Raw genomic sequence first — 57,671 nt, 5'->3', positions numbered from 1 at the left:
TGAGTGGCCGTCCTGAAGCAGATCGAGGCTCAGTTCCGCGTCAGACACCGGGCCGGGTGTGGCGCCGGGAGTGGGTGGCGGTGCGGCGACTGAAAGGCCGCTGCCGTAACCGCTGACCATGTCGGCCGTGGGCCGGTCGGGCAGTTGGCGGAACGGCCGCGGCGGCGCGCCCCACAGCGACGCCGGCACCGGTTGGTCGACGACGGTGACGGTCCAGGCGCCCGTGTTGATGCCCGTGGTCGACCCGGCAGGTGTGATCGTGACGGCGTGGACCGACCGCACACCGGTTCTGTCCATAGGCCTGATCGCGATGCCGCCGGCGGCATCGCGGACAACTGTGCCGTCGTGGGTGAGTGTGTTCGCGGGGATCGCCGAACGGGTCTGGAACGCGAACCGGCCGGCCCGCACGACCCACTTCTTCGCGTCGCCGCTGCCGAGTTCGGCGGAGAGGCCGTCGGTGACGGTGATCCGGCACGTCTCGGCGTCCGCCGGTAGCAGCGCGCGGAATCCCTGCCAGTCCAGGGCGTTCTCGGCGGTGCCGGCGGATTCGGAGCCGAACGTCACGCTGAAGCTGATGACCACCCAGTTCACCTTGACGATGCCGCCGGTCGGTGGACCCCACAGCTTCAGCGAGGCGCTCATCGACGCGCCGACGGAACGCCCGGCGATGCGGTACGCGGCGCCGATCGATACGGCGATGTCGGCGGTGAAGAAGTACGGGTGCCACGAGATCAGCAGGTTCGCCTGCGCGGTGAACCACGCCCGCAGGTTGCCCTCCTGGAACTGCACGTCGAGGCCTCCGCCGGCCATGACGCACGATCCGGTCAGCGCGAAATACGCCTCGCCCTTGATGCTGGTTCTGCTGTCGACGGCCCAGTTGATGCCGAGGCGCGGCACCGTCGGGAAGTAGTCGGGCACGGCGAACGCCGGATGGTAGCCGCCCAGCGTGGCGACGAACTGGCCGGCGTGCGGATTGTCGCCGAACCACACCGAGAACGCGAAGCCGCCGGTGAGCCGGCACTCCGGCGCGATCACGTACGACCTGTCGCTGAGCAGCGCCGTCGCTTCGAACACACCCCGCAGCGGTTGGAGAACCAGCCGGATTCCCAGTTCCACGTACGCGTACGCGGGCACACCGGCGACTGGCTTGGGCAGCTGTAGCGTCGACACGCCCAACGCGGCGATCGTCAGTTCCGACCCGAACTCGACGATCAGCAGCAGCCGCGACTGCATGAGTTCGAACGAGGTGAACTCGACGCCCGCCGCGAGCCAGTAGTCGCCGGCTTTCGGGCTAATCCATTCCTTGGCGGCGCCGCCGCCGGGCAGTGCACGGGCGCCTTCCAACGCGTCGAGCACGTCGGTTGGTCCCGGCGCGGTCTGACCGGGTGCCGGCGGTGCGGCCAGGGCCAGCAGCGGGAAGCCGGTGACCTCGTTCTGCGCCGGGATCGCCAGGCTGCGGTTGACGCCGAAGCCGGCCATCAGCCCGGTGACGAAGAACGCCGGCGGGCCGCCGATCGCCGCCTCGATCATGCCGAACACAAACAGCGACGAACCACCTGCCTTCAGCCTTGCGTACGAGCCGATCGCAGCGAGCGTGAAGGTGGCGGCCTTGAGCACGAGCGTGCCGTCGAACTGGTAGTCGACAGCCGGGTCCAGCCTGTCGTCGGGTACCCGCAGCATCGCGCCGAGCAGTTCCACGGGTGGCCTGTTGAACGCGACGCCGAGACCGCGCAGGCTGACCTTCGGGTCGAACGTCGTGATCGGTGATCCGACGCCGAGCCCGTCGATCGACAACGCGACAGGCCCGACGGCGAGCCCGGCGTCGAACGCGATGACGAGAACGCCGTTCTGGTAGCTCAGGCCGATCCGCTTCAGGGTGAACGGACCGAACGCCCGGTCGACGGTGAACCACACGCCGCTCGCCTGCGCCGGTGCGCCGCTCTGGGCCGATCCTGTCGTAGCGACGTTCTGCGCCTCGGCCCTCATCGAGAGCGCGCCCTGCGCCGGGGCCTTCGGCGGCGGCAACGTGATCGCCTGCCTGGTGGACCCGACGCGTAGCGCAGTGACGAACGTCAGCCCGGCTGGGAGCTCGGCGAACGCCAGCGGCTTGGCGTTCAGCCCGGCGAGTTCGGTGTTGAGCGCCGTCGCCAGCACCTGTGTGACGGGTGCGGTGGCGTGGCTCACGTCGAGCGTGTCCAGGCCGACGTCGACCGTCGACGGGACCAGGCTGCCGACGACCGGCAGGCCGCGCAGCGTGACGTTCAACGGCACCTGCAGGTCGAGCAGGAACAGTCGCCGGTTGTCGACCACGCGGGTCGCGATCACGAACTGCCCATAGGTGTCGGAGGTGGCGGTGAACAGCAGCGCGCCGGTCTTGAAGTCGTAGCGGAACCCGGCCGAGGTGAACGCGGGGTCGATGCCTTCGGGCAGCGTGGGCGCGTCGTCCCAGCCGAGCGCGTCGGCGACCGTCGCGAACGACAGCGGCCCGTCTTTCTGCAGCCAGGTGGCCTGCAGCATCGGGTCGGCGCCGCCGAGTTCCACGACCAGTCCGAAAACCTCCGGGCCGATCATCAGCGATCCGCCGACGACCGCCGTCTTCGTGTTGTCGGGCGCCTGCTCGACCGCGAGCCGCACCGACGCCGTGACCTTCGTATCGAGCAGGTCGAAGGCGACCTCGGTGCCGCCGGTGAACGAGTACCGGAACGGTCTGCCGACGCCGTCGCGACTCGCCACCACGGCGATGTCGCTCAACGTGATCGCCGACAGCGCATCGGGCACGGAGGCGCCGGTGACGCCGTGGACGATCGCGCCGATCGTGGTGCTGCCGCGGTAGGCGCCGCTGACGGTTTCGACTTCCCACGTCGTGGTGCGGACGACCTCGACGCGGAACTCGAAGCCGCCGGGGAACACGGTGGGCATGAAGGTGGCGTCGGCGTCGACGAGCACCCGGGTCGAGGCGGTGCCCGCCGGGTCGAGCACCTCGACGGTGAGGAGCAGACCGGTCAGGATCAGGCCACCGGGCACGACGTCGACGTCGATGATCGTCCACTGGCCGGTGGTCGACAGCGACACAGACACAAAATTGACGGCCGGCGGGGCCGTGTCGACGCTCATCGCCCACGCGTCGAGCGCGACCGCGTTGAACAGGTGCGACAACTCGTCGGGAAGGTGGGCGGTGGCCGTCGACCCGCCGGGCAGTTTCGCGAGCAGTTCACCGATCGCACCGTGGCCCGTCTCGGGCCGCACCTCCAGGCCGTAGACGCCACCGACACGGTCCGGAAGGACCGCGGTGACGACGAGCGTGTCCTGAAGCGTTCCCTCGACGATGAAGGCGATCCGCTGGGCTGTCTCGCCCGTGGCCGGTGTGATCCGCACCCCGATCACGGGACGGCCGAGGGACAGGGTGTGTTCTCCCGTGCCGACGGTGAACGGCGTGTCGGTGACGGTGGCCCGAAGGGTGCCGATCGGCAGGGACTGGCCGGCGGTCGGCTGGAACGGGCCGTACATCCGCATGGCGTTCGCGTGGACGATCGCGCCGAGCAGATCGGTGGCCGGGTTGTCGCCGCCGAGCGTTGCCGCGGTGAGCAGGTTCAGGCCTGCGTCGAGCCGAACAGTCACCGCGGGATCGGCGGGCCACCGATATGCGTCGACAGGGCCGACGGTGTACACAAAGACGGTGCCGGCGAGGCTGAAACCGTTGAACGGCAATACGTCGAGGCCCGGGAAGCTGTCGCTGAAACGCCACCCCGCGGGCATCGTGGCAACGACGGTGGTCGTCGTGGCTGTGAATTCGACAGTCACCGCGACGGACGCGAGCCCGAGCAGGGGCGCGGTGCCCGTGAGTAGGAGTTCGCCGCCCACCGGGTCAGGCACGTCAGCGGGTGTCACGCCGGTGAGCGTGAACGGGGCCGCAAGCATAAACGCGGTGCGGATCGCCGCCGCGTCGGACGGCAGCACCGTGGCGTCGATCTGCACGGGCTGCCCGGCCGGCTGGGCGCGCAGGGCCGCGACGACGGCGCGCGGATCGGCGATCACCACACCTGCCGTTCCACAACGGACCTGTCGGCGGGAAGCGCGAAGGCCTTCTTCACGTCGTCGTCGGTCACCATCTTCTGGGCGATCGACTCCGAGAGGATTTGTTCGACGGCCTGGCACGAGGCGGCGGCCACGACCACCGGCCCCGCGCGCGACAGCAGGTCGACGCCGGTCATAGCGGGGGATCCCGGCAGCACCGACTTCTCGATGAAATCGCGCAGCGGCTGCTCGCCACCGTCATTACCGGCGTTGTCAGGCTTAATGGTGAACGGAAATTCTTCGCCGGTGACCCATTTGATGAACCGGTTGCGTTTTTCCTGGAAAGAATTCGCGGGTAGCTGTATCAAAGCGGCCGTCAGGTCGGTGTCGCGCGGGTCCATGTTGTCGGGAACGAAATCACTGTCTCTCGTGACCAGCTCTTTGAGAACCCGCACACCCTTGAAGTAGAGGTAGTCGTATTTCACGCGAAGCAGATAATTATGGAAGGCCTGATCTTCCTGGGCGTTGACGAACACCGGCGAGAAATTCTGGCCGCTACCGATGAGGAGTTTGATGTTCCACAGAACCGCCTGCTGAACGAATTTTGTATCTTTCGGCGGTTTCGTCGACGCCGGATCAGCATTTAGCGCCGAACTGGCGTCCGCGCGGATCCCGGTAATCGGCACAGCTTTCGAAGTACCCAAAAATCCGGCGCACACGTTTGAGTCGCCCAGCAGGAACTCGACGGCGTCGAGGCCGGCGTGCACCGTCGGTTGCTCCACCCGGGGAAGCCCGGTGAGCCCCACCACGTTGTCGTCGACGATCCAGGCCTTGTTCCAGGGTGCGCCGGCGGCATCGCCGAGAGTCGTACGGATGTTCTTGCAGAACGCGACAGCCGCGTACCTCACCGCTCCGAATCCGACCAGCTCAACCCCGCTCGGCCGCACTGCGGTCCGGAAGGACCAACCGACGACCGTAAGACCCGCCACACCGCCGAGCACCCGCCGGTAGGTCCTGTACTCGGTCTCGTGGACGAGGACGTACACACCCCGGTGGGGGCCGATCCGCTCCCGCGCGTAGATCGGCGGCGACACGACGTTCGCCGACCCCGTTGCCACCGCGCGCAGATCGCCGACACCTTCGAACGCGTCGAGTCCGAGAAAGTCGAGAACGGTCTCCGCGGCGGCCAAGGCGTTTCTTATCCACACGCTGCGATTACTCGAAATGACGATCAGCGGAGCCTGGCGGTCCTTGGCCCGCTCGGCGGCTTCGATAGCAGTCCAGTTTTCGGCATACAGCGTTAGCGGGGACGGAAAGAGTCCGGACTCGGCCAGGATTTGAACACGCTTGTTCAAAATGCTGGAATAGAGCTTCGCATCGCCGCGGGAAAGAACAATGTTGGCGAGCGGGGCATATTTGTTGGTGATTTCCGGGGAGCCGTAAGTAGTGTTTCGACTCGTGGAGACAGGCAAAGACCCACCTTAAGGGGAGGGCATGAGTGGGTTAAGGCTCACTGATGGTACGACCTACACCAATGCCCGACAAGGGCAATTATCGAAGCTTGACGATTTTCGCCTGGTTGGATCAATAAATTCGCAGGTAGGGCGCGACCGGGCGCGCTGGCCCGACCCAGATCACCGCCCGGTCAGCAGTTGGCGAGGGTGTAGTTGACGGCCTCGATCACGGCGGCACGGGCCGGGCGGGCGGAGTCACGGAGCATGTCGCGCAGCGCGTCCAGGCGTCCGACGAATGCGGTCCGGTCGATCGGGTCGACGCAGTCCGGTGGCGGCGTGCCCGGTTTCCGCGCGGTGCTGGCGACCGTCCGCACCTTGTCCAGGATGGACGTGAGCAGCGGATCTGTGAGCAGGTCACCGGCTGCCTGCTGCTCGGAGAGCGCCATCGCGTCAAGCACCGCCTCGAAGACGTCGGTCACGGCACGGTCGACAGCGGTCCGCTCGGCCGCCCGCAACAGGTCCAGCGCCTGCGCCGGGGCGATCCGTCCGGCCAGGACGATCTGGAACAGCAGCCCGTCCAGGGCGAAGCGCTCGTTCCGGCCGCCGGTCTGCGCCGCGAAGTCGTAGGCGAACGACGCCGGGACCGGTCCGCCCGTGTAGGCGGGTTCGACCGCGAGCACGCTGCTCACGGCCGGGGCCAGCCGTTCGGTGGGGCCGGGCTGCAGGTCGAGCGCGACCCGGACGGCGGCGAGGTGCGCCCGGTCCGGGTCGTTCGCGATCGCCGTGTCGAGCGCGTCCCGTACCCCCGGGTCGGAAAGCTCCTGTTCGTGTGCCAGCTGGTAGCCGGCCGGGTCGTCGGCCGTGAGCAGCCCGGCCAGCACCGGGGGCAGCGCGGTGCCGGGCGATACTGCCGAGAGGCCGACGACGGGCCGGAGCAGCTCCGCGGTCGGTGCCGGCTCCTCCCGCACCACGGTGCCGTCCTGGTCGATCAGCTGCCACACCTTGGTCATGTCGCCGGTCACCGCCTGCTGCACGACGATCGGCCGGAACCGCTCACGCAGCTCGGCGAACACATCGTCGGTGGCCTTGGTGCCAAGCGTGGTGAACACGATCGGCACCTCGCCCCACCGCTGGTGCGCGCGCAACGCGGGCTCGAGCTCCGCCATCGCCGCCGGGTTGACGGACAGAACCGGACGGGACAGGCCCGCGGTCAGCGACGCCAGGTCACCGTCCGCCCACGATCCGAGGCTGCGCGGGGCCGGTACCGGCCGGGCAGGCGTCTCCCGGCCGGACCACAGTGGCCGCAGTACGGTGCGGGCCGACGGGTCGAGCTGGATCACGCCGGCCGCGGCCTGGTCGAGGAGGAACCGAAGGTTCTGCACCTCGGACTCGCCGGGCGTGGTCCTCTCGAGCCGTTCCAGCTCCTGCAGCGCGGTCCGGGCCACCTCGGCGGCGTCGGAGTGCGGGAACCGGTCGAGCACCGCACGCACCCGCGCCTCCGCCGCGTCGACGTGCCGGCGCAACTCGGCGACCTGGTCCTCCGCCGTGCGCACGCCCGGCATCCGGGGCAGCGCCGGCGGATCGGTGTAGGCGACGTCGACCGAGAAGACCTGCGGGCTCGGCGACTCCACCTGCCGAAGCAGCAGCGGTCGCAGCAGGAAACGCATCGCGCCGTCCAGACCGACGATTTCCTGCGCGGCCTGGTCCAGGAGACGTCGGATGTCCCCCAGCTCCGCCGAGAGCCGATCCTGGACGTCCTCGCTGTCGGAGGCGTTCGCGCTCCGGTTGACGAACGCCGCCAGGTCGCTCTGCGCGGCCCGCCAGAGCTCCTCGGGGCGGCTCACGTCCCGGCGGCGGTTCAGAACCGTTTCGACACTCAAGCTGACCGACATCACCGCCGTGACAAGATCCTGGGCGCGGTGGTACGCGGTGCGGGAGATCCGGTGGGCCTCGGTAAGGGCCTGCCATCCGTCGGCGTGGTACGGGTTGAGCATCAGGACACGCTCGCCCGCGTCCACTACGTTCCGGTGTCCGGTCCGAATCGACCAGCGGGCCTCACGCAGCTCGGTGAGCAGGCCGTGCCCGTCGTGGGCCTGCTGAAGCTCGTCGACCGCCAGGGGCCGGCGCACCCGGGCGACCTGGCCGTCGGGTCCGAGTGCCGCCCGCACCAGCGTCGTGTGCGTCTTCCAGGTCAGCCGGTACAGGCCGTAACCGGGAAGGACGAGATCATCGCGCAGGCGGGTGCCGTCCGTGACGATCGAGGAGACGAAATCGAGGGCCTTGGCATCCGCGTCCCGTACCCCCCTCCGCTTCTCGATCTTGTGTTTGACGCGGTCGCGGAGACTGTTCGCCGCCGTCCAGCCGCCGTCCCGGGCCACCGTCGCGAAGTGCCGTAGATCGGCCGGGGACAGCAGCTCACCCGTCCACCGCACGCCGCCGTCCGGGTCGGCCGAGGACCGGAGCAGGTGCAGCGCGTTGCCGGTGGCGGGGGCCACGACCCGGAACGTGCCGTCAGCCTCCCGGCGTCCGGAGACCGGGCGGGTACGGCCGTCCTCCATAGTCTCCGGGACCACGTCGAGCGGCACACCGTTGACGGCCGGCGCCCAGGCGGGATCGACACTCGACCAGGTCGGCCGCAGCGTGTGCGACACGCCGAAATCACCGGCCGGTAGTGTCCAGCCCCGCTGCTCCAGCCGCTCGCGGGCCTTCGCGTGCGCGACCGGCCGGCTCTGCCGGTAGTGACGGGATCCCTCGACGGAGGCAGGCAGGAGCTCCATGCCGTAGGCCGTCTCCAGAATCCCCTGGACCTTCTCGTTCCCGACGTAGACGAACTCGAAGTACGGCCGATCACTGACGCCTGTGGCGTAGAACGTGGCCAGGTCGAGAGCACCAGGCACGTCCGAGAGGTTCTCCAGCCGGTTCGTGACGACGTAGTCGCCGTCGCCCTCCGTCTCGACCTCGATCACGCCCCTCGGGCGGCCGTCCGGGCCGAACACGTCGAAACCGGAGAGACCGGGCAGCTCCTCCGTTCCCGCACGTGGCGCCCTCGCCACCACGTACGAGCCGTCCGGGGCCACGCCCACGGTGTACGGCGGCAGCCCTGCGCCGGCCGGGCGGAACATCATGGACAGCGGGGGCAGAGGCGTGACGCGGCCAACGGCATCCGTCAGCTGCGCGTGGGCGCCGTCGTACTCCTCCATGAGGCTTGTGAGTTCGTCACGTGCCGCGTTGAACGACATCGTGTCCAGGCGACCGGCCAGGTGGTCCAGTCTCTCGCCGACACTCTCAAGCGTCCCCTGCCCGGCGAACAGCGCTCGCATCCTGCTCACCGTGGGATGGTCGATCTCATCGCTCGCGTCCTCGGCCCAGGATCGTGCCGCGGCCCACCGAGAGCGAGCGGCATCGACCATCTCCCGGATACCGTCCCGGGTGGAGGGCCACATCGCTGCGATCTGCTCACGGACCGCGCGCACGGTCGGCGATGCGAGCTCGATCGCCAGCTGGCGCATGGCCTCGGCGTGACCGGCGCCGACGTCACCGGAACTGCCCGGACGCGTCTCCGGCACCTGCGGCGACTCATGACGTCTCTCGTGCACGGTGCTCAGGTGTTGCCAGGCGGAGCGTGCGAACGGATTCACGGTCACGGTGCGCGCATCGCGGTCGACCTCGTTGGCACGTCCGGCGTCCACAGTCCACCCGGCGTCGTAGAGCTCCCTGAGAACGCGGTTCGCCGCATCGAGATCGCCGTCGCGGGTGTGCACCGGGAACTGCGACCTGTCGAATTCCAGCGGGGGCCGGGTCGTCACCGGCCGGCCCTCAGCGTCGACCATGGCCCGGACCAGGACGAATTCGCCGCCGACCACCAGCCCGTACAGGTGGAAGCCGGGAAGCAACAGGTCCGCTCGCAGGCGGGCACCGTCGGTCACGACGGTGCGGACGAAGTCCTCGGCCGACGTGCCGGGCGCACCGGCCCGGCCGCGCACCTCGTCCCAGTAGCGCCGGTCGGCCGCCGAGAGCAGCCCGGCCGACAAGCGTTCGCCACCGTCCGGCGCGGTCCACGGGTACAGCCGGCGGACGACCGTGCCGGTGTCCGGGTCCACCACCTCGAATCCGCTGTCCGCTGTGTGGCGGCCGGAGACCCGGCGGGCGAAGGCGCCGTCCAGCGTCTCCGTCACGATCGTCAACGGCTCGCCGTCAAGCGCCGGCGCCCACCCGCGCGCCTCGTCCGACCAGGCGGGCGCCAGCAGGTGCTCGTCGGAGAAGTCCCCGTCGGGCAGGGTCCACCCGGCGGATGTCAGCCGCGCCCGCGCGTTCGCCAGCGCGACGTCGCGTGTCAGACGGTAGACGGTGATGTCGCCGAAGACATCCGGCTGGCTCCGCATGCCGTACTCGTCCCGGAGCGTCCGCGCCATCGCCTCGTCATGCACGTCGGTCACGTCGAAGAACTCACGGTCGGCAGCCTGGGCCGAGTAGAACATGGCCAGATCGAGTGCGCCGGGGATCTGGGAGACGTCGGCGAGTCTGATGGTGACGGCGTCGTCCGTCACCTCGGTCATCGACTCGATCGTGCCCCGGAAGTGACCGTCCGGGCTGGTCACGTCGAAGCCGGTGAAGCCGTGTGGATCGTTCACGCCGCGCACTGGCGCCCTGGCCACGACGTACGAGCCGTCCGGTGCGAGGCCGACCGTGTGCTCCGGGTAGCCCTCGGCCGACCGCGGCCAGTTCAGCTCCTCCCAGGAGGGCAGCGCGTGCGCGGCGCGCACCGCGAGCGACGTCAGCCGCTCCGCCTCGGAGTAGGTCTGCACCATCCGCTGGATCGCTTCGCCGCTCCGCTCGTCGTCGAAGTCGTCGATATCACCGACGAGTTCGGACAGAAGCGATAGGAACGCGTCAAGCGCGGTGCGGGCGGCGGTCACGTCCTCCGGGCGCGTGTCCGGCGCGGCCAGGGCCTCGTCGAGCGCGGTGATCGCCCGGTCGTACCACTCGCCCCGGCGGCGCAACACGCCGTCGATGAGCGACGAGTAGTCAGTCGCACCCACCGGCTCCGGCTCCGCGTCCCCGGCCTCCGACCGCGGGCCGACTGTCGACTCATCGGAGGCCCAGTCCGCCGTCACCTGCTCGCGCATCGAGAAGACCTGCAGGTCGTTCGCACGGGCCTGATGTGCCTGTGCCGTGGTCACGGTCCCCCACGCGAACCCGCTGTAGGGATCGATCATCAGCGTCCGGTTCCGCGCGTCGACGCGATTGCGGTGACCGATCCAGACCGTCCACCCGGCACCGCGCAGCTCGGCGATCGGATCGGGTGCGTTCGCATCGAGGTCGTCGTGCATGGCTAGGTCGATCGCCAGCGGCCGGCGCGCCCGCACAGGACTACCGTTCGCATCGACCATCGCCCGGACCAGGAAGACCGCGTCATCCATGTCCAGGCGGTATAGACCGAACCCGGGGATGGCCAGATCCTCCCGCACCCGTGTGCCACCCCGCACGACAGCCCGGACGAACTCGTCAGCCGTCAGGTCCTCCTGGCCGAACCACCGGGCGGCCGACGGCGAGAGCGCCTCACCGGACCACCGGGGGACGCGGTCCTCCCCGATCCAGGAGTGCAGGTGCCCGACGACGGCACCGGTGTCCGGGTTGACCACGGCGAATCCGCCGTCGTCGAGGTAGCGGCCGGAGACCAGCCGGACCGACCCGCCGTCAAGGGTCTCCATGACCACGGACAGCGACTCGATGCCGTACGCCGTGACGAGCACCGGCGCCCAACCGGGATCGACACCTGTCCACGCCGGGCGCAGCACCTGGCTTCGGTCGAACCTTTGGGCGGGGAGCGTCCAGCCGCGCTCCTCGAGCCGCTCGCGGGCCTTCTCGTGGGCTACCGTCCGTTCCTGCCGGTAATCACGCGGATTCGCGTCAGGGCTGGACAGCTGCTCCATCTGGTATTCGTTCTCACGGATGTCCCAGACCTTCTCGTTGGCGACCATCAGCGACAGGAAGAACTCGCCGGCGCTCATCCCGGTGGCATAGAAGGTGGACAGGTCCAGCGCATCGGCGACGTCGGACAGGTTGGTCAGGAAGTCCGTGGCGACGAAGCCGCCGGTCGTCGGGCCGGGCTCCGTCGCGTTGGTCGTCGCCTCGATCGTTCCGCGGGGGAGTCCGTCCGGGCCGAACACCTCGAAACCGGAGAACCCGTACGGCTTGCTCTCCCCGGGCTCCGGCGGCTTGGCCACGACATAGGAACCGTCCGGCGCCACCCCCACCGTGTACGGCGGAAGCGCCGACGCGGTCGACACGGCCCACGCGGGTCCGGTGCTGTCCTGCATGAAGACGGTGAGGTCGGTGGCCGCGGGGAGCCCGGTGACCGTGCCGTCCGCCACCGTACCGCCGGGTGCCCGGAACATCTCGGACGCGGGCGACAGCACCCGGCCGTCCCGCAGCAGCTCGGACACCGGCGACAACGCCGCGGTGGCCGGGAGGCCGGTCAGCAGTGGCACAAGCATCTGGTTCACCAGCTCGTACCGCTGCATGAGCAGACCGGCCCGGGTCCGCGCCGCCTCATCCGACAGACCGGGGAGCTGGCCGGCCAGTCTCTCCAGCGCCGACCCCAACTGGTCCAGTATCTCGCGTACGTCACCCGCCGACGCCCGGCGCGGCTCCGAGACCTCGGACGATTCGTGCACTACATCGATGGCGCGCCTCACCCGCTCGCGCATCGCCTCCCACCGTGGCATCGCACCGTCGACAGCGGCCCGCACACCGTCCGCAGAGGACGGCAACCAGGACGCCACCTGAATCGGCGGCGCCGGCGGCACCTCGGCCGCACCGACGAAGAGGTTGTAGTCGTGTCCGGGCGCCGACGCCACCGGGCTGCCCGGTGATGACACGTCGGGTGTCGTCGTCGGGGTTTCCGTGAACGGCGTCCCAGCGGCGTCCCCTACAGTAGCCGCACGATTCTGCGGATCGACCCGGAGCACGGCGGGACTCGTACCGGGCAGGGCGCGCAGCAGGGACACCGCATCCTCTGCCGGCAGCACCCGGATGGCGGCGCCGCCGTCCAGTGCCGGGTTGATCCAGGCCAGGCCCTCCGGCCGGGAGACCAGCCAGCTCAGGACCGGGCCGGTGCCGGCGGTCCGGATCAGGGCGCCGGAGCCGGGCGTTTCGAGCAGGGTGGCGACGATGTCGGCCGGGTCGGTGGGGATCGCGGATCCGCCCCACGCACGCAGTACCTCGTCGGCGCTGACCGGCTGCACGGCCCGCTTCAGCGCGGCCGCGTCGAGGCCGCCCGGGAGTCCGAACAGCGCGATGCCGGCCGCGAGCGCGTACGTGGCGCTCAGCGGGCTGCGTTGCTCGTCGCCGCTCAGCATCGAGGGCACCAGCAGGTCGTCGCGGATGGTGGACGCGTGGCCGGCCAGCTCGACGAGCCGGTCCCAGGACGGGGGTGCGCCGGTCAACGCGGCGTGCAGGGTCTCCCGGGCGGCGGCCTGGGCGCGCGACAGCACGCGTACCGCCGAGGGGTTGGCAGTGGTTTCCAGACCCGATTCATCAAGCGGTACGACGCGGGCGGAGCGTTCCATACCGGGCTGGTACGGCGCGTGCTTGGCGAGGCCGAACACCTCGGCGAGTTCCCGCCAGGTCGCCTGGTCGGGGTTCTCGCCGGGGAGGGTGCCAAGGACGAGGCGGTCACGGATCGGCGCGGGCAGGTCGGCGAGGGCGCGGCGCAGTCGTTCCGTCGCGCCGGGCTTGAGCCGGGTCCGCTCCTGGATGTAGACCATTGTCGAGCCGGAGGCGCGGTCGGCCCGGAGCGCGCCGGTCAGTGCGACCGGGTCGATCGGGTCGGCCATCGACCCGTCGTGGTAGAACACGCCGCCCGGCACCGCGATGAAACGGCCGTCCGCACAGATCAGACCGAAGTCTCCGGCATTCGCCACGCCGTTCTCCTCACCCGGTGCCGCCGCACGTGGCGGCACCGATGACCACCTGACGTCGCGGCCGGCTCAACGGTTCACCATCAATTAACAGAAATTCCCCCTTTCAAGCTCCTGATGGAGGTACGCGGCCCGCGGCATCCGGTCAGGGACACGTGGTCACGTAGAGCGCGACCTTGTTGAGGTCCTCTGTGTGCTCCGGCATCTGCTTGTTCAGTTCCTGGAGGCCACGGATCAACTGGGTGCGGCCCTCCTGCGGCAGATACACGCTGTGGCTGTAGATCATGTCGCGGACCACTGTGTCGTCCGCACCCTTGAGCTGCAGGTGAAGTGCCTTGAGGATGGCGCGGCTGGCGCCGTCGTCGAGCGTGCCGAGCGTGATCGCGTCGATCGCTGCGAACCCGGCGTCCCGGTCGGCCGGCGGCTTGGTGACAAGGGCCGGGACCGCGGCGAAGAGCGTGCCGGCCTTGTCGTCGCCGCCAGCCCGGTAGGTCAGCAGCGTGTCGGCGAGGACCGGGTCCTGGTCGAGCACGTCCAGGAAGGCGGCGTGCGCGGCGAACACACCCGCGGTGGCACCGAAGTCCTTGATCTGGGGCCGTAGGTCCCGCAGCGCGGACCCGTGCGCGGCAAGCGCGGACCGGATCGCGCCGGTGTTCTCAAGCGGCGTGGTCAGGAACGACGACAGCGCGGCCGGGGCCTTGTCCAGTTCGGAGACGCGGCGGCGACCGGCATAGGCGGCCAGCAGGTCGGCGGTGATCTCCTTGGCGGGTGGCACCGTGGTCGCGCCACCGGTGCCGACCCACAGGTTGTCCAGGCTGAATCCGGTGCCGGAGCCGGCGGTCTGCTTCAGCAGCGGCACACCCTTGTAGTGCGCGACGATCCGGCTCAGCTCGGGGCTGACCTTGCCGCGCGTGATCACCAGTGGCACGCCGCCGTTGTTGGTGTGCTGGAACAGCTGCCAGTCCAGCGCGGCCAGCTCGGCCGGGGTCGGTGCATCGGAGAGCCGTTCCGAGCCGATCACCACGACGGACTGGTCGATTCGGGCCGCGGCCTCGACGATGCGGTCCAGGAACCGGGACGGCGCCCCGCCGATCACGTCAAGCGTCCGGGTCGCGTCGAACTCGTGGTAGGCGGTCGCGGCGCCGGAGTGCCGTACCGGTTGCCGGGAGACGTTCACGCCGGGCCGGTCCGCGTCCAGGTCGAGCAGGCGGGTCTCCAGGTCCATCTCGCCGCCGAGCGGTGCGATCCGGATCGGCGTGGCCGGGTCAGCGGGGAAGACCGTGGCCTGCCCGGTGCCCGGATCCACGAAGGACACGCCGAACCGGTCGTTGATCGCCAGCGTGACCTGGTCGCCGGCCTGGACCAGGGTGTGCGACCCGATGTCGGTGCCGGCGACGGCAGCGAGCAGGTCTCCGTACCCCCGCACAAGCTGTGAGTCCTTCGGGAAGTCGCGGGCGTCGAGCGGCCGGCCGAGGCGGCGCAGCACCTCGCCGTAGGCGTGGGCGGCGAGCACCGGGGGCAGGCCGACGCGCACGCCGCCCTGACCATCGAAAACAATCCGGGCCGACGGGTACGCCTCGGAGAGCACGCCGTCGAGCAGTTCCTTCGTCTGGTCCGCGTACGGGTCCGGAGCCCAGTGCCGGCGCGGCACGACCCGGATCAGCTGCGCCCGGTCGATCGGCACGATGCGCAGGTCGCGGGAGAAGCCGATCAGCCGGTTCCGGTCGACGCCGCTCAGGTCCGCGGTCGCCAGGATGTCCACCGGCAGCCCGGCCGCGTCCGCACGGGCCGCCGCGTCCGCGACGCTCAGGCCGTGCGCGCCGAGCGGGCGCTCCACCATCCGGTCCAGCGCGTAGTCCGGGTGCCCGTTGAGGAACTGGTAGAGCAGGCCGCGCGCCACCCGCTGCCCGTGCGTCCCGGCCGTGCCCGGCGCACGCACGCCGTCCTCGCCGATCCGCGTGCCGGCCGCCGCCAGGTCGTCGAACGCCTCCGTCATGCCCTTACCGAGCGTGACGTAGGTGTATCCGTCGGGCGCGACCACGTCGAACGCGGCCTGCAGCAGCGGGTCGTCGGTCAGCGCGGACATCCCGTCCCGGTGCAGGTGCAGACCGGAGTCGGTCGGGATGACGTGGTCGAGACAGATCGCGTCCATCACGCGCTGGGTCAGCGGCAGGGTCACGGCGGGCTCCCGGGTCAGCAGTTGGAGAGGGTGTGGGTCAGCAGGTCGACGAATGCGGCCCGCGCGGAACCGCCGGTGCCGCGCAGCAGGTCGCGCAGTCCGTCCAGGCGACCGACGAACGCGGCACGGTCGATCGGGTCCAGGCAGTCCGGCGGCGGTGTGCCGGGGGCGCGGGCGGTGCTGGAGACCGCCCGCACCTTGGCGAGGACCGCCCGCAGGACCGGGTCGGTGTGCGGGTCCGCGGCCGCCTGCGCCTCGGTGAGCGTCATCGCGTCGGACACTGCCTCGAAGACGTCGGTCACGGCCCGGTCGACCGCGCTCCGCGCCGCGGCCCGCAGCAGGGTGAGCGCCGACTCCGGCGTCATCCGGCCGGCCAGCACGATCTGGAACAGCAGACCGTCCATCGCGTACCGTTCGCGGCGGCCGGCGCCCGCACCGGCGAGGAAGTCATGGACGAACGACGCGGGGACCGGCCCGCCGGTGTAGGGCGGCTCGTCGTCGAGCGGACTGCGCGCTCCCGGGGCGAGGCGGTCCGGGGCGGTGGCGTCCAGGTCGAGCGCGACCCGGAGACCGGCGAGCCGCTCCCGGTCCGGGGCGGTGGCGATCAGCCGGTCCAGCGCATCGCGTACCCCCGGGTCGGTGAGTTCCGCGGCGTTCTTCCTGTGGTGTTCCGCCGCGCCTTCCCCGGCGGTGAGCAGACCGGCGAGCACCGGCGGAAGCGGCGTGCCGCGCGGTCCGGCGGGCAGCCGCGCCGCGGTCGCGAACAGGTCCGCGGTCAGCCGCGACCGCTGCGCCACCAGCGCGCGGTCGGGCCCGGTCAGTTGCCAGACCATCCGGGCGTCCGTGCCGTCGCTGTGCACCGCGGCCCGCACGACGATCGGCCGGAACCGTTCGCGGAGCACGGCGAACGCTTCGTCGGTCGCCGCGGTACCGAGCGTGGCCACCACGATCGGCACCTCGCCCCACCACTCGTGCTCGCGCAGCGCGCGGTCCAGGCCGGTCAGCGCGTCAGGTGTCCGGCCGCTCAGGTCCACTGTCAGCACCGGCCGTCGCACGCCGGCCGTCAGCGCGCCGAGGTCACCTGCCGTCCACGGGCCAATGCTGCGCGGGGCCGGCAGCGGGCGGGCAGGGAGCGGCTGCCCGGACCACAGTGGCCGCAGCACCGGTTCGGCGCCCGGGTCGAGCCGCAGGATCTCGGCCGCGGCCTGGTCCAGCAGCAGCCGGAGCGTCGTCACGTCGTCCGCCGCGGGTGTCCGCCGCTCCGCGTCCGCAAGCCGCTCAAGCGCGGTGCGCACCAACTCGGCCGCGACGGAGTGCGGGAAGCGGTCCAGCACCGCGGTGACCCGTTCGCCGGCCGTGTCGACGTGTTTGCGCAGCTCGGCGACGGAGTTCTCGGGTACGGGCACCGGCAGGGACGCGGCGGCCATCTCCACCCGCCGCACCTCGAGCTCGGCGGACGCCCCCAGGCCGCTGTAGGCCGCGGAGTTCACCTCGATCATCGCGTTCAGCACAGTGCCCGCGGTGAACGCGCCGGCGCCCAGGTCAGTGACCTTGTTGTCGAACGTCACCAGGCGCCAGTGCACGTCGATCGTCCCGGTGGCCGGGCGGGGTACCTCGATCGGGTACGCGATGTTCAGCCCGTACGCGCGGCGGAGATCGTTGAGGCCGGAGCTGAAGGACGGTACGACGAACAGCGCGGTGCGGGCCAGCTCGGGCTCCGCCGTGAGCAGCCCGGACAGGCGCGTCACCGCCTCCTCGACGCCGTCCTCGACGTCGGCCACCACGAGCGGGTGCCCCATGGCCGTGGCGGTTTGGCCGAGCTCGCCGGCCCAGGCCGGGGTGCCCGGATCCGCGCTGAGCCAGCGGACACCGCGCTCCGGCCCCAGGCCGATCCAGTCCACCGCACGCTGCGCACGCACGGCCGGGGGCACCGCCAGCTCCGCCTCGTACGCCCGGTTCGCCCGGCGGGCCAGCCGCCGGTTCCAGCCCCGGGCCTCGCGAGCGGTCAGCCGCCGTGCGCCGTACGAACGCACCTCGACCGGCACGTGTTCGACAAGCAGCGCGCCGTCCGCCAGGTCGAGCGCCGCCTCGGTGGTGAAGTCGATCGCCTGCGACTGGGTGACCCGCTCGGCGCCGCGCACGAACGCGCTGGCCGCGTACTGCTGCAGCGTGAAACCCCGGTGCGTCGGGACCAGGTGGAAGTTCCCGACCGTCCAGTCCGGAGCGCGCCGGGTCGTACGCAGCAGGTCGTCGTAGTCCGGGATGCGCGCCCGGACGCTCTCCTCGAGTCGCTGCCAGATGGTCCCCCAGTGTGCCCCGAGGAAGTCGACGGCCTCGTCCGGCAGCCGTTCCAGGAGGTCGGCGAACGCGTCGACGCGGGACAGCACCGCGATGTGCACCTTGTTGAGGTCCTGCTCGCTGACCGGCCAGGTGGCGACGCCGGCGAAGTTGTCGTAGAACAGGGCCGCGTACCCGGCGATGCGCTGCGCGGTCGCCACCGCGTCCGGCCCGCCGACCGTGGCGAGGAAGTCCGCGGCGAGCCGGTCGCCGAACGCCAGGCCGTCGGTCAGGTGGTCCCGGGTCAGGTAGCCGCGGTCCCGGTCCCGCCAGGTGTTGTCGCGGACATGCTCGAGGAAGTCGCGCATGCCGGAGAGCACCACGCCGTGCGTGAAGTGGTAGTGCGAGCCCGGCGCCTCGCCGATCGGCGGGCGGCCGACCGAGATGCGCGCGCCGATCGGGGTGAGCGAGACGTCGACGCCGGACTGGGCGAGGAACTCCTGAAGCGACATGACCGGGCCGGCACCGTCCGGGCCGGGCAGATTCCCGGTCTGCGCCGCCATCCGCCCGAACGCATCGAAGACCTGGTCCGGGTCGACCCGCTGGATCTCGTGCGGGTGCGAGCGCATGATCCCGCTGACCCGCTCGATCATCGCGGCGGTGACCTCGCGCCCGTTACCGCCCGCCGCCACCGCGGCCGCCCGGTCGATGAAGTACCTGCCGTCCGCGCCCCGGTAGACCGTCTTGGTGTCCACCTCGATCTGGAAACCGCCGTGCAGGCCCCACGCCAGCAGCCCGCCGCGCAGCACGCTCGCGTCCTGCCCCTCGTCGAGGAAGAGCATCACTGTCTCTTCGTCCTCGACCCCGGAGCCGCGGTACCCCTTGCTGACCGGCGGGTCCAGCAGCGATGCGGTGTCCGGCCGGGATTCCGGCACCGGCTCCCGCGCCGGGACCACCACGCCGTCCGGGCCGATCATGATCATCCGGGTGTACGTGTCCGCGTCGAACCCCGCCGGGGTCTCCCCCGGTGCGCCGGTCCGCGGCCGCGCACCGCGCTCGGTCAGGTTCACCCACCGAATGCCCTGGTCCGCGGTGCGGTAGGCGGCGTAGACGTGCCCGTGCGCGGCGCCGGTGCGCTCGGTCAGCACCACGGCCGTCGCGCCCGGGGTGAACCGCGGATCGTTGTCAAGCGCCGACCAGCCGCCGAACCGCTCCCAGTCCCGGCGGTCGCCGAGCCAACTGCCCGGCTCCGGTTCCTCCCGCGTCCGCGACACCCGCACCCCGCCACGGTGCAGCCGGCCGACCAGGCTATCGACCAGGGCAAGACATTCCGCCACGGTACGGTCGCCGCCGTACCTGGCCAGGCGCCGGCCGGACGCGACCACGTCCTGGAACAGCGTGGTCAGCTCCGCGGCGGTCAGCACCGGCGCGGGCACCCGCTCCGGTTGCGGCACCGCGCGGGCCGCCGCGTCCAGCCGGCCGAGCGCGACCTCGAGGCGGTCCGGGGTGAGATCACCCTCACCCAGCTCGATCACCCGGTTGTCGAACGTCACCAGCCGCCACAGGCGCCTGGCCACCGGGTTCGTGTCGCCCGGTGTCGCTGGCACCCGGGAGGACACCGTATAGATCATGTTGAGCCGGTGCGCCTGCCGGACGTCATTGAGTGCCTGGTCGAGCACCGGAACCCAGAACAGCGCGCTGCCGGCCACCTCCGGCGCGTCGTCGATCACGTCGGCCAGCACCTCCGCGGCCTCCGCGCCGGCGCCGTCCAGCACCAGCAGCTGACGTCCGTGCGCGGCCGCGGTCACACCGAGGCGTTGGACCGCGGCGGGCGGGTGCTCCTGCCGGCTCACCCAGCGCAGTTCGGTCTCCGCGACCGGGCGCAGCCAGGCCCGGGCACCTGCGGCTCGCTCCGCCGGGCCGGTGACCAGGGCCGCGTCGTACACGGCGGCGGCGCGCCGGGCCAGCTCCCCGTTCAGCTGCTCCGCCCGGCGGGCGGCGATCCGGCGGGCGACGTACGAGCGCACCTCGACCGGCACGTGCTCGATCAGCAGCGCGCCGCCGGCCAGGTCCAGCCGGGCCGCGGTGGTGTACCCGATCGCGTCCCACTGTGTGACCCGCTCGGCGTCCGCCACGAACGCGCTCTTCGCGTACTCCTCGAGCGTGTGAAGGCGCCCGTGGGTGAGCGCGTGCCGGAAGTCGTCCCGGAAGAAGAACGGCTCGTCGTGGTTCTTGACGCGGTAGCGGGCGGTGTAGTCCGGGATCCGGGCGCCGATGCTGAACTGCAGCTCGTCCCAGATGTCCGCCCAGTTCTCGCCGAAGAACTCGACCGCGTCAAGCGGCATCCGGTCCAGCAGGTCGGCGAACGCGTCGACCCGGGACAGAACCGCGATCTCCACCTTGCTCAGCCCCTCGTCGATCGGCCAGGTGGCCGCACCGGCGAAGCTGTCGTAGAACAGGGCCGCGTACCCGGCGATCAGGTTCGCGGTCTCGGTCGCCGCCGGCTCGCCCTCCAGGAACCGCTCGGCCAGCTGGTCGCCGAACCGCAGGCCGTCAGTCAGATGCTCCCGGGTCAGGTAGCCGCGGTCCATGTCCCGCCAGGTGTTGTCCCGGACGTGCTCGAGGAACTCGCGCATGCCGGAGAGCACCACGCCGTGCGTGTAGTGGTAGTGCGAGCCGGGCTCGTCGCGGACCGGCGGGCGTCCGACCGAGGCGCCCCGGCCCGCCGCGGTGAACTCCAGATCCAGGCCGGAGAAGAACTCGGTCAGCTTCATGACCGGGCCACCGCCGTACGGGCCGGGCAGCTCCTTGGTTCTCGCCGCCATCCGGCCGAACGCGTCGAAGACCGGTGCCGGGTCCGGGCGGTTCACCTCGTGCGGGTGCGACCGCATGATCTCGCTGACCCGCTCGATGATGGCGACGGTCGTGGGGAGGCCGTCGCCGCCGGCCGCCTTCGCATCCACCGGCGAGGCGTACATCAGGCCGTCCCCGCCCTGGTACATCGCCTTCGTCTCGGTCTCGATCCGGAACGTGCGCCCGGGCCCCCATGCCAGTACCTGGCGGCGAAGGGTCTGCGACGCGGTGCCCGGCGGGAGGAAGACCCGCACCGACTCCTCGTCCTCGACGCCGGACCCGCGGTAGCGCTGCTCGGCGCGGTCCAGCAGGGCCAGCGCGGTCGCGTGCGGGCCGGCGGACTCCGGCGGCGCGGCCGGGACGGTGACGGCGGTACCGTTCCGGCCGAAGATGCGGGTGCGCAACTCCACGGCGGCCGGCAGCGGGCCACCGGGCGCGATCATCTGCGCGTGCGTCCGCACCCGTTCCGCCTCACGGGTCGCGGACGGGTCCACCCACAGCACGCCGCCGGGCGTGTTCACGAGCAGGAAGGCGTGGCCGATCGCGCCGGGGCGCCCGGACAGGACGAAGGCGACGCGGCCGGGCTCCTCGCCGACGATCCGGGCGATCTCGTCGTAGCCGGTCGTGCGGGGCCAGGTGCGGGGCGGCCCCCAGCCGGCCCAGAGGCCGCCGTGCAGGTCGAGGTCGTCTCGGGAGCGGCCGTCCTGCGGGGTGAGGGCGATGCCGAACCGGCCGAACAGCTCGTCGCGGGCCACGCCGATGGCGGCCGCGCAGTAGACGTCGCCGCTGCCGGAGCCGAGCCGGGTCACGATCCGGCCGGTCAGCTCCCGCATCCCGGCGACGGAGAAGTCGGTCTCCGCGCCGGCCGGTCGCGCCGGGGCGACGCGTGCCTCAGTCTGGTCGCTGCCGACGACGCGTACCACAGCCTGGTCGCTGCCGAGCAGCGATGCCACGTCCTGCGATGTGACGGGCCGGATCGCCGCGCCGCCGTCGGTCCCCAGGTCGACCGCGAACAGCCCGCCCAGCCCGGACACCAGCCAGAGCAGGCCGGACGACCGGACCAGCGCGGCCGAGCCCGGCGCCGAGAGCAGCGACGCGGCCAGCTCACCGGCGTCCGCCGGATCCGCCGGGGCACCCCAGGCGCGCAGCACCTCGTCCGCCCGGATCGGCCGCACACCGCGCCGCAGCGCGTCCGCGTCGATGCCGTCCGGCACCCCGAAGAGCGCGATCCCGGCCGCGAACGCATACCCGGCGCCGGACATGTCCCGGTGCCCCGCCCGCACGCCAAGCGCCTGCCGGATCGCTGTGGACCTGGCGGCCAGCTCCGTCAGGCGCTCCCAGGACGGCGGCGCGCCGTCCAGGACCGCGTGCAGGGTCTCACGCGCGGCGGCCTGGTCGCGGGACAGTACACGTACCGCCGCGGGGTTCTCCTGGTTCTCCAGACCTGCCGCGTCAAGCGGCACGATCCGCGGCGAGGGCGTCAGACCCGGCCGGTACGGTCCGTGCTTGGCCAGTCCGAACGTGTCCGCGAGCGCCAGCCAGTCCCCGTGGTCGGCGGTCTCGCCGCGGAACGTGCCGAGGACCAGGCGTTCCCGGACCGGAGCGGGCAGCTCGCCCAGCGCCCGGAGCAGGCGGTCGGCCGCGCCGATCCTGGTGCGGACCCGGTCCGGTACGAAGACCACCACCTCACCGGCCGTCCGGGGTACCCGCAGCGCACCGGCCAGCGCGGCCCCGTCGACCGGCTCCGACATCGGCCCGTCGTGGAAGAACACGCCGCCGGGCACCGCAATGAACCGACCGTCAGCACAGATCAGACGGAAGTCCCCGGCGCTCGCCACGACACGCTCCTCCCCCGGCGCCGCCGGGTCCCGGAGCGCTGATCACCACTTGACGTCGCTCCTCCCGGCACGGTTCACCGCGAACCGGGAAATACCTCGGCAGCCGGCCGGATCAGCGGTTGGCCAGGATGTAGGTGAGGGTCCCGATCACCGAGGCCAAGGCGAGTACCCAGCCGCCGGTGTCGAGGCGGCCGAGGAACAGCGGCCGGAACCCGTGCGGATCCCGGGCGCCGATCAACCGGGTCTCGTCCATGACGACGAACGAGTAACCTGCACGGCCTCACCCGGACTGCAAGCCGTCCAGGATGACCTCGATCAGATGCGTTCGGGCCTGCTGGGTCGGGGTGACCTGGGCGGCCCGGCCGGCAGCGATCATCAAGGCGATCAGGTCGTCGAAGGAGATGTCCTGACGAACGGTTCCGGCGGCCTGAGCGCGCTGGAGCAGCGCGCCGACGGCTGAGCTCAGCCGCGCGCTGAGTTCGGGATCGGCGTCGAGGTGCAGGTCCTCCAGCGCGTCGGCCAGGATCAGCTTCTCGATCGAGGTGCTTGCCACTTCGATGAAGAACTCACGGAACCAGGTCGGTGCGGCATCGCCCGTCCCGGCGAGTTCGGCACGCGCCGCCAGGTGTTCCAGGCGCTGTTCGTACACCGCCTTCAGCAGGGCGCCCTTGGTCGGAAAGTGCCGGAAGACGGTGCCGATGCCGAGCCCGGCCCGGCGGGCGATCTCCTCGGTCGAGGCGCTCACCCCGTGTTCGACGAAAATCGCGTCGGCGGCCTGGAGCACGGCGGACCGGTTGCGCGCTGCATCAGCTCGAGGGGACACGAGCACCTTCCTTGACAAACGGAGTAGCCACTCCGTAACGTCTTCTACCGGAGTGATCACTCCGATTCTAGCCCATGGAGGTCATCATGCCCCACGCCAAGTCCCGTGAGCCCCGTGACGTGATCGAGTTCCTGCTGGAGAGCCTGGCCGGAAAGGACCTGGTCGCAGTGGCGGATCTGTACGCCGAAGACGCGTTTGTGCGCCAGCCGTTCGCCAAGCCCGAGATCGTACTGACCGGCCGGTCCCAGATCGAGCAGTTCCTCGGGGGTCTGCGCCAAGCTCCGATCACCCTGTCACCGCGCGACATCCAGGTGCACCAGACCGCCGATCCGGAGGTCGTCGTGGGGGAATGGGAAAACGACATGACCCGCACGACCGACGGCGCCACCGCGTCCATGCACAACATCGCGGTGTTCTGTGTCCGCGACGGGCGGGTCGTCTGGTCGCGCGACTACCACGACCACGCCGTCATAGCCGGGCTCCTGTCCTGACCCGCCGCCCACATTGAGGTGACCGGCGGGCCGGCTGTCATTTCGGCTGTCCACTCGAGAGTGCTCAGCTCTGGCACGTGCCCTGCCGGCCACCGCCGGTGGCGCAACCGGGTCATGACGATCCCGAACGGATCACGGTCGCCGGTACAGATCGTGGTAGGCGACGGCGTGGTCGTGGCCCTCGTCCACGAAGGCGTCGTTGAGGGCCTGGGCGATGATGTTGTGGTCGTGCCGGTCCGGGCAGGTGCCGCCGCGGACATGGTCGCGGAGCTGGTGGAGGTCGCCGGTTCCGCCGAGGGCGAGGTAACGGTTCCACAGCTCGGTGTCGCTGAGCCGTAGTTGTCGTAGCCCGTCGGCGAGGCTGAGCTGTGGGGTCGCGGTCATCGGCGTGGTTCCGCGGTGGTGAGTTCGCCGGTTTCGGTGAGCGCGACGGCGACGTCCCTGAGTTTGCGGTTGGTGGTCTGTGAGGCGGCGATCAGCAGGTCGAACGCCTGCTCGGCGGTGATCTTGTAGCGGTTCATGAGAATGCCCTTGGCTTGTCCGATGATCTCCCGGGAGTCCAGGGCGACGAGCAGGTTCGTCTTCTCGATGGTCGCGGCGGCGGCGACCGCGGCGTGTGCGGCGAGGAGCTGCCCGGTGTGGACGGATTCGTCGCTGAAGGTGTCCGCGGCGGTGGCGTAGATGTTCAGCGCGCCGATGATGTCGGTGTCGGTGTAGAGCTGGTAGGACAGCATGGACCGGACGCCGAAGGTGACGGCGACCTCGGCGAACCGGGGCCATCGTGGGTCGGTGGTCAGGTCGTCGACCTGCACGATCGGTTCGCGCTGCAACGATGCGGTCAGGCACGGTCCTTCGCCGATGAGGTACTGCTGTTCGTCGACGAGGCGGACCAGCTCGCCGGTCGCGACGGGAGTGCAGACCGACTTATGGGACAGCACGGTGATCCCGGCGTGTTCGGCGCCGTCGACCTGCGAGATCGCGGCTTGTACGACCCGTTCCCACAGGGCTTCGAGGTCGGGCTGTGCGCTGAGCTGACGGGCGAGGCCGGCCAGCAGATCGGCATCGGGACGGGGCACGATAACGAGCTCCTGGGTCAGCGGGCGGCTGTGAAAGGCATCGCTTCCAGCTTCGGGCTGAGGGCGGCCGGCGGCTACCTCGCATCGCGTACAGCGGATGCGCGGAAAACGAACATCACAGGGCTCCGGCGCGGCGCAGGGTGACGTGCGGGTGTTCGCCGTAGGCCGCGCGATAGTCGGCGGCGAAGCGACTCAAATCCGCATAGCCCCAGCGCATCGCGACGGCGGTGACCGTGGTTCCTTCGCCGGGTTGAGCCGCTTGCAGGTCGGTCCGGGCGAGATCGAGGCGGACGCGGCGCAGGTAGCGCAGCGGGGTGGTGTCCAGGTGCCGGCGGAACGCCAACTGGAGAGCACGGACCGAGACGTAGCCGGCACGGGCGATGTCCGCGACGCTGACGTCCAGATCCGGGTTGGCCTCAATGAACGCGACGGCGCGCCGCACCGACTCAGGTGTGGCGTCACGACGGGTGCCGGCGGTCTCGGACGGTGCGGTGTCGTAGCCGTGCAGCGCGATGGTGGCGAGCAGTCGCTGCGCGCTGCCGACGACGAGCGGGTTGGCGACCGCTTCGGCGTTGCCGAGCACCGTCTGCGTGACGAAGTCGACGGTCCGGTGCCATGACCGGGCCTTGTCCGCGGCCATCGGTTCCAGTCGCAGGCGGCTCATCGGATCGAAGGTCTCCTCGCCGGTGACGGCCGCGAACAACTCTCGGTCGAGCCCGACGGTGACGAGGGAAGACCCGGCGAGCCGGGTGCGACAGCCGACCGAGGGCGGTATGGCGAAGAAGACATCACCGGTTCCGTAGTGCCGGGTGACCCCGCCTACCTCGATCTCGGTGGTCGATCGCGTGATGCGGTTGATCCACAGCGTCTCCACCGGGTGCAGGTCCATGTCGATGGTGAGCGTGTTGGACAGTTCGTCGATCGCCACGCGGCCCAGGTTCCAGCGGCTGTGCCGCAGGTGGAAATCAGTCGGGTCGCCACTGACCTGCAGATGGCTGTCGGTGTAGGCGTCGCGCAGGAGAGCATGCGCCAGTTCGGGATCGGTCGTGGTGACTGTGTTTTTCACAGGCGGGGGCATCGCGCTCTCCTCGACCTCCCATCGGGACGGATGTTGCGCACCGACATCCCACCGTACGCACCCTGATACCCGGCAAACGACTGTCCGGCCGGCCACGACTTGCCACCGAAGCCGGTCGGCTACACGATCGGAGGAGCCCCGGGACCGCTACGGCGGCCGGTGAGCCCACCGTCCGCCGGGAGGCGGTGCCGGTGCACCCGACTGCTCACCCGCCGTCGCCCGGACGGACCAGGCCGGTGTCGTAGGCGATGATGACGGCCTGGACGCGGTCGCGCGCGCCCACCTTGGCGAGGACCCGGCCGACGTGCTTCTTCACTGTCGACTCGGTCAGGACCAGGCGTTCGGCGATCTCGGTGTTGGTCCAGCCCTGGCCGATCGCGACGAGCACCTCGTGTTCGCGGTCGCTGAGCGTGGCCAGGCGCGGATCAGCCTCCGACTGCGGGGCGGCGTCCCTGGTGTACGCCTCCATCAGCCGCCGGGTCAGCCGTGGCGCGACGACCGCGTCCCCCGCCGCGACCGCGTGGATGCCCGCGACCAGTTCCTCCGGCCGGGCGTCCTTGAGCAGGAAGCCGCTGGCCCCGGCACGCAGGCCGGCGTAGACGTACTCGTCGAGGTCGAACGTCGTCAGGATCAGCACCCGGGTGCGCCCGCCGAGTGCGACGATCCGCCGGGTCGCCTCGATGCCGTCCATCCCGGGCATGCGCACGTCCATCAGGACCACGTCCGGGCGCAGCTCCGCCGCCATCCGGACCGCCTCGCCGCCGTGCCCGGCCTCGCCGACCGAGGACATGCCGGGCGTGCCCTCAAGCAGCATGGCGAAGCCGAGGCGCTGCAGCGGCTGGTCGTCGACGATCAGGACTGTGGTCATGCCAGCGCCGACGCGGGACGGTCGTTGAGCAGCGTCTCGACCTGCCAGCCGCCGGACGCGTGGCGCCCGGCCACCACCTCGCCGCCGTAGAGCCCGGCCCGCTCCCGGATGCCGGTCAGGCCGTGTCCGGGCTCGTCCCCGACCGGCGGCGCGAACCCGGCGGACGGGCCGGTGTCGCGCACGCTCACCCGTACCGTGTGATCCTCTGCGGTGATCGAGATCGTCGCGGCGGAGCCGGAGCCGGCGTGCTTGAGCGTGTTCGTCAGCGCCTCCTGCACGATCCGGTAGACGGTCAGCTGCAGGCCGCCGCCGAGCGCGCCGACCTCGCCCGTGGTGCGGTAGTCGACGGTCAGGCCGGCGGCGCGGACGCGGCGGACCAGGTCGTCGAGGTCGGCGACGCCGGGTTGCGGGCTGAGCCGGGCCGCGGTGGTGCCGTCGCGCAGCACGCCGAGGACGCGGCGCAGCTCACCGAGGGCCTGGCGGCCGGTCTCGCCGATCAGGCGCAACGGTTCGGCGGTGGACTCGCCGCGGCTTGCGGCGAGCACGGCGCCGCCGTCCGCGAGACCGATCATCACTGACAGATTGTGACCGACGATGTCGTGCATCTCGCGCGCCACCCGGGAGCGTTCGGCCGCGGCGGTCAGGCGCTCGCGCTGGTCGCGCTCGACCTCGAGGCGATGTGCCCGGTCCTCGAGCGCGGACAGGTAGGCGGCGCGGGTCCGGACGGTCAGCGCGAGCGCGACGGCCGCGGTCCCGGTGCCGAGCATGAAGAACATGCCGGTCCACGGGTGCTCGACCGGCAGCAGCACAAGCATGCCGACGCCCACCATGGCCACCACCACCCCGCAGAACCAGGCGAGGGTACGCAGGTTGCCGTAGCGGGCCAGCGCGTAGAGCGCCAGCAGCATCGCCATCCCGGCCTGCATCCAGGCGCCGGCCAGCCAGACGCCGAGGTTGACAGTGAGGATCACGGCGAGCACGACGGCCGGGGCCCTCCGGCGCCACCAGAGCGCGACAAGCAGCACGCCGACCAGCGCGCCGGTGACCGAGGGCGGCAGCGAGGCGAACTCCTCGCTGCCGAACGGGCCGCCGACCGCGCCGTGCTTGTCGCCGAACAGGTCGCGCAGCCCGGACAGGATGACCGGGACGGTGACCAGCAGGTCCAGCACCCAGGGCCGCCGCCGTCCGGCGGCGGCCAGTCTCTGCTGCGCCCGCAGCAGCCAGGTGTCGTTCATCCCGCTCATTCTCTCTTACGCGTCCGTCTTCACCAGCCGGTACGCGGCCGCGGCGAGCGTGACCGCCACCCAGCCCGCGAAGATCGCCAGTCCGGTCCACGGCCGGTCCGAGGTGGTCGACATGATCTCGCTGCCCGCGTTGCTGGGCAGGTAGCCGTCGATCGCGTCGTACCAGTCGGACGGCAGCAGCATCGCCAGGCCGGGCAGGATCAGCAGGCCGCCGGCGAGGATCGCGATGCCACCCGCGCTTGAGCGCACGAGCGTGCCGAGCGCCACCCCGAGCACGCCGACCAGGCCCAGGTAGAGGCCGGCGCCGAGCAGGCTGCGAAGCACGTTCTCGTCGGAGAACGCCATGGCAACGGTCTCCCCGGACAGGATCGGCAGCCCGATCGCGAACGCGGCGAGCGCCCCCACCGCACCGACGATCATGGCGATCAGGCCGTAGATCAGGGCTTTCGCCCAGAGGACCGGAAGACGCGCGGGTACGGCCGCGAGCGTGGCCCGGACCAGCCCGGTGGTGTACTCACCCGCGCTGACCAGCACGCCGAGCACGCCGAGCGCAAGCGACGCGAACGTGGTGCCGGAGATCGCGATCGACACCGCGTCCAGGCCGTCCGGTCCCAGCGGTCCGGGCGGGCCGACCTCGCCGCCGGTCGTCGGCGAGTAGGCAAGCGCCGCGATCGCGCCCAGCGCGCCGATCAGCAGCAGCGAGACGCTGAGCGTGATCCAGGACGAGCGCAGCGACCAGAACTTGGTCCACTCCCCCGCGAGCACGCCGCGGAACGTCAGCCGGTAGGTGCCGGCAAGCGGCCGGACGGCGGTGATCGTGGTCATGCGGGCACACTCCCGTACTCGACGCTGTCTCTGGTCAGGTCCATGAACGCGTCCTCCAGGGACGCGGTGCGCGTGGTCAACTGGAACAGCGGCACCCCGTGCGCGCTGGCGATCGCACCGATCTCCCGCGCGTCCATGCCCGTCACGTCCAGCTCGCCGTCAGTGCCGGAGGCCACGCTCACCCCCGGCCGGGCCAGCAGCGCGCGCAGCCGGTCCGCCTCGTCGGTGCCGACCCGCACGCCGCCACCGGCGCCGGTGATCAGCTCGGCGGTGCTGGTGTCCGCGAGCAGCCGCCCCTTGCCGACGACCACCAGGTGATCCGCGATCAGCGCGGTCTCGGCCATCAGATGCGAGGAGAGCAGCACGGTCCGGCCCTCCGCGGCGAGTCCGGACAGCAGCCCGCGTACCCAGAGCACGCCTTCCGGGTCGAGGCCGTTGACCGGCTCGTCAAGCATCACCACGGCCGGGTCGCCGAGCAGCGCGGCCGCGATCCCGAGCCGCTGGCCCATGCCGAGCGAGAACGCCCCGGCCCGCTTCCCCGCCACAGCGGTCAGGCCGGCCACCTCAAGCACCTCGTCGACACGGCTCCGCGGGATGCCGTGCGTGCGGGCCAGCGCCAGCAGGTGACTGCGGGCACTGCGGCCCGGGTGCACCGAGCGCGCCTCCAGAAGCGCACCGATCTCACGCAGCGGCGCCGCGTGCTCCGCGTAGCGCCGCCCGTTGACTGTGACGCTTCCGGACGTGGGCCGGTCCAGCCCGATGATCATCCGCATGGTGGTGGACTTCCCGGCCCCGTTCGGCCCGAGGAACCCGGTCACCTGCCCCGGCTTCGCCGTGAACGTCAGCCCGTCCACCGCGACCTTCGGCCCGTACCGCTTGCTGACTTCCCGCACCTCGATCATGCCCGGCCCCCTCGCTGTGTGTTCCGCATGAACCCACGCTATGAGCGGCCGTCCCCCGATCCCTGGTACCGAAGGCGACTCTCTGCGCCCCCGACTGGTACCCCGGTACCACCGCATTCCTCTTCCCACTCTGTGGGTGGTCGCGGCCCGCATGCTCCCGCGGGCTCCAGCCCCGCCGTGCCCCGGAAAACCCACACCCGTGCCAGCCGGACGAGTCGGCTGGTGCCGGAGCCCGGCGCGCTGACTGACAGCGCCGATGGTGACGCCCTCGGTTACGCTCTGGGCATGCGACTGATCGGGCTCCTCGGCGGCATGAGCTGGCAGTCGACCGCCGAGTACTACCGGCTGCTCAACGAGATGACCGCGGAACAGCTCGGCGGCCTGCACTCCGCCCGCTGCCTGCTCTACTCCGTCGACTTCGCCCCCATCGAACGCCTCCAGGCCGACGGCCGGTGGGCGGATGCGGCATCGGAGCTCGGCCGGGCCGCCCGTGCGGTGGAGGCGGGCGGCGCCGAACTGCTCGTCCTGTGCACGAACACGATGCACAAGGTCGCCGCCGAGGTGCAGGCGGCGGTGAACATCCCGCTGCTGCACATCGCGGACGCGACCGCCGCGGCCGCGCTGGCCGCCGGTGTGCGGACCGTCGGGCTGCTCGGCACCCGCTTCACGATGGCGGAGCCGTTCCTTGCCGACCGCCTCGCCGCGCACGGCCTGCGCGTGCTGGTACCGAACAGCCAGGACCAGCGCCTGGTCAACGACATCATCTACGGCGAGCTGTGCCTTGGCGTGGTCCGGCCGGAGTCGCGGGCGGCGTACCGCGGCGTGATCCGGCGCTTGGAGACCGCCGGCGCGAACGGCATCATCTTCGGCTGCACCGAGATCGAACTGCTTGTCGACCAGAGCGACAGCGGCGTCCCGGTCTTCGCCTCGACCCGCCTGCACTGCGCGGCCGTGGTCGAGGCGGCGCTGTCCGTCTAGAACCGCCGCGGACTGGTACAGGCGCCGTCCGGCGTGCTGGTGGCCATGATCCGAAGTGTAGGTCCAGGCGCCCCTCCCACATGGGGGCGCCTGGACCGGCCGGGGTGGGCTGCTACAGCCCGGTGCGGCGACGGTGACGGCGCGGCCGCAGCGGCACCGCCATGCCGCCGGGGCGCTGACTGCCGGACCGGGCCGCAGGTGTACGCGGCGCCGGCAGCACGGCCGGGAGCACCAGGTCCGGGTCGGCCGCGAGGATGCGGCGGTGGGCGGCCTGCAGCGCGGCGCCCGGGTCGATGCCCAGCTCGTCCGCGAGGAGCACACGGACGTGCTGGTAGACCGCGAGCGCGTCGGCCTGACGGCCGGCCTGGTAGAGCGCGAGCATCAGCAGCTCGTGCACGCGTTCGCGGAGGGGGTGCTCGTCGGCGAGCGCCATCAGCTCCGGGATGATCTCGTCGGCGTGTCCGAGTTCGACCTCGGCGGCGAGCAGGTCGATGCGCGCGCCGAGAATCTGCTGCTCCAGGCGGGTGCGCTGGGCCTCGGCGTACGGGCCGCCGGCGCCGGACAGCGGCCGGCCCTGGTGCAGGACCACCGCCGCGCGCAGCGACTCGGCCGCGCCGGCCGTGTCCCCGCGGCGGCGAGCGTCCCGGGCATCGGACACGTGATCGAAGAAAACGGTTACATCGATGGCGTCGCGATCGACCGGAAGCGCATAGCCACCACCGATCGACACGATCGTGGCCGCGTCCCGCAGCAGCGTGCGCAGGCGCGACAGATAGGTGCGGACGGTGTTGACGGCGCTACGCGGCGGCTCGTCCCCCCAGACGGCCGCCACCAGCTCGTCCACGGTCACCATCGCGCCCTCGCGCAGCAGCAGCGCGGCCAGCACGGTCCGCTGTTGCGGCGAGCCGAGCGGCAGCTCGGTGCTGCCGTCCCAGGCCCGTACCGGCCCGAGCAGCGCGAAACGTATCCCCCCAGATGACATCTCTCTGTATCCCCCCAGATCCCACACGTCGTCCGTCCACCGGTAGTCCGGTGGACGTTATGCACGTTAGGGGGATGGACAGGTCAACCACTGAGCAAAAACTGAACGCGCCGGTCAGAGGGCCGAGATCAACCGGTCGTCAATGAGCTGTCTATCCGGCGGTGGTGGTTTGAGGCTCATGACCATTCCGGCCGCACCGGCCCGTTCCGCCGACATCCTGACGGCCGCCCTGTCCAACGACTCGCACGCCATCGCGTTACGGTTCGGCGATCGCGGCTGGACGTGGCGCGCGTTCAGCGCGCGGGTACGCGCGGCCGCAGGCATGCTCGACACGCTCGGCGTGCAGCCCGGCGACCGGGTGGCACACCTGAGCGGGAACGGGCCGGCCGTGCCTGAGATCGCGCTCGCCTGCGCCTGGATCGGCGCGGTCTACGTACCGATCGGGGCGCGGTCGACCGAGGGCCAGGCCGCCTACATCGTGGACGACTGTGCGGCGCGGGTGCTGCTCTGCGGCGACGGCCGGGCGGACCGGATGCGCCGGGTCCGGGTGCTGATGCCGCAACTGCGCAAGCTGATCGACATGGAGCGCAGCTACGAGATGCTCCTCGCGGACGCCCCGCCGGCCACCCCCCGGGCCGTGATCACCGGCGACGAGGCGTTCTGCCAGCTGTACGCGTCCGGCCGCACCGGCTTCCCGCGCGGCGCGGTCATCACGCACGCCTCGATGGCCGCGGTCTGCGACACGCTCGCGGACGCGATCGGCCTCGACTCCACAGGCGTCAGCCTGATCGCCGCGCCGATGTCCCGGGTGGCCGCGTTCTCCCAGACCCTGATGGGGGTACGCCACGGCGCGCAGACCGTGATCCTCCCCGAGGTGACTGCCGCCGCGGTGCTGGACGCGATCGCGGAGTCGCGGGTGACACACACGTTCGTGGTGCCGACGCTGCTCGCCGCGATGGCCGCCGAGTCCGGCGCCGCACAACGGGACCTGAGCAGCCTGGTGAACCTCGCGTACGGCGGCGCCCCGATGCCCCCGTCGATGATCCACGCCTGCGCATCGGTGCTGCGCGTCAGCCTGCTGCAGGTCTACGGCGTGACCGAGGCCGCGGGCGCGATGACAGTGCTGCGCCCGGCCGACCACCTCGACGACACCCGCATCTCCTCGGTCGGACGGCCGCTGCCGGGCGTACGGCTGCGGATCACCGGCGGCGAGGTCGGCGAGGTGCAGGTGTCGACGCCGCGCGCGATGAACTCCTACTGGGGGCACCCGGAGGACACCGCCGCCGTGCTCACCGAGGACGGCTGGCTGCGCACCGGAAACACCGGATACCTCGACGCGGACGGCTACCTCTACCTGACGAGTTGACCGGCCCGCAACAGGTCCACAGAGGATCCCGACACGTTCCGTGATCGGTGTAGGGTCGCGGTCACCAGTGACGACATCGTCTTACGGAGGCCTCTCGGTGGAACGTCGTGGCGACGAAGCGCGCGGGGATGATCTGCGGACCGACCGGGCGCACGGCGCCCGGATCTACGACTACATCCTCGGCGGCAAGGACAACTTCGCCGTCGACCGCGAGGCCGGCGAGAATTCGCTCAAGATCTGGCCCTCGCTCAAGGTCCACATGCAGGCGAACCGGTACTTCATGCACCGTGTGACGCGTTACCTGGCCGCCGAGTGCGGCATCACGCAGTTCCTCGACATCGGCACCGGCCTGCCCACCCCGCCGAACCTGCATCAGATCGCGCAGTCCGTCGACCCGACCGCCCGGGTGGTCTACACGGACAACGACCCGCTGGTCCTCGCGCACGCCCGCGCGCTGATGCTCGGCACCGAACAGGGCGGCACCGCCTACATCTCCGCCGACATGCGCGACCCCCAGTCGATCATCACCGCGCCGGAGTTCCAGCGCACGCTCGACCTGAACAAGCCGGTCGGCCTGCTGCTGATCGCGATCGTCCACTTCATCGAGGACGACGCGGAGGCGCTGCGGGTCGTCCGCCAGGTCCTTGACGTGCTGCCCTCCGGCAGCTACCTCGCGATGTCCATCGCCACCGACGAGTTCGACCCGGCCCCGCTGGCCCAGGTCGCCCGCGAGTACAACCGCCTCGGCGAGACGCTCATCTTCCGCGACCGCCCGGTCGCGCTGAGCTTCTTCGACGGCCTGGAGATCGTCGAGCCCGGCCTGGTCCAGGTGCACAAGTGGCGCCCGGACGGCACCGAGGCCCCCGACCTCCAGGACAAGGACATCGCGATGTACGGCGCGGTCGCCCGCAAGCCGTAACACCATGGATGGGCTGCGCCGGCGGCACAGCCCATCCGTGCACGGCAGGCAGCCCGAGCGCCCAGGGGAGTGCCCGGATGTAGCCTGCCCGCGGAACTCCGGACAGTGCTTTCAGGCGGCGAAGGCTGCCGCCAGGCGGGCGCGGAGGAGGTCGGCCGGTGGGTGGTAGACGCCGTCGAGGCGGTGCAGGGCGCGGGCGCGGTAGTGGGACGCCGGGCCGGTGGCGCCGAGGCGGGCGTGGCAGCTGGCCAGGCGGACAAGCAGTTCGGCGGTGATCCACCCGTCGTTGTGCTGGAGGGACAGCGCGTGGGTGTAGGCGTCGGCGGCGCCGGGCAGGTCGCCCGCGTGTTCGCGGAGGCGGCCGATCTGCATCCAGCCGACCTGGACCTGGTGCCAGTTCCCGATGCTCTCGTGGATCGCGATGCCTGCGGTCCGTTCGGCGACAGCGGCCTCGACGTCGCCGGTGCGGTGCATGACGCGAAGTGCCGTGAGGCGGTAGGTGAAGCCGAGCATGTCGCGGGCGTGGGTGGTGCGCGGGTCGGTGCGGCCGGGTGGGCCGTTGCGGTCGAGGCCGATCAGGAGTGTGCGGATCTCGTCGGCGTATCCGGCGGCCCGTTCGATGCTGGCGCCGTCCGGCCAGTCGTCGCGTTCGGTGAGCGCGCTGCCCATCCCGCCGAGGCCGATTGACGTGCGGATCGGGTCGTCTGTCTCGCGGCCGACGTCGGCGGTCAGCGACCATTCGCGGTAGGCCTGGCCGTGGTCGCCGACGCGGTGGTGGCAGTTGCCGAGCACGTTGTGCAGGTAGCCGCGCCACCAGGCGTCGCCGCCGCGGCGGGCGACCACGAGCGCGCGCCGGGCGAGCGGGATCGCCTCGTCCCAGCGGCCGAGGTGGTCGAGGAGGAAGCCGTTCAGGCCCCAGCAGAGCTGCAGCATGTAGCGGTCGAGGCCTTGCTTGTCCGCGGCCTCGGCGGCGGCGCGCAGGTTCTCCCGCTCGGCGGTGAACCAGGCGACCGCGTCCGGCAGGTCCGCGGGCACGACCGGGACCACGCCGCCGGCGGGAGGATCAAGGTCGAGCTGCCGGCGGTACGGGTTGGCCAGCCGGGCGGCCGCGACAAGCGAGTGCAGGTAGTGGTCGAGGATGCGTTCCAGCGCGGTCTCGTCGCCGGAGATCTCCGCGGCGTAGGCCCGGACCAGGTCGTGTGCGGCGTACCGGCCGGGGCGGGGTTCGCTGAGCAGTTGCGCGTCGGTGAGTTCGCCGAGCAGCGCAAGCGTGCGGGCCGGGCCGGTGCCGGCGACGCTGATCGCGGTGGCGAGCGCCACGTCCGGCCCGGGGTGCCGGCCGAGCCGCCGGAACAGTGCGGCCGCGTCGGAGCTCAGCCGCCGGTAGGACCAGGAGAACACGGTGCGCACGTCGCGGCCGGCGTTGACCGCGGCGAACGCGTCCAGCCCGTCCCGGCGGCGCAGTTCGGCCGCCACCATGGCGAGCGTGAACGCCGGGCTGCGTTCGGCCCAGGCGGCGCAGATGGCAAGTGCCAGCGGCAGCCCGCCGCACATCCGGATGATCTCCGCGGCGGCCCACGGCTCGGTGTCGACGCGGTCCCGGCCGAGGCGGGCGCGCAGGTAGCCGAGCGCGTCGGCGTCGCTGAACACGTCCAGGCCGATCGAGCGCGCGTCCTCGTCGACCGCGAGCCCGCCGAGGTAGCTGCGGCTGGTGACCAGCACCGCACAGCCGGCCGCGCCGGGCAGCAGCGGGCGGACCTGCTCGTCGTCGCGCGCGTTGTCCAGCACCACGAGCACGCGACGGCCGGCGAGCACGCTGCGGTACAGCGCGGCGAGGCTGTCCAGCGTGGACGGCTGATTGGCGCGGGGCACGCCGAGCGCCTCCAGGAAGCCGTGCAGCGCCTCGGCCGGCTCCAGCGGCGTGCCGCTCGGTGCGAAGCCGCGCAGGTCCACGTAGAGCTGGCCGTCCGGGTAGCGGGGCGCGGCCCGGTGCGCCCAGTGCAGTGCCAGGCTGGTCTTGCCGACGCCGCCGAGTCCGCCGACCACCACAAGCGGGCGCGGGCCGGCGACCGCGTCCAGCCGGGCGAGTTCCGCGGCACGGCCGGTGAACGCGGCGGGTGAGGTGGGCAGCTGGGCGGGCCGGATCGGCGCGGCCCGCAACGCCTGGTGTGCGTCGCGCAGCAGCGGGCCGGGCTCGATGCCGAGGATCCGGATCAGGTCGGAGCGCGTCTCGCGGTAGTGCTCAAGCGCCTGTTCGGTGCGCCCGGCCGCGGCCAGCGCGTGCAGCAGGCGGGCGTGCAGGCCCTCGTCGTAGCGGTGCCAGGTCACGGCCCGTTCGAGTATCGGCGCGAACACGGCCGCACGGTCGCGGGCGAGCGCGATGTCGGCCGCCTCCACAAGTGCTGTCGCGTGGTCGCGGTCCAGATCGGCGAAGACCGGGTGTGCGCGGGCCTCCGGTGGCAGCCCGGTGGCGGCCGGCCCGGTCCAGAGGCTCAGCGCGGCCGCGTAGGCGTCCACCGCCGCGTCGGCGCGCCCGGCCGCGTGCAGCTCCCGGGCCTGGGCGAGGAACGTGCGGTAGCGGCTCAGGTCCGAGTCGACTGTCAGCCGGTAGCCGGCGGCGGTGCGTCCGATCGGCCCGGCCACCCGGCGCAGGCGGGACACGTACTGCTGCACGGTCGCGGCCGCGGCCTGCGGTGGGTCGCCGGACCAGAGCACGTCCGAGATGAGCCCGGCAGCGACCGGTTCGCCCGCGGCGGCGATCAGCACGGCCAGCAGTGTGCGCTGCTGCGGTGAGCCCAGCTCAAGCTCCGTGCCGTCGCGCAGCCCGCGGACCGGGCCGAGCACCTCGAACCAGGCCGGCACCCGGGTCAGCGCTCCGCCGACTCGTAGGCGTCGAGCCGGGCGCGGAGCTGATCCGCGTACGCGTGGTAGACGCCGTCCGCGAGCCGCCGGGCGCGAGCGCGCAACCGCCCGGCCGCGGCCCGGTCGCCGAGCCGGGCGTGGCTTGCGGCAAGCGACACCAGCACCTCGATGCCGCTCCACTGCCAGCGCTGCATCAGGGCGAGGCTGCGCTCGTACGCCTCGATCGCCTCCGCGTCCTTGCCCACGTGCTGGTAGATGCGGCCGACCAGCTCCCAGCCCCAGCCCTCGCGCGCCCAGTTGTCGACGCTGCGGTGGATGTCGATGCCGCGCCGCAGCTCGGCCGCGGCCGCCTCCACGTCGCCGGTGCGGTGCAGGATCCGCAGCGCGAAGAACTCGCAGGAGATGCCGAGCAGCTCACGGGCCCGCACCGTGTACGAGTCCGGCCGCCCGGGCGCGGCCTCGCTGTCCAGGTGCGCGCACAGCTGCACGGCCTCGTCCGCGAACGCGGCGGCGCGCTCGATCTCGTCACCTGTCGGCCAGCGCCCGTGGTCGGTGAGCGTGCTCGCCAGCCCGGCCAGCCCGACCGCGGTCCGGACCGGGTCGTCCGCCTCCCGCCCCACCTTCACGGCCAGCGACCACTGCCGGTACGCCTCCGCGAAGTCACCGAACCTGTGGTGGCAGATGGCCAGCGCGTTGTGCAGGTAGCCGCGCCACCAGAGCGAATGCTGGCGTTCGGCCGCCGCGAGCGCACGCCGGGCCGCCGGGATCACCTCGTCCCACCGGCCGAGCTGGTCCATCAGGAAGCCGTTCAGACCCCAGGCGAAGTACCACAGGTAGGGGTCGAGGCCGTGCTGTTCGGCCGCGTCCATGGCGGCGCGGATGTTCTCACGTTCCTCGCCGTACCAGGCGAGCGCCTCGTCCGGGTCGCGTGGCGTCAGCGGGCGCACGCCGTCGGCGGGTGTGCCGGGGTCGATCGGCGCGCGCAGCGGGTTGACCAGCTGCGCGCCGGCGATCAGCGAGTGCAGGTAGTGGTCGAGCGTGCGGCGCAGCGTCTCCTCGCGCTCGTCCGGCTGGCCCAGCTCGGCCGCGTACGCCCGGACCAGGTCGTGGGCGCCGTACCGGCCGGGTCGCAGTTCGGTGATCAGGTGCGCGTCGGTCAGCTCGCCGAGCAGGCTCAGCGTGTCGGCCGGCGAACGCCCGGCCACGCTTGCCGCGGTATCGAGCGCGACGTCCGCGCCCGGGTGCATGCCGAGCCGCCGGAACAGCTCGGCCGCGCCGGGCGTGAGCCGCCGGTAGGACCAGGAGAAGACGGCGCGCACATCCCGGCCGGAGGCGACGCCGGCGAACGCGTCAAGCCCGGCGCGCCGCCGGATCTCGGCTGCCACCGTGCCGAGCGTGAACGCGGGGCTGCGCTCGGTCCACGCCGCGCAGATCGCCAGCGCAAGCGGGAGTCCGCCGCACACCTCGATGATCTCCACGGCCGCCTCCGGTTCCGCGTCCACCCGCTCCTTGCCGAGACGGGAGCGCAGATAGCGGTACGCGTCGGCGTCGCTGAACACGTCAAGCCCGATCGAGCGCGCACCCTCGTCGACCGCGAGCCCGCCCAGGTAGCTGCGGCTGGTCACCACGACCGCGCAGCCGGCCGTGCCGGGAAGCAGCGGACGGACCTGCTCGTCGTCGCGCGCGTTGTCAAGCACGACCAGGATCTTCCGGCCGGCCAGCACGCTGCGGTACAGCGCGGACAGCCCGTCCAGTGTGGACGGCTGGTTGCCACGGGGCACGCCGAGCGCCTCAAGGAAGCCGTGCAGCGCCTCGACCGGCTCCAGCGGCGGGTTACGCGGCGCGAAGCCACGCAGGTCCACATAGAGCTGGCCGTCCGGGTAGTCGTGCATCACCCGGTGCGCCCAGCGCAGCGCGAGCGCGGTCTTGCCGACGCCGCCCAGCCCGCCGACCACGACAAGCGGCATCGCGGCCTCGGCAAGCGAGTCGAGGCGGTCCAGCTCCACGTCGCGGCCGCTGAACGAGCCGAGGTCGGCGGGGAGGTGCGCCGGGCGTACCAGCGCGGGGCCGGGGTTCTCCCGCACGGCGGGCGCGGGTGCCGGGTCCGGTTCGGCCAGCAGCTCGCGGTGCGCGGCCTGCAACAGCGGGCCGGGCTCGATGCCCAGCTCGCCGACAAGTCGCTCCCGGACCTCGCGGTACCTCATCAGCGCGTCGGCCCGGCGGCCGGCGGCGGCGAGCGCGCGCATCAGGTGCGAGTGCAGGCCCTCGTCGAACGGGTGCCAGCCCGCGGCGCGGTCCAGCGCGGGCAGCAGGCCGGCGGCGTAACCGCAGTTGAGTGCGTCCTCCGCGGCCTCGAACAGCACCATGACGTGCTCGCGGTCGAGGGCGGTGAAGACCGGGTGCTCGCGGGCCTCCGGCGGCAGGTTCGCCGCGGCCGGGCCGGTCCAGAGCGCGAACGCCTCCCGGAACAGCGCGCCGCCGGCGGCCTTGTCGGTCTGGTAGATGTGGTGGGCGCGGCCGATCAGCCCACGCCAGCGCAGCAGGTCGACCTGGCTCTCGTCGACGGCCAGCTGGTAGCCGCCGGCAGTGCGGCGGATGATCCCGCCCTGGTCGCGTGCGGCCCGGTCCGGCTCGATGATCTTCCGGAGCCGGCTGACGTACTGCTGCACCGTGGCCGCCGCGGCCACCGGCGGGGCGTCACCCCACAACACGTCAAGAATCGTGGGTACGCCGACCGGCTCACCGGCCGCGGCCAGCAGCACCGCGAGCAGGGTGCGCTGCTGGGGCGGCCCGAGCTCCAGCTCCACACCGTCCCGGCGGCCCCGCACCGGGCCGAGCACCTGCAACCACATGTGCGTGTCCGTCTCACGCACCGGCGACCGGGGCCAGCAGCGCGTCGGCGGCGGCGGCGCGCAGCCAGGCCACCGCGTCGCCGTCGCTCCAGTGCAGGTCGTCGATGAGGGTGAACAGCGACGAGTATCCGAAGTAGAACCAGAGCAGCGCGTCGGCGTGCCGGACGTCGACGCCGGGGCGCAGCGCGCCGAGCCCGGCCAGCCGGTTCGCGGCCAGCAGCAGCCCGGACCGGTAGCGGCCGGTCGCCTCGGCCAGCGACGCGGCCGCGTCCGGCTCGTGCGGCGCGGTCGCCATGATCACGCGGAGCACGTCGCCCCACTCCCGGCGGATGTCAAGCGTCGTGTCCGCGACCAGGTCGAGCACCCGGCCGGGCTCGGTGGCGCGGCGGATCTGCTCAAGGTTCGCGGTGACGATCGGCGCGGCCGAGCACAGCTGGGTCAGCGAGCGCAGCATCCCGGACTTGCCGCCGGCCACCGAGTAGACGGTCGCGGGCGACACCCGGGCGGCGCGGGCCACCTCCTCGACCCGGACCGCGAAGAAGCCACGCTCGCGGAACAGGCGGCGGGCCGCGTCGAGGATCGTGCGGTGGGTCGCGGCCGTGTAGCCTGCGCGACGGCTGTGGCGCACGGGACCGGCCTCGGTGGTGCTCATGACGGTCGAGTCTAGGTCGATTCACTGGAGACCCGCTCTAGCGAAAGCCGATTTATCGATTTCTGTCGCCTATCCGGCTTGCCGCCGCGCTGAACGGTATCGGCACGCCCGGTGACCGGTCAGAGCGGTGTCAACCGGGCGTCAATCTCGCTAAGGTTGACTGGCCTGCGGATCTTTCCCGCGATTCGTCCCGAGGAGGCCCCGGTGTCCGCCGGACTCACCGCACCGCGCACGGTCCGCACCATCGGCGATCTCACCGGCCCGCGCGGGCTGCCGCTCGTCGGCCACCTGGCGGAGCTGCGCTTCGGCCGCGACGGCCACCGCGCCTTCGAACGCTGGGGCGAGCGGTACGGCCCCACCTACCTGATCCGCTACGGCCGCCACCCGCTCGTCGTCTCCGGCGACGGCCCGCTTGTGAACGCGGCTCTCCGCGACCGGCCGGACGGCTTCCGGCGCACCGGCGTCAACCGGGTGTTCCGCGACCTCGGCATCGACGGCGTGTTCAACGCCGAGGGCGAGCGGTGGCGGCGACTGCGGAAGATGGCCGCGCAGAGCCTCAACGCCGCCTACCTGCGTGAGTACTTCACCTCGATCACCCGATCGGCCGAGCGGCTGCGGACCCGGTGGTCCTCGGTCGCCGCCACCGGCCGGCCGGTCGACGTGCTTGACGACCTGATGCGATTCACGCTCGACGTGACCACCGCGCTCGCGGTCGGCCACGACCTCAACGCGCTGGAGGCCACCGGCGACGGGCTGCACACCCGGCTGGCCGAGCTGTTCCCGGAGATCGGGCGGCGGATCCAGGGCCCGATCCCGTACCACGGCATCGTCCGCCTGCCCCGCGACCGCCGCCGGGAGAGCGCGGTCCGCGAGGTCGACGCGCTGGTCCGGGAGAAGTACGCGGAGGCCCAGGCCCGGATCGCGACCGGCGCACCGCCGCGCACGTTCCTGGAGGCGCTGGCCGGGCAGGGCGAGTTCAGCCACGACGAGCTGGTCGGAAACGTGCTCACCATGCTGCTGGCCGGCGAGGACACCACGTCCTCCGCCGCCGCCTGGACGCTTCACTACCTGGCCACCCACCCGGAGGCGCAGCTGCGGGTCCGCGGCGAGGCGGTGGAGGCGTTCGGGGCCGGCGGCATGCCGGGCGACCCGTCCGCGTTCCGGAACCTGCGGTTCACGGAGGCCTGCGTCAACGAGGCCATGCGGCTGCGCCCGATCGCGCCCACCGCCGGGCTGCGCGCGCTCCGCGACACAGTGCTCCCCGGCACCGACCACGACCTGAGCCTGCCGCGCGGCAGCTCGCTGCTGGTGCTGCTCTCCTACGGCGCCCGCGCGGTGCCGGACCCCGGCGAGTTCCGCCCGTCCCGCTGGCTCGACGGCGACCCTCCCCCGGCGTCCGCGCCGCTGCTGCCGTTCGGCGTCGGCCCGCGCTTCTGCCCCGGCCGTAACCTCGCGCTGCTGGAGGCCACCCTGGTCGCCGCGCTGGCCTGCCGCGACTTCACGCTCACCCCGGGGCCGGGCCGGGTCCGGGAGAAGCTGGCGTTCGCCGCCTTCCCCACCGGCCTGCGCCTCAATTTCACGCCGAACTGACTCACCATTGCCTGTCGCGGGCCGGGTGGACACGGCACCAGCCGGCTGCGGTCAGATCCCTCGGCGTGACGTCTCAGCCCTTGACCGCACCGCTATTTGACGCGGCGGGTGGAGCGGGCGACGAGCTTCTCGTACTCGCGGTGCTTGTCCAGCCACTCGCTGAGCATCGGGCACATCGGCACCACGGTCCGGTTCCGCGCCTTGGCGTCCTCCATGATCGCGCGGGCCAGCGCGTCAGTCACGGCGGCCGCGTCGAACCCGGGCTCGACGCCGGTGTGCGTGCAGACGATGATCGGTCCGGTGACCTGATAGGTGAGCATCCCGGCGAGCTCCCCCGCCTCGTCCCGCGCCTCGAAGCGCTCCTTCTCCACCAGATCACTCACCGTGTACGTCACCCGCCCATCCAACCACTCCCCCAGGTGCCCCCCGTCCGTGAGGGGTGCGCCTTGACAGAGCTGATGGATAACCGTTACGAGCCGGGGGCGGCCGGCACGGAGAAGGGCGGGCTGGTCTGGGCGGACCGCGGCGACCTCGGCGCGATCGCGGGTGGCCAGGAACCGTCCTACACGCTGAGTCTGACGGTCGGACCCGGGTGGACGCCACCCGCCGTCGGCCGTGGCTGGCGCATCCGCACGGCGGCGGAGATCGGCGCCCGGTACGGCTCGACGAACGAGCTCGCCGAGTCCGCGTTCCGGATCGGGGGGCTGGCTGCTCGCCGGGCTCGCTGTCGCCGGGGTGGCCGGGATCGTCGCCGGCCGGATCATCGCGCAGCGCCGCCGGGCCGGGCTGCTCACCGCGGCCGGTGCCGGGCCTGATCGCGGCCGTCCACCTCGCCGAGTACCTGGTGATCGGGCTGGCCGCGGCCGGCCTCGGCCTGGCCGTTGGCTGGCTCGCCACGCCCCTGCTGTTCCGCACGACCGCCGGGCTCCTGGCCCCGGCCGGCCCGACGCTGCCGCCGCTGTCGCTGGTACTCGCGACGGCCGGGCTCGCTGTGGCGATCGCCTGTGCGGGCGCGCTCGCCCCGGTCCTGCGCGCCCGCCGCCCGTTCGACGAGGTGATGCGGCCGCCGCGCCGGAGAACCTGGCAGGTGCGGCTGTCCCGGCGGTTGCCGGTAAGCGTGCTGATCGCGGTGCGGATCGCCGCGCGCCGCGCCGGGCACGGGCGGCTCGTCACCACGAACACGCTGATCAGCACGGCCGCGTATGCCGCAGTGCTCACCCATCTGGCCCAGGACGACGATCCGCTCCGGTACGGCACGTCGACGCTCCCGGACCACGAAACGAACGGCTCGCGTCGGCGCTGCTCGTGGTCGCGGCGCTGATCTGCCTGCTGGCGCTGCTGAACACCGCGGTCAGCACGTGGGCTGCGGTGCTGGACGCGCTATATCCGCTCGCGGTCGCGCGGGCGCTCGGGGCGACACCGGGTCAGGCCGGGCTGGGGTTGACGCTCGCCCAGGTGCTGCCGACCGTGCCGGGCGCTGTTCTCGGGGTGCCCGCCGGGGTGGTGCTCTACGGCGGCGATCAAGGGGCGCCCGGGTGGTGGCTGGCCGGGGGCGCGACGGGGGTGCTGGTGCTTGTCGCGGCGCTCACGGCCGTGCCGGCACTGCTGTCCGCCCGGCGGCCGGTCGCGGACAGCTTCCGCGCGGCCTGACATCGCGCTTCGACTTCCCACCAGCGCCCGGCCGTGCCTCACGCGGGCCTCCGGACAGAGGAGGCCGCGCACGCGGCCCGTGACCGGTGAGGTCAGCAGCTGGTCAGATCCGAGTCGTCGGGGGCCAGGCGCTCGAGGAGCGGGGCGAGGGCGACTCGGTCGGCGTCGTCGAGGCGAATGAGGAGGGCGTTTCCGGCGGCGATCGCGGCGGTGAGGCGGGACTGAAGATCACGGCCGGCGTCGGTGAGGGTGAGCAGCTTGACCCGGCGGTCGGCGCCGGGGATGCGGGTGAGCAGGCCGCGCTCCTCGAGCTGGTCGGCGATCGCGGTGACGTAGGAGCGGTCGCAGCGCAGCAGCGCGGCCAGGTCGCGCATCGGGACGGGCCCGGTGAGCAGGGCGAGGGCGCGGGCCAGGTGGACCGGGATGCCGAGCTCGTTCGCGGAGTCGGCGAAGTCGGCCTTGGAGCGCTCCGCGATGTCGACCAGGAGCCGTGCCAGCCGGCTCGCCTCTTCGGCCTGCTCAGCTCGATGTGCCATGAGCCGCATATTACTACAGCCACACAATAGTTGACTCACTCACGCATCTTGGCCTACGGTGAATAGGTGAGTCAGTCAACTATTGTTTGGGTCAACGAAAAGAGTCTGTGATGAAGCGTGACAAGGCAGTGACCTGGCAGCGGGTGAGCCCGGCGGCGCTGCAGCTGGCCGGCCAGCGAATCGCGGTGGTCGGCGGCACCGGCGGGCTCGGCCGGGCGCTGGCCCGCGCGCTGGCGGCCGGTGGCGCACACGTCATCGTCGTCGGCCGCACGTTCCGCGACGCCGGCGTGCGGAACATCGAGTTCCTGGAGGCCGACCTCACCACCATGCGCGAGGCCGACCGCGTCGCGGGGCTGATCCCGGCCGAGACGCTCGACTCGATCGTCTTCACCACAGGCATCATGGCCGCACCGCAGCGGCAGGAGACCGCGGACGGCATCGAGCGCGACATGGCCATCAGCTTCCTGAGCCGGCTGGTCATCCTGCGCGCGGTCGCACACCGGCTGGGCGTCGGCCGTCCCGCCGGGCGTGCCCGTGCCCGCGTGTTCGTGATGGGCTTCCCCGGCGCCGGCAACGTCGGCAGCCTCGACATCAACGCGGAGCGCTCCTACAAGGCGATGACGCACCACATGAACACCGTGGCCGGCAACGAGATCCTGGTGCTCGACGCGGCCCGGCGCTACCCGCACCTGGACGTCTTCGGCCTCAACCCGGGCGCGGTCAGCACCGCGATCCGGAGCAACTTCATGGGCGAGGGCAGCATCAAGCACCGGATGCTCGAGGGCGTGCTGCGCCTGATGACCCCCACCCCGGAGACGTACGCCGGGCGGATCGCACCACTGCTCGCATCCCCCGGCATCAGCGGACACAGTGGATCGATGTTCGACCGCAAGGGCGATGCGGTGCTGCCCTCGGACGGGCTCACCGAGAAGTACATCGCGGACTACCTGGAGGCCTCCACTCGCCTGGTGGCGAAGACGGGCGTGCCTGTCGCCTCCTGAGACCAGCCACCGGGCGCGCCGTGATCAGGCACGCCCGGCGGAAGGTCCACCATCGTCGCCCGGACGGTCAGGTCCGCGGCCCGCCGGCCGGGGCGGGGCCAGGCGGCCGGGGCGGGGTCAGGCGGCTGACTCCAGGATCAGGTCGCGGACCACCTCGGGCCGGGACAGGAACGGGTGGTGGCCGGCGTCGATCTCGACGACCCGCCCGGCCCGTCGGGCGTATTCGCGCTGGAGGCGGGCCGGGGTGCCCCGGTCGTCCGCGCACACGAGGTAGGTCGACGGCACGTCGTGCCAGGCCGCCGCGCTCACCCGCTGGCCGGTGACCTGCACGCTCTGCCGGGCGAGGTGCGCGGCGGCCTGCTCGCGCACCTCGGCGTCGCAGTCCTGCAGGAACGTGTCCACAAGCAGCTCCGGGCGTACGCCGAAGGTTCCCGCGTCCGGGTCGATGTCCAGGAACGGCGCGGGTCCGGGCGCGCCGAACTCGGACAGGCTCTGGCCCACCTCGGGCAGGTAGCTGGAGATCAGCAGCAGGTGCTGCACGGACGGGACGCCCGCGGCTGCCTCCGCCGTCACGATCCCGCCGTAGCTGTGCGTGACCACGATCGTGGGCTCGTCGCTGTCCTGCAGCACGGTCCGCACGGCCGCGACGTCCTCGGTCAGTCCCGGGCCGCCGGTGCCGCCCGGCACACCGGCCTCGCCGCAGCTCGGCAGGGTCGCGGTCACGCTGCCGACGCCCTTCTCCTGCAGCAGCGGCGCCATGCGGTGCCACCACCACGAACCGTCACGCACGCACGCTCCGTGAACGAACACAACCCTCATCACTGCCTCCGGGGTACGACCTGGCTCCGTCCTGATCAACGGTAGACGTACCGGTCGTTACGTGAAAAGCTACGGCGATGGGACGGCATCCGCGGCCGGAAATCAAAGAACAGCTGCTCAACGCGGCCACGGATCATGCGCTCGCGCACGGGCTCCCGGACCGGCTGGAGCCGTTGGCCCGCGCGACCGGCACCTCGACCCGCATGTTGATCTACCACTTCGGCACCCGGGATGCGTTGTTCCGGGCCGTGCTCGGCCACGCACGGCAACGTCAGCTGGACAGCTTCGGCGCGCTGCTGCGGGCCCGCCCCGGCGAGCACTACACGGTCACTCTGCGCAACGCCTGGGCCGCGATGACCGGCTCGGAGGGGCGGCCGTTCCTGCGGATGTTCGGGCAGTGGCGGGAGACCGCGGTGGAGCCGCTGTGGCCGGACTTCCGCCGGGCCGCCACGACGGACTGGCTCGGGCCGCTCGCGGACGGCCTGCGCAGCATCGGCCGGGAGGACCACGCGACGCTCGTGCTCGCGGTCATCCGCGGACTTCTGATGGACCTCGACGCGACCGCCGACATCTCCCGCACCGACGAGGCGTTCCAGCAGTTCCTCAGCTCACTCGGCCGCCCGCCCGCGCCGACGTGACCGCCCGGCGACCAGGCCACCTCCGTCGGCGCATCGCGCGGCCCCCGGCGTGCCCCCGCGACCAAGCCACCCTCCGCCGCACCGCGCCTCCCCCGGCCTGCGCACTCCGGAGACAGGCCACCGCGCATTCCGGCGCGACCACCCCGGCGACAGGCCACCGCGCTTCCCCCGGCATGGCGGAAGAGGCCCGGTCTTCCTTCCGGTCCCCCGCGGGACCGGAAGGAAGGAGCCCTGGCGACGACCGGTGCCCGCGGGAGCGTGCGGGCCGCGACCACCCGCAGAGCGGGAAAATGTTCTGTGTTCTCGCCCTTCGTGGTTGTCGGTTAGGCCCGGGCCTCGGCCGGTAGCGACCCGTCGTTCTCGGCGAGGTCGCTCAGGACCCGGGAGGCGGCCAGTTCGTCGGCGGCGGCCAGCTCGTCGAAGCCGGTGACCGGCGGGAAGGTGTAGGGGCCGAGCGTGGCGATCAGGACGGCGCCGATCACCAGGACGCCCATCAGGGCCGGAAGGACCGGGTCGTAGGAGCCCAGGGAGTCGTAGCCGAGGCCGAGCAGCAGCGGGCCGAAGGCGGTGCCGAGGATGAACGCGGCCTGGACCGGGGCGAGGATGCGGCCGAAGTCGCGGGTGCCGAGGTAGCGGGTGATGAGCAGCGCGAGCAGGTCACCCTCGATGCCGAAGGCGACGCCGATGAACGCGACGGCGACGGCCGCGGCGGAGAACGGCGGGTGGAGGAAGAACAGGCCGGCGATCGGGGCGAGCATGACGATCGGGCCGATGATCGCGCCGTGCACGCGGTCCAGGATGAAGCCGCCGGCCACCCGCCCGATCAGTGAGGCCAGGCCGAAGATGACGAGGAGCGTGCCGGCCTGGTCATCGGGCAGGCCGCGATCGGTCATCATCGGCACCAGATGGACCTGCAGGCCGACGACCACCACGCCGACCAGGCCCAGACCGACGGACATGGCCCAGAACCGGCGGGTACGGACCGCCTCGCGGAAGGTCAGGCCGGGCAGCTCGAGCCGGACCTCGGTGTCGCCGGACCGGGCGGCCCGGACGAGCCGGCCGCGGACGTGTCGTTCGGCGCGGGCACGGACGAACAGCAGCACCATCGGGACCGAGATCGCGACGGAGACCAGGGCCATCACGCCGTAGGCAGCCCGCCAGCCGACGCCGTCGATGAGCGTGCCGGCCAGCAGCGGGGCCAGTGCGGCGCCCAGGCCGATCAGCCCGGTCGTGATGCCGACCGCGAGCGCGCGGTTGTTGTCGAACCAGCTCACCACCGCGCGGGTGGCGGGCACGACGGTGCCGGCGCCGAAGAACCCGACGAAGAAGCACGGGACGAGGTAGACCGCCGCGTTCGGCGGGACCAGGCCGACGAGCGCCATCGAGGCCGCGAACAGCACGAAGGCGGGCACCAGCAGGTAGCGGGCGGCGAACCGGTCGACCACCTGCCCGACGAGGATCAGGCCGATCGCCATCCCGATCGCCGCGACCGAGTACGCGCCGGTGACCGTGGTGCGGCCGAAACCGGTCTCCTCGACGATGGGCAGCACGAACAGGCCGATCGTGGCCAGGTACATCTGGGGTCCGACGGCGGCGGCGGTGCCACCGCCGGCCACCACCCACCAGGGGCTCGTCCTCATGCGGCCGCTCCGGCGGCGAACGTGGTCCCGGTGAGCCGCTCGGAGACCTCCCAGACGCGCCCGGCCTCCTGCACGCTGCGCAGCGGCGGGTACATGCGCTGCTCGCCGGGGCGGCCGCCGAGACCGCCGGGACCGCTCGGGCCGTAGAGGACGCCGGGCTTGGCGGCCGGGTCGGTCGCGGCCATCAGCGCGGGCAGCATCGCGGTCTCGACGGTGCCGAGCAGGATGCCGCGCGCGGACATCGCCCGGATCATGCGCAGCTGGGAGGCGTCCTCGCCGCGGCCGAGTTCGGGGCGGCTGGCCAGAAGGTTCGTCGGCGCGATCCCGGGGTGGGAGATGTTGCTGGTGATACCCCAGCCGTACGTCTCACTGCGCCGCTGCAACTCCAGGCCGAACAGGCCGAACGCGATCTTCGACTGGCTGTAGGCGCGCATGACGTCGTACGAGCGCTCCCAGTTCAGGTCGTCCCAGTTGATGCTTCCCCGGCGTGCGGCCACGCTGACCTGCGAGGTGACCCGGGCCCGGCCGGCGCGCAGCAGCGGGAGCAGGTGGGCGACGAGCGCGACGTGGCCGAGGTGGTTCGTGCCGAACTGCACCTCGAATCCGTCCGCGGTGGTCAGCCGGGTCGGCGGCCGCATCACGCCCGCGTTGTTGATCAAGAGGTGGATCGGGCGGCCCTCGGCGCGCAGCCCGTCGCCGAGCGCGGCGACCGACGCCAGCGACGACAGGTCGAGGCTGCGAAGCGAGACCGACGCCCCGGGCACGGAGCTGTGGATCGTGGCGACCGCGGCCTCGCCCTTGCGCTCGTTGCGGACCGGCATGATCACCTCGGCGCCGGCCGCGGCAAGCCGGACTGCCATCCGGAGGCCCATGCCGTCGCTTGCGCCGGTGACCATGGCCCGTTTTCCGGACAGGTCGGGGATTGTGACGTCGATCGGTGCTCGTGACATGGGTGCTGCTCCTTCGAACGGCCAAACGTGTACGTCACCGACCATCGCCGCAACGCCGGAGGTTAACCACGGCCTGCCGATCCCCGCCTGCGAAGGGGGGATCGGCGATCCGTGGCTACCGGAGCCCGCGGGCGGTAGAACAGAGGCAGTCATTCGAGAGGCAGGCGACGTGATCGACCGCACCGGGCTTGCGGACTTCCTCCGCAGTCGGCGTGAGGCTCTGCAGCCGGAGGACGTCGGCCTGCCGCGTGGGCAGCGCCGCCGGACCAGCGGCCTGCGACGCGAGGAGGTCGCCTCGCTGTGCCACATGTCCGCCGACTACTACTCCCGGCTCGAACGGCAACGCGGCCCGCACCCCTCGCACCGGATACTCGCCTCGATCGCCCAGGGCCTGCACCTGTCGATCGACGAGCGCGACCACCTGTTCCGCCTGGCCGGCTACCCCGCACCGGTCAGGGGCGGTGCGGGCGAGCACATCAGCCCCGGGCTGCTGCGGGTGCTCGACCGTCTGGACGACACCCCCGCCGAGATCGTCACCGAGCTCGGCGAGACGCTGTGGCAGTCCCCGCTCGGCGTCGCGCTCACCGGCGACACGACGCGGTTCACCGGCCCGGCCCGCAGCGCCGGCTACCGCTGGTTCACCGACCCGGATGCCCGGCAGATCTACGCGCCGCACGAGCACGCGTTCCTGACCAGGATGTACGTGGCGGGCCTGCGCGCACTTGTGACGCTCCGCGGCCCGAGGTCCCGGGCCGCGCACCTGGCCGCGCTGCTGCTGCCACGGAGCGAGGAGTTCCGCCGCGTGTGGGACGACCATGAAATCGGCATCCGCCCCCACCACGTCAAGCATTTCGTCCACCCCGAGGTCGGCGCGCTGGAGCTGCACTGCCAGCGCCTGCTCGACCCGTCCGAGGCCCACTCGCTGATGGTCTACACCGCCGTTCCCGGCACCGAGAGTTACGACAAGCTGCAGATGCTCGCGGTCATCGGTACGCAGAGTCTCCGCTGAGGACGCCGGAGTCGGGCAGATTACCGATCGTGCCGGGTCGCGGGTGAGGGTGCGAGAATGCGGGCATGGACGTGCGCGCGCGCAGCAACATCACTTTCACGGGCCGGGACGACGGTCCGGTGGTGATGCTCGCGCACGGGTTCGGCTGCGATCAGCACATGTGGCGGCGGATAACGGCGACGCTCGGTGAGCGGTCCCGGGTGTTGCTGTTCGACCATGTCGGCGCGGGTGGCTCCGACCTGACCGCGTGGGACCCGGACAGATACGCGAGCCTCGACGGGTACGCCCGTGACGTCCTGGACATCTGCCGTGAGCTGGACCTCCGCGATGTGATCTTCGTCGGGCACTCGGTCAGCGCCATGATCGGCGTGCTTGCCGTGGCGGAGGAGCCCGACCGCTTCGCCGGGCTTGTCCTGGTGACCCCGTCGCCGTGCTATATCGACGAGGACGGCTACCGCGGCGGGTTCACCCGCGACGACATCGATGAGCTGCTGGAGTCGCTGGACAGCAACTATCTCGGGTGGTCCGCTAGCATGGCGCCGGTGATCATGGGCAATCCGGACCGGCCGGAGCTTGGTGAGGAGCTGACCGCAAGCTTCTGCCGCACCGACCCGGCCATCGCGAAGTCGTTCGCACGGGTGACTTTCCTGTCCGACCAGCGTGCCGATCTGGCCAGGGTCGCCGTGCCCACGCTTGTGCTCGAGGCGGCGAACGACGCCATCGCGCCACCCGAGGTCGGCGCGTACGTGCACGCCCGGATACCCGGCAGCCGCCTGGTCACGCTTGACGCCACCGGGCACTGCCCCCAGCTGAGCGCCCCGCAGGCCACGGCGCAGGCCATCGTGGCGTTCGTGGCCGAGCTGCGGTGACCGAGCCGTTGCCGCGCTCGGAACCAGGGCACGCCACGGAGTTCCCGGCCATGCTGGAGGACGACATCGACGATCTGTACGACAGCGCGCCGTGCGGCTACCTGTCCACGCTGCTGGACGGCACGATCGCCAAGGTCAATTCGACGTTGCTCGGCTGGCTGGGCTACACGCGGGACGACCTGGTCGGGCGCAAGCGCTTCAGCGACCTGCTCACCATGGGCGGGAAGCTGTACCACGAGACGCACTTCGCCCCGATCCTGCAGATGCAGGGCGAGGTCAACGGCATCGCGCTCGATCTCACACGCACTGACGGCACCCGGCTGCCGGTGCTCGTCACCTCCGCGGTCAAGACCGGCGGCGACGGCCAGCCGCTGCTGATCCGCACCACTGTCTTCGACGCGCGCGAACGCCGCGCGTACGAGCAGGAGCTGCTCCTCGCCCGCCGGGAGGCCGAGGCCGACCGGGAACGGCTGCGCGGGCTGGTCGCCGGACTCCAGCACAGCCTGCTGCCGGACACACTGCCGGAGCCGCCGCACATGCGCACCGGCGCCTACTACCGGATGGCCTCCGCGGACCGGATCGGCGGCGACTTCTACGACCTGTTCCCGCTGGCCGGTGACGCGTGGGGGTTCTTCCTCGGCGACGTGTGCGGCAAGGGCCTCGCGGCCGCGGCCACCACCTCGGCCACCCGGCACACGCTCCGGACCGCCGTCGCCTACGACCCCGATCCCGCCGCCGCGCTGGCCCACCTCAACGACGTGCTCTACCAGGACCATCGGAGCAGGACCCACCGGCACTGCACGGTCGTGCTCGGCGTGCTGCACCCGGCCGCGGACGGCTGCGCGGTCACCATCGCCGGCGGCGGGCACCCCGCGCCCATGCTGCTGCGGGCCGGCGGCACCGTCGAGCCGCAGGCCACCACCGGCGGCACGCTTATCGGCGGCCTCCGCGCTCCACGCATCGTGTCCCGCACCTTCACGCTGGCACCCGGCGACACGCTGATCCTCTACAGCGACGGCCTGCTCGAGGCCCGGTCCGGCGCCGAGCGCTACGGGGAGGCGGCGCTGCGGTCCTTCCTCACCGCGCTGGCACCCACCACCGCCCCCACGGCCATCACGGCGCTGACCACCCTCCTCGGCACCCTCGACCGCATCGACGACGACGTGGCCCTGATGGCCCTGTCACTCGACGGCGCAGCACGCCACGCACAGTGACCGATGTGGTCGGCCGCCTCGTCGCGTGACAGCGGTGGCGTGGCCGCGACTGCCGATACGCTCACGAGATGCCGAGCCGCCGCGAGGGAGCCCGATGAACACCGCCGACGACACGATGGTCCGGATCGGACAGGCCGTGGCGCTGCACCACAGGCAGGGCGATCGGGAGGCGGCGCGGCTGCTGTTCGCACAGATCTGGGAGGAGATCGGCGGCGAGCGGGGGGATCCGCTGCACGTCTGCGTGCTCGCGCACTCGATGGCCGACGTGCAGGACGACGTGGCGGAGGAGCTGGTCTGGGACCTGCGCGCGCTGGCCGCGGCCGACTCGCTCACCGACGAGCGGACCGGCGAGGCGGGCGTGGAGCTGCCGGTGGCCGGGCTGTACCCGTCGCTGCACCTCAACCTGTGCGACTGCTACCGCAAGCTTGGCGATCTCGACCGGGCCCGCGAGCACCTGGAACGCGCGCGGGCGGGCATCGGCGTGCTCGGCGACGACGATTACGGCCGGTTGATCAGGGGCGGGCTGCAGACGCTTGCGGAGCAGCTCGACGCCCGCTGACCTGGCGCGCGGGCCGGCTGCCTCGCACGGCCGGTGCGGCGGTGTTCATCGGGCTCCTCCGTTCCAGGACTGCCACAGGTGTCCGTAACGGCCACCGGCGGCAAGCAGTTGCGCGTGCGTGCCCTGCTCGACGACCCGGCCGTGGTCGAGCACCAGGATCCGGTCCGCGTCCGCGGCCTGCACGAGCCGGTGCGCGACAATAAGCGTGGTCCGCCCCTCGGTGGCGGCGGCCGCGGCCCGGTCCAGATCGCGCGCGCCCGCGCTGCCCGCCTCCGCGGTCGCCTCGTCAAGCACGGCCACGGCCGGGTCCGCAAGGATCAGCCGGGCCAGTGCCAGCTGCTGCGCCTGCGCCGCGGTCAGCCGGTGCCCGCCCTCCCCCACGTGCGTGGCAAGCCCGTCCGGCAGCGCGCGCAGCCAGCCGATGGCGCCGACCCGGTCCAGCGCCTTCTCGATCTCGGCGTCGTCCGCGTCCGGCCGGGCCAGCCGCAGGTCGTCCGCGAGAGGCCCAGCGAACACGTGCACCTCCTGGCTGACCAGCGCGATCTCCTTACGCACCCGAATCTCACCAAGATCCTTCAGCTGTACGCCGCGCAGCCGCGCCTCCCCGTCCGAGGCCGTGATGATCCCGGCCGCGATCGCGGCGAGCGTGCTCTTCCCCGCGCCACTCGCCCCGACAAGCGCGACCCGCTCCCCCGGCGCCAGCGTAAGCGTCACGTCCTCGAGCACGGCCGGGCCGTCCTCGTAGTGGTGGCGGCGCACGACCACGCTCAGCGCAGCCTCATGATCCTCAACCCCAAGATCATGCGTGGGTACGGCGACCGGCGGCAACGACGCGACACCGACAAGCCGTGCCAGACTCGCCCCGGCCTGCATGACGGCGTCGAACTCCATCAGGATCAGCCCGATCGGGTTGAACAGCCGGTGGAAGTAGAGCGCGGCCGCGGTGGCCGCACCGACAGTGACCGCGTCCGCCCTCACCAGCAGGAACCCGGCCACAAGTACGCTGCCGAGCCCGATAAACTCGGACCTGTTGATCCGCAGCCCGAACCGGGTGAAGATGCCGAACACGGTAAGCGACAGGTCCCGGGCGGCCGCGGACCGGTCCGCGATCCGGGCCACGTGCGCGTCCTCGGTGCCGTAGGCGCGGACTGTCGCGGCGCCGTGCAGCGCCCCGGCCATCGCCTGCGCGCGCTCGCCTGTGACGATCCGCTCCCGGGCGTAGAACGGGACGGACTTCGGCAGGTACCACCGCAGCGCCAGCAGGTACGCGGGCGCGGCGACCAGCCCGGCCAGCCCGAGCCGCCAGTCCAGGGTGAACAGCCCGGCCGCGGTGAGCACGATGGTGAGCACCGCGCCGACCATCAGCGGGCCGATCCCGGTGATCGCGCCGGTGACCACCGCGACGTCGTCACCGGCGCGGGCGACCAGGTCACCGGTGCCCGCCCGTTCCAGCGTGGCGGACGGCAGGTGCAGCGCGCGGTCGAGCACGCGCTCGCGCAGCCGGGCCAGGACCGTCTCGCCGAGCCGGGCCGCGACGGCAGCGGCGGCAGCGGTGAGCACACCGGCGACCACCGCGGCGGCCGCGATCACACACGCCCAGCGGACGATCCGGTCCGTGCCGGCGCCCGCGACCACGTCGTCCACAAGTCGGCCCAGCACCCAGGGCGCGACCAGCCCGGACGCGGACGCGGCGACGAGCAACGCGATCGCGGCCGCGCTGAGGCCGGGCAGGCGCTTGAACTCGGTGAGCAGCTCGGACCAGGTCTGGTGCGCGGTCGCGGTGGGGAGCAGGTGCCTGTGGGTGCTCATCGGATGACGGCCTCGCGGTATCGGGCGTCGGCCGCGGCCAGCGCGTCGTGGGTTCCCTCGGCGACCACCCGGCCGCCGTCAAGCACTGTCACCCGGTGGGCGGCGCGCAGCAGCGCCGGGCTGCTGGTGATGACGAGCGTGCCGTGCGGGGCGGTGCCGCGGGCGGCGGCGATGCCGTCCGCGACCAGGCCCTCGGTGACCGCGTCGACGGAGGTGGTGGGGTCGTGCAGGACCAGGACCGGCGGGGCGGCGGCGAGCGCGCGGGCCAGGCCGATGCGCTGGCGCTGACCGCCGGAAAGGTTCGCGCCGCGCTCGGTGAGCTCGCGGTCGAGGCCGTCGGGGTGGGCTTCGAGAACGTCCTCGGCACCGGCGGAGCGCAGGGCGGCGAGCAGCGCGGCGTCGTCACGGCCCGCCTCCGGCCCGTCAACGGCGGCGGAGTCTGCCGGCGCACCCGAATCGGCGGCTGCGGTGCGGGCCGGTGCCAGGTTGGTGCGCAGCGTGCCCTCGAAGAGCGCCACGTCGTGTTGTTCGACAAGGAGCGTGCCGCGGGCCGCGTCAAGCGTCAGCGTGTCGGCGGCCACGCCGTCCACCCGGACCGTGCCGCGGTAGTCGTCTCGCGGCACCCGCCCGGACAGCAGCGTGACAAGCGCGTCCGCGTCCCGCGGGTCGTAGGCGACGACGCCCACGATCTCGCCCGCGCCGACGCGCAGCGACACACCGTCGAGAGTGCCATAGCCGACCTCGTCCAGCGCCAGCCGCGTGTCCGACGCCGGGGCGGACCCGGCGTCACCTGGTGTCACAAGCGGTGCCGCACCAAGCACCCGGCCGACCCGCGTCGCGGACGCCTTCGCCGTGGCCGCCAGCTGCACGCACCAGCCGAGGGTCCCGACCGGCTCCGCCATGAACTGGGCGAGGCCGACGACAGCGACCAGCTCGCCGACCGTGAGCCGGCCCTCCAGCGCCAGCCAGCCGGCGAATCCGGCCACGGCCGCGAGAAACAGGCCGTTGACCGCTGTGGTCAGGCCCTGCTGCAGGCCCTTGCTGTTCGCGGCGCGCAGCGTGACGCCGAGCGCGTGCGCGCTTGCCGCGGCGTACCGGCGGGCCGCGTGGTCCTGAGCCCCGATGCCGCGCAGCACGCGAAGCCCGGAAACCAGGTCGACCGCGAGCGCGGTGGTGGTGGCCAGCGCCTCCTGCTGGGCCTCGCTGCGCCGGGTGAGCAGCGGTGCCAGGCGTTGCAGCGCGAGCACGACGACCGGCACGCCGATCAGCACGCCCAGGCCGAGCGGCACGTCCACGACCAGCAGCGCTGTCGCGGAGACGACGAGCGCGGTGGTGGCGGCCGCGGCGATGCCGACCGCGCGGATGACAAGCGAGGACAGCTCCGCGTCGGAGGCGGTGATGGAGAGCAGCTCACCGTCGCGCAGCCCGGACCGCAGACCGCGCGGATCGAGCGCGCGCCCGGCGATCTCGACGCGGGTGTGGTGCGACTCGTGCTCCACGGCCGCGTACCCGAGGCGGGCGCCGAAGAAGTAGGAGAACGTCAGCACCGTGAAGAGCAGGGCGAGGCCGGCGAGCGAGATCAGCAGCGCGCGGGTGTCGGAGGTGGCGACGGCCCGGTCGATGACCACACCGATCATCACCGGCACCAGGGCCTCGGCCGCCTGATGGGAGCACAGGAAGACCACGCTGACACCGATCCGGGACCGCTGGCGGAGCAGGATCCGCCGTTGTACCGCGCTTGCGGTGAGTTCGCCGCCGGCCGCCATCAGGCGCCCGCGAGCGTGGTGAGGACCGTGTCCGTCCGGTCGGCGAGCGGGATCGCGGTGCCGGGCGACGAGGCGCCGGACACGATCGGGCAGACCCGGCCGGCCTTGACGGCGGAGAGGTTCTTCCACAGTTCAAGATCAGTCATGGCGGCATTGTCCGGGGCGGCCGGGACAGCGTCCGGACCGGCGGGGATGAGCACCGCGCCGGACGCCTCCAGTATGCTGACCTGCTCGAACGAGTACTCCTCGGCCTGCGGCGTGAACGACTCCACGAGCTGCACGCAGGGAACGGAATCAGTGCGCAAGCGAGCCGTCGACCAGTTCGGGACGGCCGGGGACCGGCTCGGACGGGGAGGTGCCGAGCGCGACGATGCGGTTGGCCTCGTCGACGTGCACGACGCGCGGTGAGTGCGCGGCCAACTCCGCGTCCGAGAGCACCGCGTAGGTGATGATGATGACCAGGTCACCGGGGTGCACGAGGTGGGCGGCCGCACCGTTGACGCCGATCACGCCGCTGCTGGCCGGACCGGTGATGGCGTAGGTCTCCAGGCGCGCACCGTTGGTGATGTCGACGACCTGGACGCGCTCGCCCTCCACGATGTCCGCGGCCCTCATCAGGTCGGCGTCGATTGTCAGCGAGCCCACGTAATGCAGATCGGCCTGGGTGACGGTGGCGCGGTGAATCTTTCCATTGAGCATCGTGCGCTGCACGTCATCTCCTGTCTGATCGACGCCTGTCCATGCACGAGGAATGCACGCGTCATCGGCCCGCACGAGTGGCAACGCATCGCGTCGGCCGCCCTGGTGGATCCAGCACCTCGCGGACGTGGAGGAAACCACTCGGCGGTGGATCACATCCGCCGATTCCCCCGAAACGTAGGCAAAACTAGCCATGGGCAGGCGGTCCCGCAAGACCTTGATCACCAGGCGTGTGCCACACCACCCCACGGCGCCGAGGCCACCGGGCGCGGATGCTCGTCGCGGTGCCGGAAATCCGTCCGCCGCGCTGCTTTCAGTGCAGATCAAGAGCACCACAGCGCCCCGAACGTCCGGGGCCTCTGACCGGCCCGGGGGGCGGGGGCCCGCGCGGGGACCCGCCCCCCCGCGGCGGGGGTGGTCCCGGGGCCCCCGTGCCGGAGGGGGATGATTTGGGCCCGGGGCCCCGC

At 72.0% G+C, this 57,671-nt stretch carries 41 protein-coding genes (1 of these 41 cut by a window edge); 14 read left to right on the top strand and 27 right to left on the bottom strand.

The window, feature by feature from the left end; all coding sequences use genetic code 11:
• The 7 genes from ACIA8K_RS35470 to ACIA8K_RS35440 all read right to left on the bottom strand — a co-directional run.
• On the bottom strand, positions 1 to 4,038 hold the 5' portion of the coding sequence (locus ACIA8K_RS35470) for a DUF6603 domain-containing protein (protein WP_396067462.1). It extends 219 nt beyond the left edge of the window; 4,038 of the gene's 4,257 nt are visible here — the first part of the coding sequence; the start codon lies at positions 4,036 to 4,038; the stop codon falls past the left edge of the window.
• Entirely contained in the window at positions 4,032 to 5,486 is a 1,455-nt protein-coding gene (locus tag ACIA8K_RS35465; protein ID WP_396067460.1) for a hypothetical protein, read from the bottom strand. The genes ACIA8K_RS35470 and ACIA8K_RS35465 overlap by 7 nt, the downstream gene beginning before the upstream one ends.
• Before the next feature lie 173 nt (positions 5,487 to 5,659).
• On the bottom strand, positions 5,660 to 13,393 hold the full coding sequence (locus ACIA8K_RS35460) for a hypothetical protein (protein WP_396067457.1): 7,734 nt from the start codon (positions 13,391 to 13,393) through the stop codon (positions 5,660 to 5,662).
• Between the two features lie 142 nt (positions 13,394 to 13,535).
• On the bottom strand, positions 13,536 to 15,569 hold the full coding sequence (locus ACIA8K_RS35455) for a hypothetical protein (protein ID WP_396067454.1): 2,034 nt from the start codon (positions 15,567 to 15,569) through the stop codon (positions 13,536 to 13,538).
• A 14-nt stretch (positions 15,570 to 15,583) separates the two neighbouring features.
• Positions 15,584 to 22,537 carry a hypothetical protein gene (locus ACIA8K_RS35450; protein WP_396067451.1) on the bottom strand — a complete coding sequence of 2,318 codons (6,954 nt, stop codon included), beginning with the start codon at positions 22,535 to 22,537 and terminating at the stop codon, positions 15,584 to 15,586.
• A 112-nt stretch (positions 22,538 to 22,649) separates the two neighbouring features.
• Positions 22,650 to 22,790 (bottom strand): hypothetical protein, encoded by a 141-nt coding sequence (locus ACIA8K_RS35445; RefSeq protein WP_396067448.1) that lies wholly within the window; start codon positions 22,788 to 22,790, stop codon positions 22,650 to 22,652.
• A 27-nt stretch (positions 22,791 to 22,817) separates the two neighbouring features.
• On the bottom strand, positions 22,818 to 23,321 hold the full coding sequence (locus ACIA8K_RS35440; RefSeq protein WP_396067445.1) for a TetR/AcrR family transcriptional regulator: 504 nt from the start codon (positions 23,319 to 23,321) through the stop codon (positions 22,818 to 22,820).
• 113 nt (positions 23,322 to 23,434) lie between these two features.
• On the opposite strand from ACIA8K_RS35440, the gene ACIA8K_RS35435 reads away from it, so the two are divergent.
• Positions 23,435 to 23,851 (top strand): nuclear transport factor 2 family protein, encoded by a 417-nt coding sequence (locus ACIA8K_RS35435; protein WP_396067442.1) that lies wholly within the window; start codon positions 23,435 to 23,437, stop codon positions 23,849 to 23,851.
• A 132-nt stretch (positions 23,852 to 23,983) separates the two neighbouring features.
• Here ACIA8K_RS35435 and ACIA8K_RS35430 read toward each other — a convergent pair whose 3' ends face one another.
• The 7 genes from ACIA8K_RS35430 to ACIA8K_RS35400 form a co-directional block, all read right to left on the bottom strand.
• Positions 23,984 to 24,235: a hypothetical protein gene (locus ACIA8K_RS35430; protein ID WP_396067439.1), complete on the bottom strand. Its 252-nt coding sequence runs from the start codon at positions 24,233 to 24,235 to the stop codon at positions 23,984 to 23,986.
• On the bottom strand, positions 24,232 to 24,927 hold the full coding sequence (locus tag ACIA8K_RS35425; protein ID WP_396067436.1) for a GAF and ANTAR domain-containing protein: 696 nt from the start codon (positions 24,925 to 24,927) through the stop codon (positions 24,232 to 24,234). Before ACIA8K_RS35425 ends, ACIA8K_RS35430 begins: the two co-directional genes overlap by 4 nt.
• Before the next feature lie 115 nt (positions 24,928 to 25,042).
• On the bottom strand, positions 25,043 to 26,101 hold the full coding sequence (locus ACIA8K_RS35420) for a helix-turn-helix transcriptional regulator (RefSeq protein WP_396067433.1): 1,059 nt from the start codon (positions 26,099 to 26,101) through the stop codon (positions 25,043 to 25,045).
• Positions 26,102 to 26,210: 109 nt separating this feature from the next.
• Complete coding sequence (locus ACIA8K_RS35415) at positions 26,211 to 26,873, bottom strand: response regulator (RefSeq protein WP_396067431.1); 663 nt, start codon at positions 26,871 to 26,873, stop codon at positions 26,211 to 26,213.
• On the bottom strand, positions 26,870 to 28,108 hold the full coding sequence (locus ACIA8K_RS35410; RefSeq protein ID WP_396067428.1) for a sensor histidine kinase: 1,239 nt from the start codon (positions 28,106 to 28,108) through the stop codon (positions 26,870 to 26,872). The genes ACIA8K_RS35415 and ACIA8K_RS35410 overlap by 4 nt, the downstream gene beginning before the upstream one ends.
• A gap of 15 nt (positions 28,109 to 28,123) precedes the next feature.
• The gene (locus ACIA8K_RS35405) at positions 28,124 to 28,942 is read right to left on the bottom strand and encodes an ABC transporter permease (RefSeq protein WP_396067426.1); all 819 of its coding nucleotides are present in this window, start codon (positions 28,940 to 28,942) and stop codon (positions 28,124 to 28,126) included.
• Positions 28,939 to 29,844 carry an ATP-binding cassette domain-containing protein gene (locus tag ACIA8K_RS35400; RefSeq protein WP_396067423.1) on the bottom strand — a complete coding sequence of 302 codons (906 nt, stop codon included), beginning with the start codon at positions 29,842 to 29,844 and terminating at the stop codon, positions 28,939 to 28,941. Before ACIA8K_RS35400 ends, ACIA8K_RS35405 begins: the two co-directional genes overlap by 4 nt.
• Positions 29,845 to 30,129: 285 nt before the next feature.
• Here ACIA8K_RS35400 and ACIA8K_RS35395 point away from each other — a divergent pair, with 285 nt between their 5' ends.
• Positions 30,130 to 30,822: an aspartate/glutamate racemase family protein gene (locus ACIA8K_RS35395; protein WP_396067420.1), complete on the top strand. Its 693-nt coding sequence runs from the start codon at positions 30,130 to 30,132 to the stop codon at positions 30,820 to 30,822.
• A 112-nt stretch (positions 30,823 to 30,934) separates the two neighbouring features.
• Here the strand turns inward: ACIA8K_RS35395 and ACIA8K_RS35390 are convergent, their stop codons facing one another.
• Positions 30,935 to 31,804 carry a BTAD domain-containing putative transcriptional regulator gene (locus ACIA8K_RS35390; protein WP_396067418.1) on the bottom strand — a complete coding sequence of 290 codons (870 nt, stop codon included), beginning with the start codon at positions 31,802 to 31,804 and terminating at the stop codon, positions 30,935 to 30,937.
• A gap of 178 nt (positions 31,805 to 31,982) precedes the next feature.
• Here ACIA8K_RS35390 and ACIA8K_RS35385 point away from each other — a divergent pair, with 178 nt between their 5' ends.
• Positions 31,983 to 33,170, top strand: a complete 1,188-nt coding sequence (locus ACIA8K_RS35385; RefSeq protein WP_396067415.1) for an AMP-binding protein — start codon at positions 31,983 to 31,985, stop codon at positions 33,168 to 33,170.
• A 97-nt stretch (positions 33,171 to 33,267) separates the two neighbouring features.
• Positions 33,268 to 34,089 carry an SAM-dependent methyltransferase gene (locus tag ACIA8K_RS35380; RefSeq protein ID WP_396067412.1) on the top strand — a complete coding sequence of 274 codons (822 nt, stop codon included), beginning with the start codon at positions 33,268 to 33,270 and terminating at the stop codon, positions 34,087 to 34,089.
• Positions 34,090 to 34,200: 111 nt separating this feature from the next.
• Here ACIA8K_RS35380 and ACIA8K_RS35375 read toward each other — a convergent pair whose 3' ends face one another.
• The 3 genes from ACIA8K_RS35375 to ACIA8K_RS35365 are packed head-to-tail and all read right to left on the bottom strand — an operon-like array spanning position 34,201 to position 40,455.
• Complete coding sequence (locus ACIA8K_RS35375) at positions 34,201 to 36,951, bottom strand: BTAD domain-containing putative transcriptional regulator (RefSeq protein WP_396067409.1); 2,751 nt, start codon at positions 36,949 to 36,951, stop codon at positions 34,201 to 34,203.
• Between the two features lie 5 nt (positions 36,952 to 36,956).
• The gene (locus ACIA8K_RS35370; protein WP_396067407.1) at positions 36,957 to 39,803 is read right to left on the bottom strand and encodes an AfsR/SARP family transcriptional regulator; all 2,847 of its coding nucleotides are present in this window, start codon (positions 39,801 to 39,803) and stop codon (positions 36,957 to 36,959) included.
• Positions 39,804 to 39,816: 13 nt separating this feature from the next.
• Positions 39,817 to 40,455, bottom strand: a complete 639-nt coding sequence (locus ACIA8K_RS35365) for a TetR/AcrR family transcriptional regulator (protein WP_396067404.1) — start codon at positions 40,453 to 40,455, stop codon at positions 39,817 to 39,819.
• A gap of 204 nt (positions 40,456 to 40,659) precedes the next feature.
• Between ACIA8K_RS35365 and ACIA8K_RS35360 the strand changes: the two genes are divergently transcribed.
• Entirely contained in the window at positions 40,660 to 42,045 is a 1,386-nt protein-coding gene (locus ACIA8K_RS35360; RefSeq protein ID WP_396067402.1) for a cytochrome P450, read from the top strand.
• Positions 42,046 to 42,137: 92 nt separating this feature from the next.
• Here the strand turns inward: ACIA8K_RS35360 and ACIA8K_RS35355 are convergent, their stop codons facing one another.
• On the bottom strand, positions 42,138 to 42,440 hold the full coding sequence (locus ACIA8K_RS35355) for a GNAT family N-acetyltransferase (protein ID WP_396067399.1): 303 nt from the start codon (positions 42,438 to 42,440) through the stop codon (positions 42,138 to 42,140).
• Positions 42,441 to 42,503: 63 nt separating this feature from the next.
• On the opposite strand from ACIA8K_RS35355, the gene ACIA8K_RS35350 reads away from it, so the two are divergent.
• Genes ACIA8K_RS35350 through ACIA8K_RS35340 form a run of 3 tightly spaced genes read left to right on the top strand, consistent with a single transcriptional unit; the run spans position 42,504 to position 43,695 of the window.
• Positions 42,504 to 42,860, top strand: a complete 357-nt coding sequence (locus ACIA8K_RS35350) for a hypothetical protein (RefSeq protein WP_396067396.1) — start codon at positions 42,504 to 42,506, stop codon at positions 42,858 to 42,860.
• The gene (locus ACIA8K_RS35345) at positions 42,848 to 43,366 is read left to right on the top strand and encodes a hypothetical protein (protein WP_396067393.1); all 519 of its coding nucleotides are present in this window, start codon (positions 42,848 to 42,850) and stop codon (positions 43,364 to 43,366) included. The genes ACIA8K_RS35350 and ACIA8K_RS35345 overlap by 13 nt, the downstream gene beginning before the upstream one ends.
• Complete coding sequence (locus ACIA8K_RS35340; RefSeq protein ID WP_396067391.1) at positions 43,351 to 43,695, top strand: FtsX-like permease family protein; 345 nt, start codon at positions 43,351 to 43,353, stop codon at positions 43,693 to 43,695. The genes ACIA8K_RS35345 and ACIA8K_RS35340 overlap by 16 nt, the downstream gene beginning before the upstream one ends.
• 92 nt (positions 43,696 to 43,787) lie before the next feature.
• On the opposite strand, the gene ACIA8K_RS35335 is transcribed toward ACIA8K_RS35340, so the two are convergent.
• Positions 43,788 to 44,231 (bottom strand): MarR family winged helix-turn-helix transcriptional regulator, encoded by a 444-nt coding sequence (locus ACIA8K_RS35335; protein WP_396067389.1) that lies wholly within the window; start codon positions 44,229 to 44,231, stop codon positions 43,788 to 43,790.
• Between the two features lie 110 nt (positions 44,232 to 44,341).
• Between ACIA8K_RS35335 and ACIA8K_RS35330 the strand changes: the two genes are divergently transcribed.
• Positions 44,342 to 45,232, top strand: a complete 891-nt coding sequence (locus ACIA8K_RS35330; protein ID WP_396067387.1) for an SDR family NAD(P)-dependent oxidoreductase — start codon at positions 44,342 to 44,344, stop codon at positions 45,230 to 45,232.
• A gap of 117 nt (positions 45,233 to 45,349) precedes the next feature.
• Here the strand turns inward: ACIA8K_RS35330 and ACIA8K_RS35325 are convergent, their stop codons facing one another.
• On the bottom strand, positions 45,350 to 46,051 hold the full coding sequence (locus ACIA8K_RS35325; protein ID WP_396067384.1) for an alpha/beta fold hydrolase: 702 nt from the start codon (positions 46,049 to 46,051) through the stop codon (positions 45,350 to 45,352).
• A gap of 77 nt (positions 46,052 to 46,128) precedes the next feature.
• Between ACIA8K_RS35325 and ACIA8K_RS35320 the strand changes: the two genes are divergently transcribed.
• A complete protein-coding gene (locus ACIA8K_RS35320) occupies positions 46,129 to 46,689 on the top strand; it encodes a TetR/AcrR family transcriptional regulator (RefSeq protein WP_396067382.1) in 561 nt (186 codons plus the stop codon).
• A 323-nt stretch (positions 46,690 to 47,012) separates the two neighbouring features.
• Here ACIA8K_RS35320 and ACIA8K_RS35315 read toward each other — a convergent pair whose 3' ends face one another.
• Together ACIA8K_RS35315 and ACIA8K_RS35310 are read right to left on the bottom strand one after the other, a co-directional pair.
• Positions 47,013 to 48,329, bottom strand: coding sequence for an MFS transporter (locus tag ACIA8K_RS35315; protein WP_396067380.1), 1,317 nt, complete (start codon positions 48,327 to 48,329; stop codon positions 47,013 to 47,015).
• On the bottom strand, positions 48,326 to 49,279 hold the full coding sequence (locus ACIA8K_RS35310) for an SDR family oxidoreductase (RefSeq protein WP_396067377.1): 954 nt from the start codon (positions 49,277 to 49,279) through the stop codon (positions 48,326 to 48,328). The genes ACIA8K_RS35315 and ACIA8K_RS35310 overlap by 4 nt, the downstream gene beginning before the upstream one ends.
• Before the next feature lie 169 nt (positions 49,280 to 49,448).
• Between ACIA8K_RS35310 and ACIA8K_RS35305 the strand changes: the two genes are divergently transcribed.
• From ACIA8K_RS35305 to ACIA8K_RS35290, 4 genes are all read left to right on the top strand, one after another.
• Positions 49,449 to 50,288, top strand: a complete 840-nt coding sequence (locus ACIA8K_RS35305) for a helix-turn-helix transcriptional regulator (protein WP_396067374.1) — start codon at positions 49,449 to 49,451, stop codon at positions 50,286 to 50,288.
• A gap of 65 nt (positions 50,289 to 50,353) precedes the next feature.
• Positions 50,354 to 51,157, top strand: coding sequence for an alpha/beta fold hydrolase (locus ACIA8K_RS35300; protein ID WP_396067372.1), 804 nt, complete (start codon positions 50,354 to 50,356; stop codon positions 51,155 to 51,157).
• Complete coding sequence (locus tag ACIA8K_RS35295; protein ID WP_396067370.1) at positions 51,154 to 52,371, top strand: PP2C family protein-serine/threonine phosphatase; 1,218 nt, start codon at positions 51,154 to 51,156, stop codon at positions 52,369 to 52,371. The genes ACIA8K_RS35300 and ACIA8K_RS35295 overlap by 4 nt, the downstream gene beginning before the upstream one ends.
• A gap of 94 nt (positions 52,372 to 52,465) precedes the next feature.
• Entirely contained in the window at positions 52,466 to 52,930 is a 465-nt protein-coding gene (locus ACIA8K_RS35290; protein ID WP_396067367.1) for a hypothetical protein, read from the top strand.
• A gap of 45 nt (positions 52,931 to 52,975) precedes the next feature.
• Here ACIA8K_RS35290 and ACIA8K_RS35285 read toward each other — a convergent pair whose 3' ends face one another.
• The 4 genes from ACIA8K_RS35285 to panD are packed head-to-tail and all read right to left on the bottom strand — an operon-like array spanning position 52,976 to position 57,216.
• Positions 52,976 to 54,739, bottom strand: coding sequence for an ABC transporter ATP-binding protein (locus ACIA8K_RS35285; RefSeq protein ID WP_396067365.1), 1,764 nt, complete (start codon positions 54,737 to 54,739; stop codon positions 52,976 to 52,978).
• Positions 54,736 to 56,505 (bottom strand): ABC transporter transmembrane domain-containing protein, encoded by a 1,770-nt coding sequence (locus ACIA8K_RS35280; protein WP_396067363.1) that lies wholly within the window; start codon positions 56,503 to 56,505, stop codon positions 54,736 to 54,738. Before ACIA8K_RS35280 ends, ACIA8K_RS35285 begins: the two co-directional genes overlap by 4 nt.
• Positions 56,505 to 56,786 (bottom strand): hypothetical protein, encoded by a 282-nt coding sequence (locus ACIA8K_RS35275; RefSeq protein ID WP_396067360.1) that lies wholly within the window; start codon positions 56,784 to 56,786, stop codon positions 56,505 to 56,507. Before ACIA8K_RS35275 ends, ACIA8K_RS35280 begins: the two co-directional genes overlap by 1 nt.
• Positions 56,787 to 56,799: 13 nt before the next feature.
• Positions 56,800 to 57,216 (bottom strand): aspartate 1-decarboxylase, encoded by a 417-nt coding sequence (gene panD, locus ACIA8K_RS35270; RefSeq protein ID WP_396067358.1) that lies wholly within the window; start codon positions 57,214 to 57,216, stop codon positions 56,800 to 56,802.
• Positions 57,217 to 57,671: the final 455 nt, after the last annotated feature.

It is taken from the genome of Catenuloplanes sp. NPDC051500, assembly GCF_044454585.1.
Classification (GTDB): domain Bacteria; phylum Actinomycetota; class Actinomycetes; order Mycobacteriales; family Micromonosporaceae; genus Catenuloplanes.
This window is presented reverse-complemented; position numbering and strand designations above follow the sequence as displayed.

Coding starts and splice junctions, on each gene's coding strand:
- ACIA8K_RS35405 (WP_396067426.1), bottom strand. CDS start 28,942: ATGACCACGATCACCGCCGTCCGGCCGCTTGCCGGCACCTACCGGCTG.
- ACIA8K_RS35310 (WP_396067377.1), bottom strand. CDS start 49,279: ATGTCACGAGCACCGATCGACGTCACAATCCCCGACCTGTCCGGAAAA.
- ACIA8K_RS35290 (WP_396067367.1), top strand. CDS start 52,466: ATGAACACCGCCGACGACACGATGGTCCGGATCGGACAGGCCGTGGCG.
- ACIA8K_RS35315 (WP_396067380.1), bottom strand. CDS start 48,329: ATGAGGACGAGCCCCTGGTGGGTGGTGGCCGGCGGTGGCACCGCCGCC.
- ACIA8K_RS35370 (WP_396067407.1), bottom strand. CDS start 39,803: ATGTGGTTGCAGGTGCTCGGCCCGGTGCGGGGCCGCCGGGACGGTGTG.
- ACIA8K_RS35320 (WP_396067382.1), top strand. CDS start 46,129: ATGGGACGGCATCCGCGGCCGGAAATCAAAGAACAGCTGCTCAACGCG.
- ACIA8K_RS35350 (WP_396067396.1), top strand. CDS start 42,504: ATGGATAACCGTTACGAGCCGGGGGCGGCCGGCACGGAGAAGGGCGGG.
- ACIA8K_RS35325 (WP_396067384.1), bottom strand. CDS start 46,051: ATGAGGGTTGTGTTCGTTCACGGAGCGTGCGTGCGTGACGGTTCGTGG.
- ACIA8K_RS35390 (WP_396067418.1), bottom strand. CDS start 31,804: ATGTCATCTGGGGGGATACGTTTCGCGCTGCTCGGGCCGGTACGGGCC.
- ACIA8K_RS35430 (WP_396067439.1), bottom strand. CDS start 24,235: ATGACCGCGACCCCACAGCTCAGCCTCGCCGACGGGCTACGACAACTA.
- ACIA8K_RS35365 (WP_396067404.1), bottom strand. CDS start 40,455: ATGAGCACCACCGAGGCCGGTCCCGTGCGCCACAGCCGTCGCGCAGGC.
- ACIA8K_RS35385 (WP_396067415.1), top strand. CDS start 31,983: ATGACCATTCCGGCCGCACCGGCCCGTTCCGCCGACATCCTGACGGCC.
- ACIA8K_RS35395 (WP_396067420.1), top strand. CDS start 30,130: ATGCGACTGATCGGGCTCCTCGGCGGCATGAGCTGGCAGTCGACCGCC.
- ACIA8K_RS35435 (WP_396067442.1), top strand. CDS start 23,435: ATGGAGGTCATCATGCCCCACGCCAAGTCCCGTGAGCCCCGTGACGTG.
- ACIA8K_RS35335 (WP_396067389.1), bottom strand. CDS start 44,231: ATGGCACATCGAGCTGAGCAGGCCGAAGAGGCGAGCCGGCTGGCACGG.
- ACIA8K_RS35300 (WP_396067372.1), top strand. CDS start 50,354: ATGGACGTGCGCGCGCGCAGCAACATCACTTTCACGGGCCGGGACGAC.
- ACIA8K_RS35410 (WP_396067428.1), bottom strand. CDS start 28,108: ATGAACGACACCTGGCTGCTGCGGGCGCAGCAGAGACTGGCCGCCGCC.
- ACIA8K_RS35445 (WP_396067448.1), bottom strand. CDS start 22,790: ATGGACGAGACCCGGTTGATCGGCGCCCGGGATCCGCACGGGTTCCGG.
- ACIA8K_RS35285 (WP_396067365.1), bottom strand. CDS start 54,739: ATGAGCACCCACAGGCACCTGCTCCCCACCGCGACCGCGCACCAGACC.
- ACIA8K_RS35415 (WP_396067431.1), bottom strand. CDS start 26,873: ATGACCACAGTCCTGATCGTCGACGACCAGCCGCTGCAGCGCCTCGGC.
- ACIA8K_RS35280 (WP_396067363.1), bottom strand. CDS start 56,505: ATGGCGGCCGGCGGCGAACTCACCGCAAGCGCGGTACAACGGCGGATC.
- ACIA8K_RS35400 (WP_396067423.1), bottom strand. CDS start 29,844: ATGATCGAGGTGCGGGAAGTCAGCAAGCGGTACGGGCCGAAGGTCGCG.
- ACIA8K_RS35330 (WP_396067387.1), top strand. CDS start 44,342: ATGAAGCGTGACAAGGCAGTGACCTGGCAGCGGGTGAGCCCGGCGGCG.